The sequence below is a fragment of the Levilactobacillus fuyuanensis genome, from assembly GCF_003946395.1.
Lineage (GTDB): Bacteria > Bacillota > Bacilli > Lactobacillales > Lactobacillaceae > Levilactobacillus > Levilactobacillus fuyuanensis.
Genome location: NZ_RHNZ01000018.1, coordinates 1 through 57671, shown reverse-complemented (window position 1 = coordinate 57671; position 57671 = coordinate 1). Strand labels below are relative to the sequence as shown.

The following is a 57671-nucleotide window of genomic DNA, read 5'->3' as shown; positions in this document are numbered from 1 at the left end:
AAAGAAGTCATTACGTTTGCAAAACTTCACGTTATATAGTTTGAATAATAGTGAAGTTAAGGCGGCTGCAGAGCAGTTACAAGTACAGCCATGGAAATTGACTAAACACAATAATCGCCTCTTGAGCGGTACGGTAGTTTCAAAATCGGCTGGTCAGGTTTTGAATACATCGATTCCATATTCAAAGGGCTGGCAAGTTAAGGTTAACGGCCAAAAGGTTAAAACCTACAAAACGGTAGGCATGTTTACAGCTGTTAAGCTACCAAAGGGTAAGAGTACCGTGTCCTTTGCTTATTGGCCACCATTGCTAAATATGGGGATTATTGTAAGCTTATTAACATTGGTAGGATTAATTGCTGAGTCATGGATTGTTAAAAAGAAACATAAATAAGATCACTAAAGATGATTTTATCAGCTTTAAAGTACTAAATAGAGGCAGTCACATAATCGGCTTATTTTGTTCTTTGTCAATTAGTATTGATAAAATGAATTGTGGCAAGGTAATAAGTAACAGTAGCAGCCTCGGAATCATATTTTTTAAGATTTAAAGAGAAGATGGTGTCCTCAAAAACGGGGATGCCTTTTTCTGTATTTTCATACAGATGGTCACGTGTTAACTCAGTTATCTTTCTAAAGTTCTATGTAAATCTTCGCTTAAGCCCTAAACTTTTCACCCTTTTCCCTATGCTCTTCTGGTATACTTATGAGCGTTGCAACAATCTGCAATAAATTATGTTTCATCGGAGGAGAACAAAAGATGCAAAAAAGTTTAAAGAACTCACTGTACCTTGGCTTAGCAGTATTGAGTTTAGGGGCCGCTACGGTCGTTAGCACGAGTGCTGACGCCGCTTCTAAGGCTAAGGTATCATCTGACGTTACCATGAAGACTGATGCTACTACGCGTAATGTTGAAGCAACGGGGAAGAATGCTTTATACAGCAAGCCTGGTACCGTTAAGGGTGCTAAGCGCGTGGCTTCTAAGTCAACCATGAAGAAGCTGGCTAACTCCAGCAAGTCTGGCGACTACTTCCGGGCATACCGGGTAGCCAAGACGAACAAGGGCTTGGTTTACTACAAGGTTGTGACCATGGATGGTAAGTACCGTGGCTACATCTACGGTGGTAAGGACACAAGCGTCTTTGCTGGTGGGATCACTTCTGCTAGCACGACGACTAAGGCAACGATGCCTACTCGGACGACTGGCTTCCATTTGACGAATGCTAAGAAGAACGGTCTCTGGACTGCGCCTAAGAACACCCAATACAAGGCTAAGAGTGTTAGCTTGTACGGTGCCAACTCATCAGACACTTTCACTGTGTCTGATGCTCAAACTAAGACGCGTGAAGGTAGCTTATACTACTACGTGACTGACAACCAGAACAAGAGTATTGCTGGCTGGATCTACGTTGGCAAGGGTTACCAAGATGCTTCAACGAAGACCTTGGGTGGTTTGTCAGTTAACGCCGCTGAACCAGATGCTACGAACGATAACAGTGTGACTGTTGTTTACCGTACTAACGGGGCACAAGTTGGCTCTGCTAAGTTCATTACGACAGACAGTACTGCTAAGGCTGGTAAGGCTGTCGGAACTATGGTAAACACGGCCAAGGAAACTTTGGACAAGTTTGCCGCTAACTCTGTGCCAGCTGGGTACCAATTGACGACTGATAAAGTTTCAACGACTAATGCGACCTTTGGTAACTCACTGTATGTTGATGTAACGGCTGCAGCTACGTCTAAGGTATCATTGAACGTTGAAAAGGTTAACAACGGTTCTTACTCGATCAGTAGCCCATTGACCACTGGTTCACTGAATGCTAGTGAAGCGTCAGTAACGTTGAACGCTGCTGGGATTGCTGCGTTGAGTGGCACGAAAGGTCAAGTGATTGGCGATAAGCTAGCAACAATCGCTGCTGGTTTCTCCAAGACCTTTGAAGGAACGAAAACCTACTACACGACTGATGGTACGGCAGTGCACTACCAATTCACCTTTACGCCAGCTAACTTCGAAATCGATAACCGAAATGCAGCTTTCGGTGACACTTTGAAGGCTAGCTTTGTTGCAACTTTGGTTCCTAATGCAGCTACTTCAACTTCCACTAACAACAGCTGGATTGCTTAACATATAATTTGAATTGATTGCATAATGTGGGAGGCCTCGGATCTTTGATCTGGGGCCTTTTTAAGATGGAAGAGGTTATTGCGTTAACCGGCTATCCCGTTACGGTTAGGCAATATCTGTATCTTTATCAGTAGAATAGTGATGTAGCTTTGAGCAATTACCGGATATTGGCCCAGTCTTTATGGTATGCTAGCAATAGAAAATTGCTTGTTTTAGAAAGCGGAAGGAGGGAATCTAAATGGCAACGGTTAGAATTGAAGTGCAACCTGTAGTTTTGGAGTGGGTGGCGAATCATGCACAAAACCTCAACGATAAGTGGTTGCAGAAACTAAATTTGTGGCTTTCTGGAGAAAAACAACCGACCTTAAAACAGCTGAAAGATGTCAGCAATGCCGCTAAGATGCCCTTCGGTTATTTCTTTCTACATGAAGCGCCGCAGGAAGACTTACCCTTATTGAAGTGCCGGACTGTGGATAATATCGAAATTGAACATCCAAGCCGTGATTTGATTGAAATCATGGAAGATATGGTGGCGAAGTGAGATCAGTAACCACACTGGTTCTCGTTTTGACAAATTGATGATTTAATTCAAGTGGAACTAATTACATAATTATTGGGAATAACTAATTGGTAGGTGAAACGATAGTCGTAGGTGTTGACTTGCGGGTATGTTATGCTGATAATATTGGGACCGAGAAGAATTATATTTCTCGAGGAAGGCATGATAAGGGGAAAGCGTTATACGACTTCTCAATCGTATCATTATTTGAAATACCACTATTGCAGACAAGGCTAAGATAACCTACCTGGTGCCTTTATTAGGTGTATGAATTTAAATATTTAACCAGAAAAGCCTAACGAAAAAATGGGAGAGAAAATCAATGACTAGTATTGACTATGTTTTTACAGATAAGAAGAATGCAGCGGCTTATCTGTATTCAAAATTAGAGAATAAAACACCAATTAAGATACAAAAGGGTCTCTACTTCTTGTGGGCATTTTATGCGGCTACTTATGGGAACATAAATTACGATGTAGATGCAGGATTTTCAGATGGTACAAGCTCGAAAAAGTATCCGTCTGAACTTTTTAAACCAGATTTTGAGGCTTGGCGTTATGGGCCGGTGGATAATGAAATCTGGGCAATGAGTAAACACAGTAAAATTAGTGATTTGCCAGCTACAATCAATACAGAGTTAGGTACAACAATGCAACGTGAAATTGAGTTGTTTATGGATGATCTAATAAAAGACATTGATAATGTTAATGATTTTGGCCTTGTGGAACGTTCTCATCGGGATTCGGCTTGGCGTGAGGCTTTCGACAAAAGTAATGAGCACGACCATCAGCCAATGGATGCGGCTAAGATCAAGGAGGATTATGTCGGCTATGTTCAAGCCCAGTCTGAACTTTAAGGTACAGTTGGAACCTGAGGGCGAAAATAAACTAGATGCTGGATCTGGTGTCCATTTAATGCGAACACCGTACGAGAAGTCGGCATTAAATGCACATGACATACAGGCTAAAGTGGCTTTCTTGAATACTTCTTTTGATGGGAAGGACATACCAAGTGTGTCGTATTCTAATTTACTTCCGAATGAAAAGCTGAGTTTCTCGGGCGGGTATGTTGATGTCGCAGTGCGGAAGCTTTTGGAAGAGCCAACGATTATTAATCATGGATGCAAGTCAATTAATATTTATGCGGATGATGGTGAACGTTTTCAGACAGTAATAACTGAGTTCCTAGGCGCAGATACTTTTGAAAAGTATCGGGAAGATTTTAGAGAATCTGATGTTCAAACGCCGGAGCAGCAGACTGATCAGCGTGGTAAGTTTCGTGTAATTAGTTTGTACTGGGTGGGAACTGAGGATAATAGTTCAACACTGTTTATTGTGGTATTAGATCCATACCACCTGGTTTTTCCCACTGGGGATAATTGGGAGAGATTGTATACGAGTCATTCTGCGCGTAGTTTGCGCAACGGACAAACATTTGAAGATGCTTATCATCAAGAATTTGAGAAGATTGACCGGTTCAATGTCGGGAGCCTGTAATTTTGAGACGGGACGACTCTTCAAGATAGAACACCAACAGGAGCATCTTGTTGAATATAATCCTAAAAACGGGAGAAAAACCAAAATTCGTGGTTTTTCTCCCGTTTCCTATATTCCGGAGCTGCTTATGTGGGACAGCTCTCGTATTCTGTTTGGAGGTGTAGCAGCAGTCTCAAGTTTACTTTGAATCTAAATCAAGCTTATTCAGCCGTCATGGTGCTACTACCAGCCGTCAAAGCATAGCTTCCAGCGGCGTTGTAGTTCAGCACTAATGATGAACTGCCGAAGGTGATGCCGGTTGGTAAGGCACCGGTGTTCAACGTGTATTTGGTGTAGAGCTTGTTACCGGCTGTGTTGGTAGATTGTGTGGTGCCATCTGATTCGTAGACTGGCACGTAGATCGTGTTTAATTTAGCCGAAGTCAATGCCGACGTCAGGTCACTCTGTGAAGCGGTCGTGCCGCCCACGCCTTGGTAATCAGTGGTGAAGTTGGTTTGGGCCGTGGTGACTGCCGTGCTCCCATCGGCAGCTAAGGCGTCCGTCGTGGTCAATTTTTCACTGGCGCCAGAGGTGGCATTCAGCGCATATGAGCTGGCCACGGTAATCCCAGCGGCCGCGTTAGCCGTCACGGGTACCGTCACGCTACTGCCCCAAGTCGTCGTGTCTGAGACGTAGCTGTTGGAGGCGTTCGACAGGCTATAGCCGGCTGGCAGGTAGGCTGATGCGGCAATATCTTTATTGACGGTTGCGGCATCGTCCGTCCCCAAGGCGGCGCCGGATTTAGCACTCGCTGTGGTAATCAGCACGCCACTCTTCACAGTTTTGCCGGTGGTGTTATCCACGTAGTTGACCGTGATACTCTTGGCGCTGGTGATGGTACTATTTTCGCCAGTCTGCAGGGCGCCTGCGTAGATCCAGCCAGTGATCTTGGTATTGTTGTTATCGGTCACGTGGTAGTACAGGGACCCTTCCTTGGTCTTCGTGGCCGCGGAGTCCACCGTGAAGGAGTCAGAAGCCAGCGCAGACGTACTGTTGATGACCTTGCTTGCCTTGTATTGGGTGTACTTAGGGGCACTCCACAGTGTGTTCGCCGTGCCCGGATTCTTTAAATAATAAGTCTTCGTCGATGGCGTGGTTGCCGTCGTCGTAGTATTGGCAGAGGTGATCCCACCAGCAAATGTGCCGGCCGTCTTCCCGCCGTAGATGTAGCCACGGTATTTGCCATCCATGGAGACGATCTTATAGTAAACGGAGCCACGGTTGGTGGTCTTCTGGCCGTAAGCGCGGAAGTAGCTAGCGGACTTGTTGGAAGCGGCTAAGGTCTTCATGGTTGCTTTGGAAGCGACCACTTTGGCACCCTTGACCGTGCCAGGCTTGGAGTAGAGGGCGTTGGTCCCGTTAACGGCAACGTTTCGCGAGCTTGCGTCCGTCTTCAAAGTGGTATAGGTACCAGCGGTCGCGTAGGACTTGGCAGAAGCAGTCGTCGCAGTGGCGGTCGCAACCCCCACAAGACTCAGGGCAGCTAGGCCAACGTAAAGTGATTTCTTTAAACTTGATTGCATATCTATTGTCTCCCTTATAATCGAATGGTTAAGTCAATCGTGACTTAACAGGGGATAAGTATAGCAAAGGATTGGGCGGTATTTTCGCGGTCGGGGAGTTCGTGCGTGGCGGGTGACCTCGGGGTTTGCCAGCGTGGCTGGCGCTTGGAATTGTGGTGAGCGGCGTATAGTGTGGGTGCCATCCTGTACGGCGGCTGTAGTTAGGTGTCGATGGTGATTTGGGGACTGGACTATTTGGTGCTTGGTGGTGAGAAAGTTGCGGGGGATTTAGTTTCGGTTAAGCTAGCGGCTCTGTGTTGGTGGGATTGTGACAGAGTAAAACGGCGTCCCCACTATGAGCGGAGGACGCCGTTAATGCCAGAGATGAGTTTGGCAAAGCTATTTATGGATTTTGACAACGTGACCCTTCAAAAGCCAGACTTGATGGCCAGCGCGATCCTTCACTTGGTAGTGCGTGGTGATTTTACCCTTGAATTTCACCTTGGCGACCTTGACTAATTTCCACTTCTTGACTGACTTCTTAGGCGTGTGGCCCTTCAGTTTGTGGAGGTAGGCGTCCTTGAAGGTTTTCTTGTTGGCCTTTAAGCGGTAGTTGAAGGTCGTGTTGAACTTCTTCATTGAGACAATCTTAGCTTTAGGCTGCTTCTTGTGCGGCTTGCCACTCTGCGTTGGTTTGTTTTGAGCTGGCTTATTAGGTGTCGGCTTAGTTGGCGTCTGTGTGTTGGGTTGCGTTGGCTTTGATGGTTCCGGTGCTGGTGTTGGCGTTGGTGCCGGTGTGCTTGGAACTTGTGGCGCACTTGGGTTCGTGGCGGCTGGATAGGACGTGTTCTGACCATCCGTGGAGATCAGGTACTTGGCACGTAACTGGTCTTGTTGGGCCGGTGTGAACTTCAGCAGGTCGTTGATGTATTTGTCCATCGTACCATAGCGCGCGAGAATTTCGCGGTAGTATTCCATGATCCAGGCCCGTTCGACGTGGCGGCCGGTCTGGTTAGATTGGAGGAAGTCGTTGATGATCGTCTTCCGGTCCATCCCTAGAATGGTCATGATCAGGACGGTCCCAATCCCAGTCCGGTCCTTACCCGAGCTACAGTGGTAGAGCGTGGCGTTGGGATTGGTTAGCAGCATGTTCAAGAATTGATGGTAACCCGTCACGGCGTGGTAGCCGAATTCCAGCTGCCAGTTGTAGAACTCGCCGTCGCCCTTACCGTTGGTGTCGGCGAGGTTCCCCAGGATTGAAATAGAGGTCAGTGATGCCCCGGGGATGGCTTTGTCGGGTTGTTTGGACTGTTGCCCCGGCGTCCGGAGGTCAACAATGGAGGTGACGTGGTGATCCTTGGACAGCTTGGTGGCGTCGGACGGCGTCAGCTTGCTTAAGTTATCGGAGCGGAGCAGGCGGTTTTGACGAATTTGCCATTTACCATCGGCCGTCTTGTACCCGCCAATATCCCGGGTGTTCTTGGTACCTTCAAGAGGAATCAGGGTGTCTTTGACGTCGCCGTACTGTGCGACTTGGTCGGCTAAGTATGCGGGATATTCTGGCGAACCAGGCTTGGGTTGCGTAGCGGTTGGTGCCGCCGTCTGGGTGATCGGAGCGGTTTCGGGTGTGGCGGTCGTTGCAGCTAAGGCGCTGGACGTTCCCAGGCCACCTAAAGACAGGGCCACCCAGGCGAGACTTAGTGATTTGACGATCGTTGCGCGTTGCATATGATTCCTCCTGTGATGTTTTTTACTTGATGACAAGAACAGAGTATAGCAGGGGAATGTTGCGGTATTGTAGATTTTATGTATAAACTCGGTAAAGGCTTGTGAAAAGTTGAATTAGTTGTTGGGGCTAGATAATCGCGAGTTGGCCGGGTATGGGGGTGAATTCTAGGCGTGGGATAGGGCGCGACCTGAATGGATTATTAATAAAATTATGAGATGGGGTGCGGGTGGAAAGTGTATTGGTGGTAGGCGTCATTCTAGGATTATGGTTGTGAGTAGTGATCAATTCGTGTGTAATATGATAGTTCTAGGGGATTGCCACGGGGCATGTTATGCTTGGACAACATAACTAAGGAAGAGGAGCGACATTTATTTTTCAGAGTTCATTCTTTCTGATAGGACACTACAGGCCGTAAAAATATTAGGTTCAATGTTATACTTAACGAAATAAACGTTATACTATTAGGCACTAATTAGGCTTCTGAATGGTGAAGCGATGAGGAGCAATGGCTATGAGAATTCAAAATCTAGGACCAATCAAGGATGCGACAATCAAGCTGAATAAGCTGACAGTATTCATTGGAAATAATGGGACCGGGAAGACACTAGCTGCTTATAGTGTCTTTGCATTTCGCAATTGGTTGGAGAATAGCTTCCGGCCAGAGTTTTTCAATCAAGAGGAAGTCAACGCATTGATGGATTCCGGCGAAGTTATTTTTCCCGTGGGTGAGAGCCGAGACCGGTTACAAAAACAAGTTGTTAGCGCATTTAATCGGCTCAATAATAACGGCGAATATTTCGCTGACTTCTTTAAAGGCCCCAACCTGTATGTGCGAGGGACATCTAAGATTACAATCGATGCAGGGGACCTGACGACGGCACTTCGACCGATTAAAGGAATGGCGCAATCGTATGTCACTGGTGTTGCAGATGGCGATACGGTTAGTCGACATCAATATCTACTTGTTTCTGAGTTCGCTGATGACTATAAAACGGTCAAAGTTACACGAACTGAGATTTCTCCCATGAAGGTTGAGGCAAAGAATGCGCCCATACTGGCTCAAGATACAATTCTGAATTATTTAAATGCGGGTATTAGTCGGCTATTTTTAGATCTTTATGCCAATAGCTGTTACCTCCCTGCGGAGAGAATTGGAATTAACGTCTTTCGTGCCCAGTTAAATGCGCAGATTGTCCGGGAAAGGTTTGCAAATCCTGGTAGTCGGTTGAATGGGATACAGCAGGAGGGTGACGTGCGTTATCCTTATCCCATTGAATCCTATATTAATTACCTGAACAGCTCATTGATGTTGCTTGATCAGCCTTATCGTAAGGATATGGAGAATGAACACGCTTTGATGACGGAGTTGGTCCCTGGTGACTTTACGTTTGACAGTGATAATGACAAGCTCGCGTATACTCTGGATGATAGTGAGGGAACATCAAGAAGTGTTGATTTCAACTTAACATCGTCATCTCTGAAATCAATATTTGCTTTGGATCTCTTCTTACGACAATCGGATAATATGAGCTGGTTATTTATTGATGAGCCAGAAATGAATTTGCACCCGACGCGACAGGTTGCGGTGACCGATTTACTTTATGAGTTATCCAAGACGGGTACACCAGTTGTGGTTTCGACACACAGCGATTACGTTGTTAAGGAATTGGTTAATCAGATGTTGACGGATAAAGTAGATTCGGAGCTTGGCAACCAGCAGTCCGCTGAGAATGTTTCAGTCTATGAATTCGCGAAGGATGGCGTTACGGATTTAGGTGATATTTCAGCACGGGAAACCTTTGCCAATTTTGATGAGACAACAGATAATATTAATCAACGTTACTATCAGTTGCTCGATCAGATTGAGCGGAATTCTGGGGATGACGCCGATGAATGAAACTTACAGGCAGGCATTTAAAGATACTGTTGCGAGGACATTGTTCCGGGAGGGTAAGCGTGGCAAGTCACTGATTCAAGACATCCACGAGGAAGAATACGCGTTTAGTTTAGTTTTTCGTGTAAAGGATAATTTTGGTGTTGTGTTTCGGTTAGAGGACATTAAAGAACAAGCGAAGTATCTGAATGGTGGTAGTCGCGCACGTGGCAAGGACAATGATTGTACAATTATTGATGATGCTATTTTCCAGATTGAAGTTAAAAATAATAAAAAGATTGGACATACGCATGCAAACCAACAATTTCGTGGTGGCGAACTATGGTTGCGGCATTTATTACGTTTAGTCGCAAACGGTGATCCAGATATAATCACGCAGACTGAACGTCCTATTTATCGGTTGGTGCTCAAGCGTAGTCGGCGGTCTTCATTGTCACGTACCCATGCATACCCCATCTTGAATCACGAAACAAATTATCAAATTATTATTGGCACAAATGAGCGAAGAATTGATCTCACCCGTACTAAGAATGAACTGATGCAGAAGTACGCAGCGAGAAAATTTCAACTCGAATAGTGAGCAATTGGCAGTTACTCCCAAATTGGAGTGATTGTCTTTTTTTTATTTTGAGCCGCCTATTTCCCATGAATTTATTTATAAGCCAACATCCATGACTAAACCGGCGAAATTCGGTATAGTCATGGAGACGTTGAAAGCGGAACGAAGTTTGCAGAATATTATAGGATTTGTGTAAGCGTCACGCTACTTGGGTTTTCGGAAGGGGAGTCAGCTACATGGTCAAAGTTATTGCACGTGTCAGTCATCCGGATATCACGGGCGCACCCGTGGATTTCAAAGTTATTGAAGTGGAAGAACACCTTACGATTTTTAGTGAACCGATTGCCAACACCCACCGTTACTGGGTGCCAGCTACCGCCGATGTTGATGACGAGGAGGAGTATCTGGAACCCGTCGATGATCCAGACTACAATTTTCGGATGGATTTTGCCATCTACCGGCGGAAATACAATTTTCTCCAACCTGAAGAGATTCGGGCCGCCCGCCAAGAGATGGGCCTCTCCCAATCGGAAGCGGCGGTCGTCTTGGGACTCGATGAAAGCCTCCTGATCGATATCGAAGCCAACATGGCCCTGCAGCCCTACGACCAGGAACTCAAGTTGCGTTGGTTGCTATCTCCGATGACACTGAGCAGCTTTGTACGCAATCATCAAGAGATTATGCAAGAACGTTGCCGCCAGGCTGAGGTGGATGCTGAGGGCCTGCTGGAGAAGCTCGCCCATTATGAGCAGGCGGCCAATATTTAAAAATAAATGACTTGTGATTTATAAGCGGTGGCGAGGCAGTCAGGACGATGATTGCCGCTCATTCTATAAATAAACTGATAAGTGATTATAATTATTTACATCACATATGTTCAATAGTCACTTTCAATTCTAGTTGTGGCTCGCTATACTGGCCCTGTTCACCTACAACTTTTTCAGGGGAGAAATAGCATGAAATCTAGTTTAGCGAAATCGCTGTGTCTAGGCGCTGTGGCGGTGAGTTTCGGTGCAGTCGCGACCACGATGGGGCCGGCGCGCACGGCAGCAGCTTCGTCGAGCGCGAAGATTGTGTCCAAGGCGGCACTGGGCAAGAATGCACAGAATGTGGCAGTGACCGGGTCTAACGCCATTTACACCAAGCCGGGGACGGTTCGGGGCGCCAAGCTGGTCGCTTCCACCAGGCAGGTTAAGAAGTTGGCGAAGTCGGGGTACTCGAAGGATTACTTCCGGGCCTACCACATGGCGGTCACGAATCGGGGGTCGGTCTACTACAAGATCGTCTCGATGAATGGCAAGTATCGGGGATACATTTATGGTGGTAGCACCAAGGGCGTCTTAGCGGGTGGTATTGAAGTGGCCGAGACCACGAAGACCGCCACGATGCCATCGCGAACGACCGGTTTTCATTTGAAGAACGTTAACAAGAATACATTATGGACGGCACCGAAGAATACCCAGTACAAAGCGCACAAGGTCAGCCTGTATGGGTCCAATAAGCACGATACATTCACCGTATCCAAGGCTGAGACGAAGACGCGGGAGGGGACGCTGTACTACTACGTCACGTCCACAACGGATGCGTCGATTGCAGGCTGGATTTATGCCGGTAAAGGTTACCAAAACGCCAGCAGCACGTCATTTGGTGGTTTGATGGTGGGCGAGGTTGATCAGACGCCGACGAGTGATAACAGTGTCAAAGTGGTCTATCGCGAGAATGGTAAGTCGGTGGGGAACGCCACTTGGGTCACCGCACAGGCCAATACGCACGCCGGAAGTCGTGTGGACAACGCCAAGAATGCTGCGGGCACCAATCTGTCCGATTACGTGACGGCGATGACGCCTAGCGGCTATAAGGCAACGTCCGCGACTGCAGTGTCGAGTGCCGTGCTTGGTGCGACCTATGGTAATACGGTCTATGTCGATGTGATGTCGGCCGCTACCTCACAATTGCAATTGACCGTCGATGGTGTTGATAACGGCAAGGTTGCGGTAGTCGATGGCTTGAGTAACGGTAGTAAGTTGTCCGGCAAGAATCTGGCCATGACGCTTTCTACGGATGCAGTGCAAGCTCTGAGCGGTAAGGCGGGACAACTGATTGGGGAACTTAACCTGACCAAAGTTGAGATTGGGATTAATCGCGGTAGCATTAGCGGGACCAAGACCTACAAGGATCAGAGCGGGAACCTCTACCACTACGACTTTGTCTTTGACGCCGGTACCTTCGCAAGTAGCCACAAACTGGCGAAATACGGAGATGTACTGACCACCAATTTTAAGGCAACGTTGGTCGGTGGTAAGGCAACCGCAACTGCCAATGGTGGCAATTGGAGCGTGTCATAGCGTCACGCAATCATGTACGGGGACCGTCAAAAGTGGCGGTCCTTTTTTTCGTTACGACTGGCTTTTGTGATGACTGCGAAGACTCGTCAGTAAGCCAGCGAAAGTTTGCTTAATTATCAGTAAATTTATATTTAATTTGGTATACTAGGAGGCGTTAACACATAACTTAAACATTCAAGGGAGACAGTACATTATGCAATCAAGTTTAGCCAAATCGCTTTACCTTGGTTTAGCTGTTTTGAGCTTAGGGGCCGTTGCCACGGTTTCAACCACTGCCCAAGCTGCTAGCAAGGCTAAAGTTGTTTCAAGTAAGACTCTGAACACCGACGCTACGAAGCGCAACGTTCAACCTACTGGGAAGAACGCCCTCTACTCCAAGCCAGGGACTGTTAAGGGTGCCAAGATCGTTGCCTCAAAGAACACGATGAAGAAGTTGGCTTCTTCCAAGAAGTCCGCTGACTACTTCCGTGCTTACTACCAAAAGACGACGAACAAGGGGACTGTTTATTACAAGGTCGTTTCCATGGACGGTAAGTACCGTGGTTACGTTTATGGCGGTAAAAAGGCCGGCACTTTTGCTGGTGGGATCAAGAAGGCTTCAACGACGAAGGCCGCTACGATGCCTGCTAACACGACCGTTTACTTTGCCAAGCCTGGTAAGTCTGGCGTTACGTGGAGCGCTCCTAACTACACGCAATACAAGGCAACGAAGTCTGTTAAGGATACGACCGACTACGCTAACGATGTGCTGACTGTACAATCAGCTATCAAGAAGACGCGTGAAGGCTCAACTTACTACTACGTGACTGATGCCACTAACCCAAACGTTAACGGTTGGGTTTACTCTAAGAGTGTCACCACAACGAAGCCAGTTGGCGCTACGTTTAACGATGCTACTGACGTTAAGGTTAACTTTGCCACGAACGAGGGTAAGACTGTCGCTACTGGCACTTTAGCCGGCCTGACTGATGCTGCTGGCAAGACTCCCACTGCTAAAGGAACTGCCGTTGGTGCCAGTGCAACCTCTGCAGCAACTAATGACTGGGGTAAAGCTTTACTCGTTGGTACTGGTTACAAGTACTCACGTTCTGACTCAGTGAACTTAACGGCATTGAAGAATGCTAAGACGGGTGACACGATTACCTTGAGTGTTGCGCCAAATGCTGTGAAGTCTACTAAGGTTGATTTCTATGCAGCTACTGGTACGGCTGATCTTTCACAAGTTGCTGCAACGCCTTTAAAGACTTACACGACTGGTTCTAAGGCTGCTAACGATACTGTCGTTGTCTCAGCTACTAGTGACTTCTCTGGTATTGAAGGTAAGACTTTCGCTGCTAGTGATGTAATGGCTTACCTGAATGGTGCTAGCTTAGGCACGTTGTACACGCCTAACTACACCAAGAATGGTGGAACCACGCAATACTTTACGACTTACAAGCTGTCTAGTGCTTTGAGCGGGACTTATGGTTCAACGACTAAGGCATTCTATGTAGGAACTGAAACCGCTGGTGTTTCTCCAGCAGTTATCACGACAGCTACTACGGCTGCTACGACTACTAAATAAGCAAGTCACTGTTACACGAAGGACCGCCCCAACCGGAGCGGTCCTTTTTCTAATCTCAAGATCATCAATTCGGTAAGTTCTCGGGATGTTCCCGCAACTGTTCGTTGACCGCGGCGTAGAGGTTCTCCGCTTCCAGGAACGGTTGCAAACTGTCCACGCGTAACCGTTCTGCCAGCACGGCAATCACCTCGTTGGACACGGGAATCTGGGCCGCCTCCATTTGCCAGTAGGCCATGGGGGAGACGCCGTAGATCAGACTGGCCGTGTGGATGGGGCACCATTCATGATCCAAGCGAATGCAGCGGAGAATGTCGGCGTAGCTGTTGATGGCACGGGGGGCACGCATTTTGATGATACCATGCTCGGCGGCAAACGTGGCGCTGTCGGGCCAATCTAACGTTTCGTGATGATTCGCCGCTAATTCTAGTTCCGTGGTGAGGGTCAGCTCGAATAACGCCGTTGTTAAGTCTGGCGTTCGCTGCAGGGCGGCCACCTGATCGTTGTTCAGTCCGTAGCACTGGAAGATCAATGCCAACAGATCCGGGTTGGGGTGCGCGATGTGGTTGTGTTCCAATTCGCTCAGATACCAGCCAGGAATATCTAAATTTTTCAAAACCTCCGCGTGGCTGGCGCCATCCGCCAGCACCAAGCGGGCCTTGTATAGCACGTCGCCCAATGGATGTCGTTGCTTGGTCATACCCCTTCACCTCACCTTTTCCTAGAGTATACCAAGTAATTCTGGCTATTGCATGAAATCCCCATGAAATTTTGCGCTGATTTATGAGAAAGCTCGAATTTAATTGGTATAAATTAAATTATAGTTCGTCCACTATCCAACAAATGATGTCCGGCAGAAACTGTTTATACTAGCGGTTCAAGCTAACATCCGTTCTGAAATTAATTTTAAAAATTCAATGTATATTTCTTGCTATCATTCGGTTTTTGTGGCAATCTATAGCCGGGTAACAGGAAGGCCATGGTAAGCTATCGAATACCTCAATTTTCCTATTAAGGAGAATATCTATGGTTAACCCATTAACCCGCGGTCTTCGCCCCGAACTGCGTAGTCAGATCGAACGGGAAAATGTGATTGATTTTACGAAGTTACAGTTGGACGACGTGATCCGGCGAATTCCCACTGGCGAGCCCGAGCTGGATTGGCAGTCGGTGGTCTTTATCAAGAACTTCCGGCAAACGAATCTGGCGGCCGACTCCGTTGTGGTCACGATGCGTGATGGCTTTTTCCGTGCGGCACTCACGCCCAAGGCACTAGCCAATCTGATACTGACATCGACCAACATGGTGTGGCTCAACATGGGAAGCTATGTGAAAATGCTCGGGTTGAGTGAGCCGCTGCCCATTGTTAGTGGCAAATTGCGGGTCGTCGTCACGGAGCAACCCAAACATGGCGGTCATAATAGCTGGGTGGGGCTCCAATTCGTCGACAATATCAATGCCGTTTGGGGGAAGAAGCAGGTCCGGGCCCAACTTGATAATGGGATGGAGATGATCTTCAGTGATTCGGCTGAACGCTTACGTAAGAAGAATGACGAAACGTTACGTATCGCGCATCAAATGACGACTGAATTCCAATATACCCAACATCACGCCCAGTCCGTGAATGCCCTGTTGACCCAGGGAGAGTGTGATGGTCAGGCGGCGATTGAGTTTCATCAGCGCTATTTGCTGGTCAGTGGGCTCAATCTCATGGGGATTTCGGAATCTCAGGTGGACGTGACGCTTCTGCTTAAGCGCCTCCGTCAAGGTAACAAAGAAGCCTTGCGCTTCGACGATGAACGCTTTCAGGCATAAATCCCGTCATTCCAACGTTTGCAGGCACTCCGTATAAAGATAATAATAGCAAATTTGGCTAAGATGTGATTTGTTTATAATGTAGTCTGTTATCTGTGGTAGGATGTTTAGGGGAGGTAACTTTCAGGGCTTATGGTTTTACCCACTAAGTTACCACTACGCGATGACTATGTTAAAGACGGACCGACGAGGCAAGGTTGTCGGTGGTCACGAGGAGGAAGAGTAACATGATGGAAGCCAATAAATTAGCCGTGAACGTTCAGCGGATTCACCAGTTGAATTCACTCCTGCGTCCCTTTATCAAACGGCCAAGCAGCGGGGATGCAATCACGTTTGAACAATATCGGATTTTGCATGAACTGGCAATGGAGAAGGTCAGCACGAGTGAATTGGCCCGGCGCCTGAACGTCGGTCAATCCATGATCTCAATCCAGATCAGCCGGCTGCTAAATAACGGCTACATTGATGACGAGACGCTGGCGACTGACCGCCGCTACCACGTCTTCGAAATCACACCGCGCGGTCGGCGGATTGAGGAACACGTCAGTGACGTCCTCAATGAGGAGTTGCCAGAGCTGATTCAACAACTCACCGAAATTGTCAATGCACGTTAACTCTAATCAACAATACAGAAGGTGTGGGGTGACTCGCATCTTCTTTTGTGTTGCGCGACTATCAAAGTCGGCAGAATTATTAATAGTAAAGCAGTCGCTGTTACAAGTGAATTTCCGAAATAGGCATAAAAAAGCCAGCCCACACGGCGTGAGCTGGCAATCAAACAGGCTTATTCAGCTGCTTCTAACGGTTCTTCGTCTTCTGGTTCATCCATAGGCTTACCAGCGGCGTCCACCAATTGAAGTTCTTTGAGGCGGATAACGACAAGATCCCCGAAAGAATCGATTTTGTCGGTTTCCTTCTTGGAGAGTTGGTCGGGTTCAACCTTCACCAGTGCGGAATGTTCGTAGATTTTTGTAATGGTGCCGTAGAATGAATCTGAGAAAAGTTCGGTCTTTTCACAAAACACCCGGTTATCTTCGTGTAATGCCATAAGCAATCGTCCCCCCATAAAAGTAATTTATAACAGATTAAAGGTCGAGTGCCTAAAAGTCAAGAGAATTCCGCAAAAAACGCTAAAATGGTTAAATAATTATGGCCATCACCTAATAAGTGAATTACTTAACAGGGGTTACAGTCGGCGTAACCGATCAATTCGGGTTTGCGCCGTGAAGTTCTGGAGCGATTCCGTTTGCTTAGCCACCTGGGTCGCGAAGTCCGTCAGGAAATCTAGCTCCAAGTCGGAGAGGGGCCGTTGGTTCTGGGCAGCCGTAAGCAGGTCGTCCACGGCACTAGCCAAGTGATCGTTGGCCGCGACCAGTTGCTTGAAGGCTGGTGTGCCGGAGAGTCCGGTGAGACCCGCCGTTTGGATGGTGTGCACGTTGGCTGATGTGGATACAGGAGCTGTGGCAACTGTGGCGGCACTGGCGGCTTGTTGCGCCTGACGTTGGACCTTGGCCGGTGCTGGGGTATTGCTATCGAAGTAGTAGTAGACCTCGCGTGGCTTTACCGCAGCCTTCTTGATCCGGTGGTCGATCGATGGCGCAGCGGAGACGGCACCCATCACGACTGAGGAGACGTAGCCCAGTTCGCCCAACATGGCACGGAGCTTGACGGCCCGAATCCCACGAATGCCAGGGAACTTTTCTTCGGAGACAACTTCTGAAGTCTGATCATCCTGTAACCAAGTGATAATTTGTTGGCGAATCTTTGCTGCCTGACTGTTCTTTGTATTTGCCATTGTGGGCCTCCATCGGAATGCGTAATTACTAGTTAATTTAATAATTAATTGCCTTGTTATTAATATTGAACCATGTTTGCCCCACAACTGGCAAGGGAAGGGACCACTTTTTTCGGAAAAATCAACAGCTTTCTGGGTGTGCCTAATCTTTTTAGGGTAAGTATGGTACAATCTAAGTACATAGAGGAACTATCCTGGTGAAGCCAAACTCTTCGTGGTTTGGCAAGGCTGACATCACTGTGCGCACGTAGGTTGATCATGGATTGATGAGCCGTGATTGTCGACAGCCGCGGCACGTTTCCCAACCTTGATTGGCTACGGGCCGATAACGGGAGGGAAGCGCCGTCGCGACCCTTCCTTTTGTTTTTTTGTGCCAAGTACCAGGATAGTTTCAATCAATTTAGGAGTGAACAATTTTGCACATTTTTAGAGATGAAAACGGGATTCGTCTGGTCGTTTCCCACCAGCTCGGACATTACGCCGTCCATTTCGCGGAATACGCCCCCGAACAAGAATTCGTGAATTATGGTTTGAGCAAGGACCGGCATGGCCGTTATCATCTGACCATTGAAAAGACGAACTTGACTGAACTCGACTCACCGGTCTTCCAGAAGGAATTAGTCTTCGGTGACTTAGGAGACAGTTTGAAGCCGGTTGACGGTGTTACGTTGATGTTGATCTAGTTAAAAGAGTGGGGCAGAAGGCGGTTAGCCAGTGAGCATTAACGTCATTAGGAGAAAAATCCCGGGTTTGGATTATTCTCCTAATGGGGTTAAGCGCAGCGGGCTGCCTTCTGTCCCACGTTTCGGCTATGTAGCGGAAGAGCGTGTCTTTCTCACAATCGTAGCTACAAACACAAGCCTCACTAAGCAATGTTGCCAACAGCAACACTGCTTTTTTTAACCCCTAAAATCCCAGTCTCAAGCCAATTCAAGCAGGCCCACCCCAAACGCCCCAACCTTTTCAGTTGCTAAATGTAACTGTGAGTATTACAGTATAACCGTAAACAAAAACGAAAAGGGGTTAATATTTATGACAAACGTATTAGTACTGGGTGCCAATGGGAAAATTGCTAAGCTGGCTACGGCACAGTTGTTGGAAAATGACCAGAACCACTTAACGTTGTTTCTACGGAACGCCAAGCGTTTAGCGGACGCCGCTAGTGACCGCGTCAAGGTTGTCGAGGGTGACGCGGGCAATGTTGCTGACCTGAAGGTGGCCATGGCTGGTATCGATATCGTCTATGCTAACCTCGCCGGTAAGAACATCGAGGACGAGGCCAAGGCCGTCGTGGCTGCGATGGACGCCAGCCAAGTAAGTCGCTTGATTTGGATTTCCACGTTAGGCATTTATGATGAAGTTCCGGGCAACTATGGCAAGTGGAATCACCAGATGCTAGATGGTGGTTACCTGGAGACGTACGCGGCAGCTGCCAAGGTCATCGAGGACTCCGATGTGATTTACACCTTGATTCGGCCAGCTTGGTTGAGCAATAAGGATGAGATCGACTACGAGACCACGAAGAAGGGTGAAGCCTTCAAGGGGACCGAGGTTTCCCGGAAGAGTATCGCCGCCGTTGTGGCTAAGTTGGTCGCTGATCCTAGTCAGGCTAACCGGGAATCATTGGGCGTTAACAAACCTAATACCGATGGGGACAAGCCTTCTTGGTATTAATAGTACGGGCATAATGGTGTAAATTTCGTTTAGTGCTGTAAACGCCCGCGTGGCCGCCACTTTCAATCTCCCTATGAAAATTCCGGGTTCAAAAAGTGTGCAATGTGGATGGATTCGCGGTATAACTATGGTGTGTGTTGAGGGTAACTCCACACGACATTTCGTATCGTTTTACTTAATTTGGAATCAATTTACTAAGCTCATATCTGTGAAACTTTTCCTCCAAACAAGAACCCATGGAATTTGCCTGGAATTGATTCATACATCAAAAATACCGTTAGCGACCACGACTCGCTGACGGTATTTTTTTGCCCACATCCCTGTCACAATAGGGATTGGCGCCATCTGAACAAAATAAATCAAGAAGTTTTAGCATTTCTATTGCAAACGCTTACAGCCCGTGTTACTATTATGTCACGGAAAGGAATTAAGAGTTGTGATTCCAGCACCACATGATCTAGTTGAGTCAATGCTTTACGAAACCGATTTCCGTTTTGACGAGAGACAGGTTTTTAGTAGAGAAACCCGCAACAAAGAAAATGTTTAGACAACTCCGATAAACCTTCTAACGAACTCTGGTAGATTCAAGCGACAGTTCAAGAATGATGAACAACTGAATATAGTGTCAGCTTAGCGCTTCACGTAAGCGTATGTGTTTAGAGACGTGTAGACAGTGTTACAAGTTTTAACTAGAGCTCGGATGTTACGGATGCAGAGGTCATACAAGGATTTCAAGTAGAATCGTTAAAGCGTGATCTGTTGAGGTAATGAAGGAATTAAGCGTCACCGTTACAAGCCAAAACGGTAGCCAGAAATAAAATATAGTATGATTTGGGGCTGCGTCAGTTGGTTCGAATTACAAGTTATGAGGCGATTAAGTATTAAAATGATTATCAAACGGGAATTAAGTCACAACCTCCTTTCCGGAAGTTAGCGGACTTCAAGTTATTTTCACCCAACTTGAAGCCCGTTTTTATGATTTTAGGAGTAGGTTGTTCGGTTCAACCAAGCCGTCGCCGGTTTGGATTAGCTAAATGGCGATTTTTAGTTTGATTAGTCAGCGTGCAATCGTATCGGTAAGTGGTAGCGCTCGCATGAAGGCATTTTGGACTAAGTAAATCCTTTTATGTGAATTGGGACCATGCCGGGTAATTGTGAGAAGTACGGGGGTGCCGGCCGGTTACTGTCAACGATTAAGGGGCGCAATGTTCGGAAATAAGCTTTCTTAGATTTCTTGCAATCAGCCATTTACAGGCGCTCCCGGAAACGGTATATTATTACTAGACCGAAAAAACGCCAACTGGAATTAAATGCCAGTGTTGACCTGAGGAGTGAGAAATGGTGGCATTTCATCGCATTTTCGTGATTGACTTTGCTGGTTTAGGCCTGGGGGAAGCCCCAGACGCAAACCGCTTTCAGTCTGTCGGAACTGATACATTAGGTCATGTGGCAGTTAGTTGGTCGGGTAAACTAAATCTTCCAACATTACAGCGCTTAGGGCTCGGTAATATTCGGGTTGACCATCCGTTACTTGGAATTGACCCCGTTGCAGTCCCCATGGGATTCTTTGGTCGCCTACACATGGTGGCACAGGATAATCGGGCCGCAACAGGCTTACGGGAGATGTGGGACTACAATGGCCAGACCCGGACGCGAAGTGTACTGGCGACCTTATCAGAGGCGGGATATCCCGTCACCATCGCCGCGCCGTTCCTGAGCTATTTACAGACGCAGGATGCCGCGGAGAAGGTTCAACTGGGGAGCAACCAGGATGCCTTCCGGGTGCTCAATGAGCTGTTGTATCGACCATCGTCCGGAATGGCACTCGTCATGTTGCCGGATTTCCGGTTCGCCGGAGAACGGGGCGACATCGAGGGCTTCGGGGATGCCTTGATTCACGCGGATCGCGCGTTGAGTCAGGTGATTCACGACATGGGGGTCAATGACCTGCTACTCGTGACCGCCAGCCACGCCGTTGATCCAACGGCGACCGTTGCACCGACGCGCGAGTACCTGCCAATTATTGCCTACTCGGCTTCACGGCCAAGTACGCATGCTTTGGGGATTCGCCGCACGTTGGCTGATGTCGGCGCCACCGTCCTTGAGAATTTCGGTTTAGCGGGTCACGCCGCCGGACATAGCTTTTTAAATGAATTTACGCAATAAATAGCAGAACGCATACCATGAAGGGAGGTGATGTGGCAGCACATCAGGGGTTAACCACTAGGTTGCAAAGGTCAGCGTGCTTGCGGCACCGAAACATCCATTATTTTTTAGGTTTAGCAATTTCACCATTCGCCGCACGCGTTGAAATCTAGCCGTTACGAACTGATTACGTTCGTAACAGAAGTTATGCGTTACATAATTTCTGCCGCAACACATCGTGTCAACTTTTGTATGGCAAAGGGGCCATACATCAAAGAATAATATCGGAAAGAGGTATTTTGACCAATGCTAGTCGCAGTCAATATTTTAGGGGTAATTGTTTACCTCGCACTCGCTTTCTTATTCTCTAAGGATAAGAAAAAGATCAACTGGAAATCAACTGCCATTGTCTTAGTTCTTAACTTGATTTTGGCTTGGTTCTTCACTAGTTTCTCACTCGGGCAAGACATCGTTAAGGGTGCTGCCGATGGTTTCAACTGGTTAGTCCAAGTGGCTTACCAAGGGATCGTCTTCGCCTTACCTAACTGGGTTACCCCACAATTCGGTGGGACTGCTAAGTCAATGAACTTCATTACCAGTTCATTGCTGCCAATCTTATTGGTTGTTCCAATGTTCGATATCCTGACTTACATCGGGATTCTTCCTTGGATCATCAAGTGGGTTGGTCGTGGCCTTTCCTTCATTACTGGCCAACCTAAGTTCGAATCATTCTTCTCTGTTGAAATGATGTTCTTAGGTAACACTGAAGCCTTAGCCGTTTCTCAATTACAATTAAAGAGCATGCGTAAGGAACGTAACTTGACCCTTGCCATGATGTCTATGTCATGTATCACGGCCTCCATTCTGGGTGCATATACCCAAATGGTTCCTGGGCAATTCGTTTTGACGGCCGTTCCAATTAACATCTTGAACGCCATCATCGTTACGAACATGTTGAACCCTGTTGAAGTTTCACCAGAAGAAGATACTATCGCTAAAATCGGTGGTTCTAACACTGCTGCAGCTGAATCAGGTGCCGTTGAAGATGACGGTAAAAAAGAACCATTCTTCTCATTCTTGGGTGATTCTATCTTAGGTGCCGGTCGTCTGATCTTAATCATCGCCGCTAACGTTATCGCTTTCGTTGCCTTAGCTGCTTTGATTGACCGTCTGCTTGGCCTGTTCAACCCATGGTTATCCTTGGAACACATCCTTGGGATCATCATGTTCCCATTCGCTTGGTTAATGGGTCTGAACGTCCACGACGCATTCGGCTTCGCCCAATACATGGGTACTAAGCTGGTTACGAATGAATTCGTTGTTATGGGTAAGATTTCTTCAACCATCAACACGAACGCATTCTCACCTCACTACCGTGCCATCTTGACTGTCTTCTTGACTTCATTCGCTAACTTCTCAACTACTGGGATGATTATCGGTTGTTTCAAGGGGATCGTTGACCGCGAAAACAACGAATTGATCTCTAAGAACGTTGGTTACATGTTACTTTCTGGGATCTTAGTTTCCCTGCTTTCTGCCGGGATCGTTGGTCTCTTCGTTTGGTAAGATTTTACCAACCTTAGATTGAAGTTTAAAAAATTGATAGCCCAGGGCCGATGGCTTTGGGCTATCTGTGTCAAATGCCCCCTGATTTACGCCGTCTAGCACCGACCTTCATCCGTCAGGCAGTGGTGGCTGAGCGCCTTGCCTGATCACATTCGTGGCTGAAATAGGCCAAGGAAATGTCGCTGTTAAATGAGGGTGCCAGGGGAACATATAGGCACGTATACAGTAAGAAAAAATAGTAATTGGCTTGGGGTTCCAAACGCGTGTAAGCCGTGAGGGCGGCGCAAATGAATTCAGCCGTGGGAATTGTCTTAGTGGCTATGCCACTTAGACAATTGGTGTCGGTAAAACTCGGTTCTTAGAGGTTTACCGGCAAGCCCGGAGACCGCACTATGGCTCCGGGCGTCCGCCCACAGCGTCACGATTTATTTGCGCCGCCCGGTAAGGCGACTCCAACGCGCATTGTTGCCCAAGCTAATTCACCAGGATTTTTAACGAACGTCATGTACAATATGTAGCGAGACTAACGAGCAACCGCTCGATTAGTCCGTACGGGTGCCGACCTTCCTAGACGGGAAGTGAAACCCAGCCGGATGCGTGAGACCATTCGGTTGCAAAGCCCGTTGAAGTCTGTGCGTCGAGTAATGACGCATCGAAAGATAGGGATTTTTATGGATAAGCAACAATCGCAGGTGGACTTAGCCAATGATATGACGCTAAGAGAAGCGCTGCGGCATAAGGATGTCGTCCGCAACGAACTGATCGCGGGAGTAACTGGCTTCTTCGCCATCTCCTACATTATTATCGTGAACCCGCTAATCTTAAAGGATGCCGGGATTCCCACCGATTTGAGTGTCTTCGCCACCATCTTTTCTTCAGTGATTGGGTGTTTGGTCATGGCCTTTTGGGCCAATGCGCCGATCATTCTGACACCGGGGATGGGGGTCAACGCCTTCTTTACCTACACCATTGTAGTGAACATGGGTCTGAGTTGGCGTGAAGCCCTTGGGATTGCGGCGGTCGCCAGTTTTGTTTACATGCTGATCGCCTTTACCAAGGTGTCAACGATCTTGTCGGAGGCCATTCCGGAGTCGCTAAAGAGTGGGATTACCGCAGGGATTGGACTCTTCCTGGTGGAAATCGGCCTGGAGAAAGCCGGGCTGATTGTCGCTGGGAAGACCTCCTCACTGGTGGTCCTGGGGGATCTGACCAAGCCAACGCCAATGTTGGCGTTGTTTGGGCTGATCCTCAGTCTGGTTCTGTACATTCGAAAGGTGAAGGGAAACTTCTTCATCGCGATTATCGCGACGAGTCTAGTGGCCTTCTTCTTTGGAATCAAGGATGCCGACACCCCTAGCGTTGATTTAGCGCGGTTAGGACAGTACCACGAAATCGTCTTCAAGAATGATTTCTCTCACTGGTTGAGCACGCCATTTATCTTGGCAGCCTTCTCCATGACCATGATTCTGGTCTTTGAATCCATGGGCCTTCTGCAAGGCTTACTGCCGAACCAAAAGAAGTTCAAGAAGACTTTTGAGGGGAGTGCCGTGACGACCTTCTTGTCTGGTTTCTTAGGAACCAGTCCGACGGTGGCCGCCGCTGAAAGTGCTTCTGGTATCGAAACTGGTGGCCGGACTGGGATCATGGCGTTAGTCGCCGCAGTCCTGTTCGCGCTGTCACTGGTCTTTGTGCCATTACTGGCCTACGTGCCATCCGCAGCGATTGCGCCGGTGATTATTATCACGGGTGCGCTGATGATGGCTGCCATCGGTAACATTAAGATGGCTGATTTTTCCGAATGGTTCCCAGCATTTCTGATTATCGTGCTGATTCCATTCACCAACAGCATTTCGACCGGTCTGGCCTTTGGCTTTGTTTGCTACCCGATTATGAAGGTGGCCTTGGGTAAAGCTAAGGAGATGACTTGGCCCGTCTACCTGTTAGGCGTGCTGTTCCTACTTGATTTAGTCTTTAGTGCCCTGCTGTAACGGCGGGGTTTCACTTACGGGTTAAACGTAAGCGGTTACGACCGCTGACGAAACTGAAATTAATTTCATTGGGAGGAAACACAGATGACAACTAAAATTATTATGGATACTGACCCCGGGATTGACGATGCAGCTGCTTTAACCATGGCAATCAACGATCCTAGCATTGACTTGAAGTTGATCACGACGGTTGCTGGGAACGTGACGGTCGACAAGACCACCATCAACGCCCAAAAGATCGTGCGCTTCTTCAATGCCAAAATTCCAGTGGCTTCTGGTGCTGAACAACCACTGTTCAAGGACTTCGAAGACGCCGCTCGGATTCATGGGGAATCAGGGATGCCTGGTTACGACTTCCCAACTGATTTGCCAAAGCCTTTAGACAAGACCGCCGTTGAAGCTTTACACGACGAAATCATGGCTAGTGACGAACCAATCACCTTGGTCCCAACTGGGTCATACACCAACATCGCCTTGCTCTTCTCCGAATACCCAGAAGTTAAGAGCCACATCAAGGAAATCGTGGCCATGGGTGGTGCCTTAGGCAAAGGGAACATGACCAGTGCCGCAGAATTCAACGTCTTCACCGACCCAGATGCTGCCGCTATCATGTACAAGTCCGGTGTGCCAATCGTTATGGTTGGTTTGGACATTACCATGAAGGCCTTGTTAACCCACGAAAGCATTCAAGAATTACCACAAATCAGCGAAACCGGTAAGATGTTGCATGACATCATCGTTAACGATGGTGACAACAGTGACAAGGGGATCGCGATGCATGACGTGAATACCATCTTCTACCTGCTTCACCCAGAAGCAATCAAGACGGAAGACATGTGGATCGACGTCCAAACTGATGGCCCAGCCATTGGTGAAACGGTCGGCGATATTCGCGGGGCTTACCACGATGGCAAGACCAACGCTAAGGTATCTGTTGATATCGATGCGGTTGAATTCAACAAGTGGTTCCTCGAAGAAGTCCGCGCAATTAAGAACTAGCAACTTGCTAAACCTGACAGCCTGCAGTGGACAGGTTCCGTGCTGTGGGGCAACCTCCAGAGCCAAAGAGCGGTCTCTGGAGGCGCCATAAAACCTCGAAAATCACGAGTTTCTATGACGTCCCAGCTTGTAAGCCAGCGAAGAACGCTGACAAACAAGCTCGTCACTGCACAAAACCTATCCCCTTCCGGCTTGGTGTTAGCGAAAGTTCTAGTAGTTAATTGCTAGATGATAGTTTATAAATAATGAGTCCCAATTAAGCTAACTGTGTGTTGGTCTAATTGGGATTTTTTATTGCGTTGAATTTTGACCTGGCAATCGGGAAGTACCCAGGGGAGGTAATTGTCACCAAACCTTTACAGAAATATGGGGTTTTCCATACAGAAACGATACATGCGCTTGGTATCATGGGGTTAAATCAAGGGGAAGAGGATGGTCGTATGTCCGCGACAGACACTGAGACGCTGATCATACTGATTGTTACTTGGTTACCGATGTTGTGGTTTTCCCGACCACCAAAACGTCATAACTAGCCGGTGACTAGCCTTGCCGGTAAAGTTGATGGTGCAGCGAACTCTGTGAAGATCGCTGCACTTTTTTTGACGCTAAGAGGACACTAGTTTTTGATAAGTCATGATGTCCCCCAAACCCATTCAGCCCCTTCGCGAGATTGCTCACTATCTGCGAAAACTTTACACGATGTTGACAGGGACCATACCGATTATTTACATAAGTTCGCTATGCTAAAACTAACTTACAAAAGGCTGAGAATACACTGTTCCGGTGTTTATGGTTAATCGCTATTAGCCGGAGGAGGACAGGATGTAGCCAGCCGTGATAACGGTGTTAGACCGGGGATGAACTCTCCCGGCCTTACAGCGTGGGACGAGTTTGGAAACTCGCATGTTTTTAGCAAGGTTTCAAACCGAGCCGGAAGCCAGTTCTTTGGCTGGAGGCGGTCCCCACAGCAGGCGGAACTTCTGGCAGCCGTAGGCAAAATTTTTAACCAGTAACTTAGGGATAGTTTATCTCACGGTCGCCAGGGAAGGCGTTTACGACGACCGAATTTTATTTCGGGGGGAGCAACGGGGCCATGAACAAATTTACCATCGTGCATTTATCGGATCCGCAATTAACCGCGGCCGCCGTCGAACCACAGTACCATCAACAAGTGCCACCGATTGAGAAGCTCCAACAGATCTTTGACGACGTCTTGGCACACCAGATTGCGCCGGACCTCATCGTCATCGGGGGAGATCTGATGCAGAATGGCACGGGACAGGATTACGCCAAGCTGCGGGCGTACTTAAACGAGCAGGCCGAGCGCTTACAGGCGCCGATTCAGGTAATTCTGGGCGATCAGGATGATCGAGAGGCGTTCAACGCTGGGTATTTATCGCAGGCCCATCAGCCGTACTATGCGTATAAACAGATGTATCAGAACATGGACTTTTACTTTCTAGATTCCAAATGGGAAGCCAACAAGGAAGCCGGCTGGCTGGATCGGGAGCAGTTGGATTGGTTGAATAAGAATCTCCACATTGCGCCCCGGCGACGGGCCTTTATCTTTCTCCACCATCCGCTGGACGCCCCGGCATTACGGTCGATGCGGTATGCGCTACTACAGAATAATCGAGAGCTCCTGGCGATTCTTCACGGGCACAACATTGGTGGCATCTTTACCGGTCATTTACACTTCGGCGCCAGCTATCTGGTGGACAACACGATCCCCGTCACGACCGTGGGTTCAGCGACCACCTACATTAACTGTCAGGACCCGCACTATCACGAGGTACATGACGCGATTAACTACAATGTCATTACGATTCAACGGGGAATGGCGAGCGTGACGAATCACCCGCTGTACCTGGGGCAGACCGTTATCGACACGATTACGATCGGCAATACGGGGTTTGCCAAGCATCGGCCCAGACTGACCGGGTCGCGGCGCGTGGTCAACGAGCCCTTTCTCTAAGGACGCACGATAGGGTGGCACAAACATAGCAATAACTTTTCAAGAGGGATGGTTCCTAGCGCGACAGCGGGAATCATCCCTCTCATTATTTTCCCAGCGATAGGCGTTTCATGTGAACCGGATTTTCGGTATAATAGGAAACGACGTGATAACGAAGCGACCACCGGCTGGCAGTTTTGCCTGTCAGTTCGGTTGCGTTTCGTTTGTAAGTAAGGTAAAGTATAATCAAACGTGAAACAATTGTGTTTCACAGAAGTGAACTGGGAGATAGTGTATGAATCCAGAAGAGTTTCGTGCCGCGCTAGCCACGCAAGGCATTGAATTAACCGCAACACAGGAACAGCAATTTGCGACGTACTTTGAGTTCTTAGTTGCGACCAACGAACACGTAAATTTAACGACCATTACTGCGGAGCCAGATGTCTACTTGAAACATTTTTACGACTCACTGACGCCCGCTTTTTACGTGCCAACGATGCGAACGGAACCCCTGACGGTTGTGGATGTCGGCGCAGGTGCCGGCTTCCCATCGATTCCGTTGAAAATTGTCTTTCCACAGTTACAGATCAGTATCGTGGACTCGCTGAACAAGCGGATCACCTTCTTAAATGAACTCGCTGCCAAGCTCAACCTGACTGGGGTGGCATTCCACCACGCGCGGGCTGAAGAATTTGGCGGCAAGCGGGCGGCTAATCGTGAAGGTTACGACTTAGTCTTGGCACGGGCTGTTGCCCGGATGTCCGTCCTCAGCGAATTGTGCTTGCCACTGGCTAAAGTTGGTGGCCAATTCGTTGCCCTGAAGGCCGCAGCCACCGCTGACGAACTGGCCGTGAGTCAATCGGCGATTACGACATTGGGTGGTCAGCTCGCTGCCGACCACGCCTTCGAGTTGCCGGTCAGTCACGACCAACGTCATATTGTGGTTATCGACAAGGTCAAGCACACACCCAAGCGTTACCCCCGTAAAGCGGGAACGCCGAACAAAGAACCGTTAGAAGATTAATGGGATGGGGGTAAGATAATTGCCATTTTCATTATTTGGAAATAATCGGGAAAAGGCCACGCAGCCGTCACATCCCGTGAAACAAAACGTGGTGATGATTCCGGTTGCCCAGATCATTCCCAACCGGTTTCAACCGCGACAACGGTTTGATCCCACAGCTATTGGCGAACTGGCCCAGACCATCGAGGAACATGGGCTCCTGCAGCCGATTGTGCTCCGTCAGTACGAGGCCGACCACTACGAGATCATTGCCGGTGAACGGCGGTTTCGGGCGGTCAACAGTCTAAAATGGACCGAAGTCCCCGCCATCGTGGAAGAAATGAGCGATGACGAGACGGCTTCCATGGCTTTGATTGAAAATCTCCAACGGGAGGAATTATCCGCCATTGAAGAGGCCCACGCGTACCAACAACTGATGACACTCAACCACATGACCCAGGCCCAACTTGCCGAGGGGATTGGGAAGAGTCAGGGCTTCGTTGCCAACAAGTTACGCTTGTTGAAGCTGTCCGAACCGATTCGCAATGCCATTTTGAATCGGCAGATCACTGAACGTCACGGTCGGGCCCTGCTGGCTTTAGCGCCTGAAGATCAACCGGCCATGTTGCATCAGATTGCGGCTAACCAGTTGACCGTCAAGGAGACCGAGGCATTGATCGCCAAGCAAAAGCAGCCGAAGCGCCGGCGCAAAGTGACTAAGCACAACGTGTCTGGTGATACGCGGGTGGCGGTCAACACGATTCGTCATTCCGTGAAGATGGTTACCGATGCTGGTATGGCACTGACGACCAAGGAAGAAGAAACCGCGGATAGTTACCGCATCATCATTGACATTCCCAAAGAAAGCTAGAGGTGGAACGACATATGGGCTATATCATCGCATTAGCCAATCAAAAAGGTGGCGTGGGTAAGACCACGACTGGCGTCAATTTAGGCGCTGCACTGGCATCAGCAGGCCAAAAAGTCTTGCTGGTCGATACGGATGCCCAAGGCAACGCTACCAGCGGGGTCGGCATTCAAAAGGCCACCATTGAACGCGAAGTTTACGATGTCTTGGTTAACGAGACACCGATCAACGACGCGATTTTGCATACTGAACATCCGGGGTTGGACATCGTTCCCGCAACCATTCAGCTTTCCGGGGCCGAGATCGAGCTTACGCCAATGATGGCACGCGAGACTCGGTTGAAGGACGCTTTGGACGAGATTCGAGACAATTATGATTACATCTTGATCGACTGTCCCCCTTCGTTAGGGCTCCTGACCATCAATGCGTTTACCGCAGCCAACTCGATTCTGATTCCCGTGCAGAGTGAATACTATGCGCTGGAAGGGCTGACGCAGCTGTTGAACACGGTCAAGTTGGTTCAGAAGCACTTTAACCGTGACCTGAAGATCGAAGGGGTCCTGTTGACCCTTTACGATGCCCGGACCAATCTGGGGAAGCAGGTCAACGAAGAAGTGAAGAAGTATTTCCAGAACAAGGTTTACGCCACGATTATTCCGCGGAATGTCCAATTGGCGGAGGCACCCAGTCATGGGATGCCGATTATTGATTACGCACCAAAGTCCAAAGGTGCTGAGGTATACACTGAACTCGCAAAGGAAGTGCTAGCTGCCCATGGCAAGTAAGAAAGAGAAAAGTTTAGGGCGCGGAATCGACGCGCTGTTTGCTGAGAATGGCGTGGATGCTGGTGAAGAAACGGTCGTGGATCTGACGCTGACCGACATTCGCCCCAACCCGTACCAACCACGGCAGAAGTTCGATCACAAGGGATTAAACGACTTAGCGGCTTCCATCGAAAAGACGGGGGTCTTCCAGCCGATTATTGTGCGCCAACCGGATAAGCGGGCCAATCGCTACGAGATTCTTGCGGGTGAACGGCGTTTCCGGGCTTCCAAATTAGCTGGTAAGGAGACGATTCCCGCGATTGTTAGAGACGTTACTGAAGAACAGATGATGGAGATCGCCGTATTGGAAAACCTCCAACGCGAAGATCTGACGCCACTTGAAGAGGCTGAAGCCTACGATACCTTGATGACCAAGCTCACCTTGACGCAGGCCCAGGTTTCAGAACGGTTAGGGAAGAGTCGGCCGTACATCGCCAACTACTTGCGTTTGCTCGGGTTACCTAAGGCTGTCAAAGACATGCTGCAGAAGAACGAGCTGTCGATGGGTCAGGCCCGGACGTTGCTGTCCCTGAAGGATAAGACCAAGTTAGTGGCCTTAGCCAAGAAGGCAGTTGCCGATGGGATGACCGTCCGGACCCTGGAGGCGGAAGTTAGCAAGCTGAATGGCGCAGCTAAGAAGCTCGCCAAGAAACCCGCTAAGAAGAAGTCTCCATTCCTGCGATCGACGGAAAACCAGCTCCAAGAACGTTTTGGCACGCAGGTTTCCATCAACGAAGGCAATGGCGATGACCATCAAGGCCGCATCGAGATCGAATACCTCTCGAACGACGACTTGAACCGCATCTTAGACCTGTTGAACATCCAATCGGATTAAGCTAGGGAGGCCAAAGTATGTATGATTTAGGCGATTTGGTGGAAATGAAGAAGCCACATCCATGCGGGACCAACCGCTGGGAAATTACCCGGATGGGTGCCGATATTAAAATCAAGTGTACAAATTGTGGCCACGTTGTGATGCTGTCACGGCGCGAGTTTGAAAAGAAACTAAAAAAGGTATTGGTCCGTAAGGCCGACACCGATAATGGAAAGAGTGAATAATTGCTATGTCATTAACTGCAGGGATCGTTGGCCTGCCGAACGTCGGGAAGTCAACTTTATTTAACGCGATTACCAAGGCGGGTGCCGAAATGGCGAACTACCCGTTTGCGACGATTGACCCAAACGTGGGGATGGTGGAAGTTCCAGATAGCCGTCTCGACCGGATTCAGGAATTAATTCCAGCCAAGAAGGTCGTGCCAACGACTTTTGAATTTACCGATATTGCCGGGATCGTTAAGGGTGCCAGCAAGGGTGAAGGTCTGGGGAACAAGTTCCTGGAAAACATTCGCCAAGTCGACGCCATTGTCCACGTTGTACGGGCATTTGACGACGACAACATCACCCACGTTTCTGGGAAGATCGACCCAATCGATGATATCGAAACGATCAACTTGGAACTCGGTTTGTCCGACCTGGAAGCCGTTAACAAGCGGTTGGCCAAGGTTGAACGGGCTGCCAAGGGGAGCGACAAGGAAGCTAAGGAAGAATTAGCTGTCTTGACGAAGATCAAGCCCGTCCTTGAAGATGGTGGCGCCGTTCGGACCATCGACTTTGACGAAGACGAGACGAAGGTTGTTAAAGGCCTCTTCCTGTTGACGTCTAAGCCAGTGCTGTACGTGGCTAACATCGCCGAAGATGACATGGCTGATCCTGAGAACTCCAAGTACTTCAAGTTGATTCAGGATTACGCCGGCAAGGAAGGCGCCGAAGCCATTGCCGTTGCCGCCGAAGCCGAAGAAGAAATTGCTGAGTTGGATGACGACGAAAAGCAAGACTTCTTGGAAGCTGAAGGGGTTGAAGAACCTGGGTTGAACCGTTTGATTCGGGCCTCGTACCACCTCTTAGGCTTGGAAACGTTCTTCACGGCTGGTGGTAAGGAAACCCGTGCTTGGACCTACAAGACGGGTACTAAGGCACCACAAGCTGCCGGGATCATTCACTCCGACTTCGAACGCGGTTTTATCCGTGCCGAAGTAATGGCGTTTGATGACTTAGACCAATTCAAGACCGAAGCTGCCGTTAAAGAAGCTGGTAAGCTGCGGGTCGAAGGTAAAGACTACGTGATGGAAGACGGCGACATCGTCGAATTCCGTTTCAACGTTTAGAAGGGAACAGAAGTAGATGAGTGATAACAAGCAAACTCCGCGGAATGCGGGCGTTCACCAGAAGCGTAATAACGTCGCTGTGAGTGAACGGGCAGCGTTTGATAACATTGGGTTGACCAAGCGTAACGCCGAATACATGTACCGCTTCAACAAGGAACTCGAAAAGACCAAGCTCACGCCAGAAAAGAAGGCACAGGCCGTACAAGACATGGTCAATGAACTGGTCGAGGGCCAAAAGAGCGGGAAAACGGGTAAGAATACTTACGGTGGCATCGAAGCACGGGTCAAGGAAGTTGTTGAAGGGCCAACACGGCCAGATAACGAATTGTTTGGGCGCAACTACTGGCCAAACATGATCTACAACTCGCTGACGTTCTTCATGATCTTTAACTTGATGTTTGGGATCATGTACCTCTTCTCACCAAAACTGATGACGACCAGTCGTCCCGTTGGGATCACGGCCATCACCGTCAGTGCCCTGATTGCTGGGTTCATCCTGCCAATCATGCCACGGCTATTCAGTCCTAAGATCAAGCACACGCTCAATGGGTTCTTACGGGCTCTGATCGTCTTAGTTGGGTTCCTGGTCTGGATGGCGTTGTTCTACTTGGCACAAATGCTGCCAGGTGTCGTCAACCCAATTCTGATGCCATGGCCAAGTATCATCTTGGGCCTGGTCTCCATCGCAGCCATGTTCTGGATTCGACGGACTTACAAGATCAACGGTGGGTTCTTCGGTTAATCGCCTAGTTCAGGTGTAACGAGAGAGACTGGTAACTGGCGCCGCCTGCGGGAACCAGGGATTCTGCCGCTGTGGGGACCGCCCGCAGCCAAAGGACGGTCTGCGAGCTCGCCTTGAAGCCACGCCCAAACCGCGTGTCTCCAAGGCGTCCCGTGCTGTAAATCGGCTGAAAAACGCCAATTAACAGCACTATCACGGCTGGCGCCATCCCTGGTTCCCTCCGGCTCTGCCGGTTGCTGAATCTGGCGTGGTTAACCTAAAGCAATCGTTAAAATTGTCATTGGAATGAGGCTCTGTCTAGTCGTTGCCCTTGTGGTGGCTGCTAGATGGGGCCTTTTTTGTAATTTACTGACGGTCAATTGATAGTGTGGATGAGTTCATGAGGTTTCAAGTCGAGGTCCAAGACCGCACTTTGGCTTGGACCGGTCCCCACAGCAGGCAGAATTCTGGCAACCGCAGGCGATAGTTGATTATCACAGCACACCGTCTACCATAGTCATTATTCGCCCACCACCCGATTGGCAGGAGACAAAATCCCCAGCACTCATCGCCAATCCCACTGATTTTATTTTACCGCTAAGTCGCTAAATTCTATGGCTTGTCGTCCATTCATAAAAGACCTATGATGCCACCAAGTAGTTGAGCCAGTTAGTGGCTTGATGAAAAATTTCATTTTCGTGGGGAGGATTTTTTATGAAAAAAATCTTTGGGTACGTACTGGGATTAGTTGCTGCACTATTCGCTGCTGGGGCCATTGCGACCACCGCTAATGCCGACGGAAGCGACGCCGATGCCGCAAGTGGCAGTAGCAATGCCGGTAGTGCGTTGATTGGGCCAGCCATGGGGTCTAGCGAAGCTGGGGGCGCGGCCGAAATCAGCTCTGCTGAAAGCAGTAGCCAGAAGCCCGCTAAGAAACTGGCCAAAAAGCCAGCGAAGAAGGTAGCCAAGCGATTAGCTAAGCGCGAAAAGAGAGTCGCCGCAGACAAGAAGTTACGGGGTCGTTTGCACTATCGGAAGGACGCCCGCGAGATCTTATTCCAAAAGGGCAAGAAGGGTGAAGAAGTTTACCTTTACAACCGCAAGGGTAAGGAAGTCAAGAAGTTCCGTGTTGCCAAGAACGGCCGGTTCGATATCAAGCTGTCCAAGAAGCAAGCTAAGAAGCTGGACGAAGGTGGCAAGTACTTCCACTTTGCTGTTTATCAAAAGGGCTACAAGCCTTACGAGATTCGCTACTACATTTACAAATAGAGTGCGTTTACTGTTCGTAGATGACGTAAGTGCGTAGACTGACATCATGAGTTAAGGGACGTTGGATCACAGCCAGAACGATAGGACTTTAGGAGTGTTGCCGATTGAGATTCTTTCCGAAGCTATCGGGCGATACAGCGATCATTTAACGCAGGGAAAAGGCGTGGGCAACCACGCCTTTTCTTATCCGCTCAGATTGATTATTCACCGAATTAATGAGGAGGGGTCACCATGTTGCAGCGAATCCGCTTGAAATTGCGCAGTCCGGACTGTCAGTCGTTGGGGCTGTTAGCCATCGTTGGCGCGTTTATCATGACATTTTGCTCCTACACGTCACCGGCCTTCTACTTCGATACGTCGCCGGACAATAACGCCTTTTTCACGGTGGGCAAAGCTATGATGCACGGGATCGTTCCGTACAAGGATATCTTTGAACAGAAGGGCCCCTACGTCTACTTTCTGCATGGGTTGGCCTACCTGGTCTCGTCGCGAAGCTTCCTGCTGATCTTTTTGGTTGAGATTGCCACGGTCACGGTCGCCATGTTTTTGGTCTATAAATTAGCCAAGTTACTGAACGCCAGCGAGTTGCCGGCGCTCTTGACGGCCTTACTTTCCCCGCTATTATTCCTGTATCATCCGTATTACGATTACGGCGACACGGTGGAGTTCTTCACGCTACCGCTGTTGCTCTCCCTGATTTATTTGATGGTGCTACTGGATCGCCGTGACTTTCGCGTCAGTCACTGGTGGTACTTTGCGCAGGGCGCGCTGGTCGGTATCGTCTTTCTGTCGAAATACACGCTGCTAGGCGCTTGGATCGTGTTCTACCTGGTGATTGTGGGGCGACTACTGGTCAAGCGGCAGTGGCGGCAACTGGGCCGCGTCATCGGGTGGAGTGCCGGCGGGTTCCTACTGGCGACGCTCCCTTGGTTAATCTACTTTCTGATGACTGGGGCGCTGCGAGCCTTTATTAACGTGTATATTTTATTCAACACCAAGGTTTACCTGACCTCCTCCGTGGCGGCCTTTGCCAATCTGGTCCAGTCGGTCACGCTGGTCTCGCAATTCTACTGGGGCAACGTGTTATTCTTCCTGCTTGGGGTCGTGGGGACGCTGGTCGTGATCTTTCAGCGCGGCATTTTTACCACCAACTTCAGTCGGGGACTGTACCTAGCGAGTGCGTTGGGGTGCGACCTGCTGGCACTGTACGGTTATCAGGCGGGGGCGGTCTACCAGTATTACCAGCTGATCTACTTTGGGTTCTTCGTCCTGCCATTCGTGTATTTCTGCCAAGTCTTCTTCAGCCACGTGTCATTGCCGACGGGGGATGCACCGTTCCCTATCCTGGTAACCCTGCTACTGAGCCTATTTCTGGTGCTAGGGGTCAACAATAACGTGACCGATTCAAAGATCTTCCCGAACAACACCTCAATTACGGAAAAACAGACGACGAAGCCCCAGCAACCCGCTCAGGTCGACTTTGGCCGGCTTATGCGGCGGCAAACGCCGGCTGGAACGCGGCTGACCCTCTTGAACTACGGGTCGATCGACATGGGTTTCTACACAGCGTCTGGAGCGGTACCAAGCACGTATTTCTTCCAGAACTACAACATTCCGCAGAGTGCGGCCCCGCAGATCCTGCAGTCGCAGCGCAACGTGATTCGCCGCCATCAGGTGGAATGGGTCGTTCTCAATACGCCGGCTGGCAAGACTGTCAGTCAGTGGCAGGGGGGCAGTGGCCGGATTACCAGTGGTAACTTGAATCCGGGTACTAGTAAGCTGACAAAGAACCTAAAACGCCACTACCGCTGTGTCGCCCAGCATACGCAGGTCTTTGAAGGAGTTAACGTGACCTATTGGCTGTATCAGCGAAAATGATGATTCGTAGAATGAGCAAACCAATTAGATAGATAGTTATTCAGCAACTCGTTAATTTACTCGGTGGATTCGATTGAAGTATGATAGTTCGGTGAGAGTCCTTGACCTGAGTGGCCTAGACTGGTAAATTTAGAAACAATATCTCCCAGGATTCCTAACCGAGCCTGAGACTAAATTAAAGAGGAGCGATATCAACTATGTCTAATTGGGACACGAAGTTTGCTAAAGAAGGAATCACATTTGATGATGTTTTGTTAATACCCGCAGAAAGCCACGTTTTACCGAATGAAGTCGATCTGAGTGTCCAATTAGCGCCAAACTTGAAGCTGAACGTTCCGTTCTTAAGTGCCTCGATGGATACGGTCACCGAGACCACGATGGCCACGACCATGGCCCGTAACGGGGGCCTCGGGGTCATCCACAAAAACATGAGTGCCTCATCACAAGCCAAAATGGTTGCCGACGTGAAGGCCATCGCTAACGATGCCGACCAATATCCAGACGCTGCCGTTGACGCCAACAATCACTTGTTGGTCGCCGCTGCCGTTGGGGTTACCTCCGACACGTTTGACCGGGCCGACGCCTTACTCAAGGCCGGTGCCGACGCCATCATCATCGATACGGCGCACGGTCATTCCGCTGGGGTGCTCCGCAAAGTCGCCGAGATTCGCCAACAATTCCCAGATGCGACGCTGATTGCGGGTAACGTTGCGACAGGTGAAGGCACGCGGGCACTGTTTGAAGCCGGTGTCGATGTCGTTAAAGTCGGCATCGGTCCTGGTTCCATCTGCACGACGCGGGTGGTTGCCGGTGTCGGTGTTCCTCAGATTACCGCCATCTATGACGCTGCCAACGTGGCCCGTGAATTTGGCAAGCCGATCATCGCCGACGGGGGCATCAAGTACTCCGGTGACATCGTGAAGGCCTTGGCCGCCGGTGGAAACGCCGTGATGTTTGGGTCCATGCTGTCTGGGACTGACGAAGCCCCTGGCGACATCATCGAAGACGGTGGCAAGAAGTACAAGACGTATCGGGGGATGGGGAGTCTCGCTTCCATGTCCCACGGGTCCGCCGACCGCTACTTCCAAGGCGGCGTCAACGAAGCCAACAAGCTGGTGCCAGAAGGTATCGAAGCCCGCGTGGAATACAAGGGTAGCGTGAATGACATCATCTTCCAAATGGTCGGTGGCTTGCGTTCCGGCATGGGGTACACTGGGAGTGCCAACGTGCAGAGCCTGATCGACAACGCCCAATTCGTCCGGATCTCTAACGCCGGGTTGATTGAATCTCATCCACATGACGTTCAGATCACGAAGGCCGCACCTAATTACAAATAAATCATGACTGGAAAAAGCTAACTCGAGACATGGGGGTTAGCTTTTTTTTGAGCAATCCGCTAGGTTTTGTCTGACCGACGTAATACAATGTAATACAAATGAGGTGAAGACGAATGGCAATGATTTCAATCCGAGTTAGTGAAGCTGAGAAGGACTGGCTGACCCATATGGCAGAGTTCTATGGTACGTCGCTATCTGATCTTATTAAGAAGTACTCGATGGAACAGTTAGAGGACAAATACGATACCTTGATGGCTGAGGCGGCGTACAAGCATTATCAAGAGAGTGGTCAAAAGACGGTCTCTATGCAGGAGGTCATCGACGAGTTCGGTGGGTTCAAGGAATGAGCTATCGTTTGGAATTCAGCCATGACGCCGTTAAGCAACTACGCAAAATGGACAAACATCAAGCCATGATTATTTCACGATGGCTCTATGCAAATATTGATGGGATTGCGGACCCGACCACTAAGGGTAAGGCGTTGACAGCCAATCTTGCCGGGCTATGGCGTTATCGAGTGGGTGACTACCGAATTATTTGTGAGTTGCAAGCTGACAAGCTGGTGGTTTTGACGCTGTCAATCGGTCATCGACGCGATATTTACGGCTAGATTGGTGAGAGATAGCCATGATTTGGGCTTAATTGAACCTTAACTGTTGGGTTGGCGAGTCACTCGAAAATAGTGTAAGATTAAGGAATGGTTAAGTGCCTTACGCCCGGCTAAAGGTTCGGGTTTTCCGGTCGCTTGGCCCAGGTTATTTGTTAGAATAGACATAGACCTACGGGGCAGGACCGCTAGTGAATTAGCCTAGCCGATTAAAGGAGAATAGACCACATGAAAATTTTAGTTGTCGATGACGATAAAGAAATTGCACAATTACTTGAAATTTACATTAAAAATGAAGGCTACGAACCTATCACCGCTTACGATGGGAAGGAAGCCTTGACCAAACTCCACACCACGCCAGACATTGCTTTGATGATCTTAGATATCATGATGCCTGAAATGAGTGGAATCGAAGTCATGAAGGAAGTCCGGAAAGACTCTCAAATTCCAATCCTAATTCTGTCGGCCAAGACCGGCGACATGGATAAGATTCAAGGGCTGATTTCTGGTGCCGATGATTATGTCACCAAGCCATTTAACCCCTTAGAAGTTATGGCGCGGGTCAAGTCGCTGTTGCGGCGGAGCCAAGACCAAGTGACCGATGACAGCCCTGATATCTTGGATATTGGCACGCTGACCATCAACAAGGATTCCCACGAAGTTAAAACGATTGCCGGCAAGACGGTTTCCCTGACGGCTTTGGAATTCGGAATCCTCTACTTACTGGCTAGTCACCCAAACCGTGTCTTCTCTGCGGACGAAATTTTCGAACGGGTATGGCGTCAGGAAAGCATCGTTTCAGCTAAGACCGTCATGGTCCACGTCAGTCACTTACGGGATAAGATCGAAGACGCCACCAACGGCGAAAAGGTCATTCAGACTGTTTGGGGCGTCGGGTATAAGATCGAGTCACGATAAAGAGAAGAGTGTGGAAGCAGGCGGTTAGCTGATGAGCATTAACGTCGCTAAGTTAGAAATCCCGAACCTGGATTTCTGGCTTAGCGGGGTTAAGCGGAATCGGCTGCCTGCTGGAACACGTTTCGGCAACGTAGGCTGATCACGGCGTTCGGCAACCTAAACCGAACAGACAAATGACCTGAGAAAATTTGATCACTGAGCAATCACGATTCAAACTATCCCAAGTCACGAGTCCGATCAGTCCCCAAAGCTACCGAAGCCAAACCACAACAATCCAAACCGTAACCAGAAGAGTAGGAGCGCAACATGGACTTAATCAACACTTATCAATTTAATATCCGGGAGGCTCAACCATGAAATTAACCACGCGCGAGAAGAGTGCGCTGTTCATGGAAGGGGTCGTGACCGTCATCCTCCTGCTGATGCTGAACCTGGCCTTACTGGTGCTGATCGTACAGGCCATTGAGAGTAATCCTGGCTTGCGTGATGGGATTTTTATTATCAAACGATCCGTCGTCTTGGGGCCCAACCACTTTCAACTTTGGAGCTGGGAGAACCTGTTCATTGGCCTGATGCTGGTGGCCGATGCGTTGGTCGTTTGGTGGCGACTGATTCGGCGTTACCGGCAAATGCAATTGCGGCACATCATTGATGAGCTGCACTACATTGCCAATGGCCACTTCGATCACCGGATTCCGTTTCGGGTTAGCGGCGACGTTCAGCGAGTCGTGGATTCCGTCAACGCACTGGTCGATTCCGTCATCAATTCGATGAATGAGGAACGGGCCATTGAGAAATCCAAGGATGAGCTGATCACCAACGTCAGTCACGATATCAGAACGCCGTTAACGTCGATTATCGGCTATCTGGGACTGATCGAGGATAAGCAGTATCACAGTGAGGATGACCTCCTCAAGTACACGCACACGGCATTTTTGAAGTCTAAACAGATGAAATCCTTGGTGGATGACCTCTTCGAGTACACCAAGGTTCGCCAAACGGATACGCCGCTGAGCTTGACCAATATCAACTTGGCAGCGATGCTCGAACAGTTGGGGGCCAGCTTTGAGCTGGAGGCCCAGAAGAAGGGCATGACGATTGGTGCTGAGAATTCATCGGAAACGATGATGATGGAGGCCGATCCGGAGAAGTTGGTGCGGGTCTTCAACAACTTGGTCTCCAACGCCTTGAAGTATGGCGATGGTGGGAAACATATCAACTTGGTTGCGAACCAACTCAGTCCCACCGAACTGGAGGTCCGCGTGACCAACGATGGGCCGAAGATTCCTAAAGAATCCTTGAACATGATCTTCGAACGGTTCTACCGGGTTGAAGAGTCACGTTCCAAGGAAACCGGCGGGACCGGCTTGGGACTGGCCATTGCGCAGAGTATCGTGGCCCTTCACGGTGGGTACATCTACGTGGAGTCGGACGATGCGTTGACCAGCTTTGTGATTCATTTGCCGGTCAAGCACGACCAGCCATTGGCCATCCCGCAACGTTTGAAGACGCCGGGTACAGTCAGTTAAGTAGTGCATCGCTAAATTTGGCATAAAAAACAAGGGCCGTTTCTGGCCTTACATAAGATAGAGGAGTTTTGATTCTAATGATGAAACGATTACGGCAACTCGTTGTTGGGCTGGTGACCGCGGTAACGCTGGTCACTGGTGGTATCAGTAGTTTGAGTGCACCGGTTACGGCCCACGCCGCAACCAGTAGCAACAGTACCACGGTTAACTTGAAGGCCAAGGCCGGTATCGCGGTTGACGCCAAGACCGGTCAGATTTTGTATGACAAGAACGCTGACCAAGCACTGCCAGTTGCTTCGATGACGAAGCTGTTGTCGATCTACATGGTGCTGGACGCCATCAAGTCAGGCAAGCTGAAGTGGGACCAAAAGATTACCATTAGTAAGGACATTGCCAAGGTCGCGCAAAACACGAACTTGTCTAACGTGCCTTTACGGGCCGGCCACAAGTACACGGTTAAGGCCTTGTATCAAGCCTCACTGATCTACTCGGCTAACGGGGCTGTCGAAGCTTTGGGGAGTGCCGTGGCGGGTTCACCGCACGCATTCGTGACTCAGATGAAGGCGCAAGCCAAGAAGCTGGGGATGACGGACGTTAAGATTTACAACGCCTGTGGGCTGACCAACAAGCAAGTTGGCAACCTCGGTTACAGCAACGTTAAGGGCTCCGCAGAAAACGAATGGTCCGCAGCCGACCAAGCTAAATTAGCAGTCGCTCTGTTGAACAAGTACCCCGAAGTCTTACAGACGACAAGCGTTAAGAAAATGTGGTTTGAAAAGGGCACGAATGACGCGACCAAGATGGATAACTGGAACTGGATGTTGAAGGGCTTGTCCGCTTCCTATTCAAAGCTGCACGTGGATGGCCTGAAGACCGGGACGTCTGACGCTGCCGGTGCCAACTTCACTGGGACGGCCAACAACGATGGTAACCGGATTGTGACGGTGGTGCTACATGCAGCGCACAAGTCAGAGACCGACGCTTCCCGTTTCCAACAAACACAAAAGATGATGTCTTACGTCTACAACAACTTTAAGACGGTCAGCTACAAGGCTGGCACGCAAATCAAGGGTGCTAAGACAGTCACGACTCACGATGCCAAGGCCAAGACCGCTAAGACAGCACTGGCCAAGGACATCAAGTTGTGGATTCGTGATGACCAAGTCGCCAGCAACGTTTCCGCTAAGACGCAGTTGAAGTCTAAGTACAGCAACAAGGGTGACTTGGAAGCGCCTGTGACTAAGAACGCAACGATCGGGACGGCTAACGTCTCCTTGAAGGGCGACCAGTTAGGCTTCTTGGGCAATACCAAGACGACCAAGGTGCCATTGAAGGTGACGCAATCCGTTGAGAAGGCGAACGTCTTCGTCCGGATGTGGCGGTCAATTGTCGCTTTATTCTAAATGAGAAGATTGAAGAGTCGCTTGCCAGCTGGTGAGCGACTTTTTTTGTGCAACCACTTAATTTCACAAGTTTTGGTAAAATAGTTGTGCCGGTTGCGCTATTTTCGGTTATCATGGTTAATAGCGCCATTCAACTTGATTTCGGTCAAGGTGGTTGCCGTTCAAGCCCGCTACAATTAGGCATATCGTTAGGAAATTACCTGAACGTTGTGCCCAATGAAATTTAATTTATTATATGTGAGAATGTCTGAACGCCGACATGATAGGAATGGTGACGATTTCTAAAGATTGTCGATGGCGTGTTGTATTTTTGACAAGTCAAGCATTAATGTGCGAAGATACTTTTATTATTAGCTTAAAACGCGCAATTTTAAAGTAATTTTGAGGATAAAGGGAGTTGGCATTTGTGAATATGATTAAAGGCGAATGGAATTACATTCGGCATAATCGGTTGATTTTAATCTCCGTTCTTGCCATTATGTTTATTCCATTCCTCTACAGTATCTTCTTTCTGAAGTCGGTCTGGGACCCGTATGGGGAGACCGGCGAACTGCCCGTTGCGGTGGTCAACCAGGATAAGCCGGTGACTTACCAGGGCCAGAAGCTAAACGTTGGGGATCAAACGATTACCAATTTGAAGAAGAACAAGCAATTGGGTTGGAAGTTCGTATCCGCTAAGACGGCGGCCGATGGGTTGAAGCACCACAAGTACTACACGGTGATCACGATTCCTAAGAACTTCTCTGCCAACGCCGCCACGGCGCTGAACAAGAATCCCAAGAAGATGACGTTTACCTACAAGACGAACGGTTCTGCTAACTACATTGCCCAAGTCATGAGTGAAGTGGGGTCATCCAAGCTGGATAGCGAAATCCGCGCCAAGGTGACGAAGGCTTACGCCCAAGCAACCTTCAAGCAGATCTACGCTGTCGGCCAAGGGATGGACAAGGCTGCCAAGGGTTCCGCCAAGTTAAAGGACGGGACGGTTACCTTAACGGATGGTCTGAACACCTACACGACTGGGGTCCACACGCTGAACAACGGTCTGCAACAAATGAAGACTTCCGTTAAGCCATTGGCTACCGGGATTCAAAAGCTGTCGACTGGTTCGCAGACGCTGCAATCCGGGCTGGCGAAGTATACCAGTGGGGTTGGACAGTATGCTAGTGGGGTTAACCAGTTTACTGGTGGTGTCAGCCAACTGAGTGCTAAGATGCCAACGATGCAAGCTGGCGCCAACAAGTTGGCTACGGGTGCTAAGACCTTGAACACGGGGACTTATCAGTATGTTAATGGGGTTTACCAGCTTAATGACGGTGTTAAGAAATTGAACTCCGGAGTTGGGCCCTTAAAGAAGGGTGTTTCACAACTATCCACAGGTAGTAAGCAACTTAACGATGGGTTATCAACCTTGAATGGTAAGTCAGGGGACTTAAACTCTGGAGCTAGTACTTTAGCTGATGGAGCGGCACAGGTTAGTGCTGGTGTTCAGAAGGTTAAAACTAAGTTGGGTGCGTTGACTGATAAAGATACCCAAGATGAGTTGAAAAGTGCTAATACGTTACTTACGGAATTAAATGCGCTCAAGAGCAATACGAGCTTAACGGATATGGTGTCGGCACTGACGAAACCAGTGCAGGATTTAATGGCTGCAGAGGTTCAAATGAATGCGGCATTAAACGCGCAAAAGAAAGCTGCCAATGCGCTGCAACAAGATGCATCATCTGGAGCATCAAGTAGTAATTCGAGTGCACTTGATGGGGCTAAGGAAGCAACAGCTAATGCCCAAACAACAGCTAAGGAAATTGCTGCCTCAGATGACAGTTCGAAGAATAAACAACTATTGTCAAAATTACAAACGCAGTTGCAAACTGCTCAAGCTGATCAAGCAAAAATCGAGAACGATACTGCAAACACAAATGATACTGCAGCGGATGGTACAGCATTAGCCAATGCTACTGCAGCTGTGACAGCTGCATCTACAGAATTACAAAAAACCTTATCAGTATTGGTAACGCAAGTAAGTAGTACTGGTTTAACTAAGGAACAAGTAGAATCACTTAACACAACGCTTAGTGATGCGCAAAATGCTGATTTGGGAGCCTTACAAGCAAAACTAGGTCAACTTTCAGAGTTGGCAGATAGCTCGGATGATGTTGATACCCTAGTTAAGGGCGCCGATGCGGTTAGTGCTGGTGCTACGAGCTTGAATTCCGGCCTTATAGCTTATACAGACGGAGTTAAGACTGCTTTCGATGGCTCAACGACATTAAATAATGGTGTTTCTAGCTTAAATGCGAAGGTACCAACGCTGACTAATGGTGTGGCTAAAATCTTAAATGGTTCAGCTAAATTAGCTAAGAATGGACCATCTCTGAAGAGTGGTTCTAAGCAGCTTTCAACTGGTGCTTCCCAATTAAGCTCTGGTATTAACCAAGCCGCTGCCGGTGTCAACAAGCTCAACGCCAACACGGGCAAGTTAACCGCTGCTGGCAACAAGCTGACCAGCTCATCCGCACAACTCATGAACGGGTCAGGTCAACTGACTTCTGGCTTAAACACACTGAACAGCAAGGTACCAACGCTGACCAGTGGGGTTAACCAATTGGCTGCTGGGTCGAAGCAACTCGACGACAACAGTAACCAGTTGATGCAAGGGGCCAAGAAGCTCTCTGACGGGAACGGCACGTTAGCCAAGTCCTTGAAGAGTGGTGCTGATCAGATTCAAGCCCAACCATTGAGTAGCAAGACGGCCGATATGTTTGCCGCACCAACGAAGCTGAAGCATGAAAGCTACAGTTACGTGCCAAACTATGGTCACGCCTTAGCACCTTACGTGTTGTCCGTTGCCTTGTACGTTGGGGCCTTGGTCTTCAACTTTGCCTTCCCAATTCGGAAGGTTTCTCGCGAAGACGGGACCGCTACGGGTTGGTTCTTGAGTAAGGTTTCCATTGGTGCCGTCGAAGGACTCGCCATGGGGCTGATTGAACCAGCATTGATGATGCTTGGTGGCTTGTCCGTCGATCACCCAGGTCAGATGATTCTGATCTCCGTGTTCTTCGCCGAGGCGTCGATGTTTATTGTTATGTTCCTGTCAATGTTACTGGACAACCCTGGTCGTTTCATCGCCATGGTTCTCCTGATGCTGCAATTAGGTGGTTCTGGTGGGACGTTCCCAATGGAAGTGACGAACCACTTCTACAACGTCGTGCACCCATTCCTGCCAATGACTTACTCAATCCTCGGATTCCGTCAAGCCATTACGTCGGGGATGTCCGGCATGGTCGGTCAAGCACTGTGGGTCTTAGCACTCTTTACCATTCTTGGTTTAGCACTGCTCTGGCCAACGATGATTTGGTTGCAGAAGAAGCATTTGATGGGACGTTCGCAATTGGATGACAACCAGAAGTTACAAGCGGTTGAAGATCCGAACACGAATGCTCATTCCTAAAAATTAAGAAGTGTCGTGAAGCCTCTGGTTTCGCGGCACTTTTTGCGTATAATGGATTGCAGATGAGAGAAAAGAGGAGACAGTATGTCCGTTAACTTTCGGATTGCCGAGGTCAGTGACCAGGACGCAATCATTACGATCTATAATCAGGCGGTCGCCACGAAAGGGAGCACTGCCGATCTAACCCCAGTGACGGTGGCCCAGCGTCAACCGTGGTTCGCCTCGTTCGACCCGCAGCACTTCCCGTTATGGGTGATTGAGAGCAACGGAGAGACCGCTGGCTTCGTGGGCTTGGAACGTTACAGTGATCGGGCAGGCTACCGTCATACGGCCGAAATTGCGCTGTATTTGGACGCTGACCATCAGGGACAGCATCTGGGAACGCAAGCGGTGGACTGGGTGGCCATGCAGGCACCACGGTTGGGCATCACCAGCGTCATCTCCCGAATCTTCGGTCATAACCAGGCGAGTCGGCATCTTTTCGAAAAGGCGGGCTATGCGCACTGGGGGCACTTGCCAGCGATTGCGGATATGACGGGATTTACCGCTGATTTAGAGGTTTATGGTCATCATTTCTAATGGGTTAATAAGTTATGAAAACTTGCCGTGATTTTTCACAAACGCTTAATGAAACCGGGAATAATGCGGGCTCATCCTTGATAAATATTGTATATGTTATATGAAAATGCCCTGAAACATGTTAAAATATCATCGTGTGGTTTTATGCATAACGGGGGAACCCGTTAGGTTGCTTCATATCTCAGAGTATTCGACGGAGGCAAACATTCTTGAATAAACGACGGCCAAACCCCAAGCAAGTGCCGGACCCCAACGAACCCTTATGGCGGTCGACATTGCGGGTAGCCATGCCCCTTAATTTAAGCTACATTCCAATTGGGCTGGCTTGTGGGATTTTGCTACACGCGGCAGGGTTCAATACCTTACTGACTGGATTAGTTTCTTTGTTGATCTTTTCCGGTGGGGCACAATTTTTAATTGCCACGATGTTGACTATTAATTCCCCATTACTATCAATTGTTTTGATGCTGTTTTTCCTGGAATTACGGTATGCATTACTGAGTTCGAGTTTATCACCATACTTAAAGGGCTCATCCAACCGCTTCCTTTTCATGTTCGCGGTTTCGTTAAACGATGAAAATTACGCCATTAACTACTTAAAATTTGCCACTGATAAAAAGTGGACGGGTAGGGAAGCTCTAATGGTGGAGCATTATTCCTTACTATTCTGGGCAGCTAGTAACGTTGTTGGGAGTCTGATTGGCAGTGCCTTGAAGATTGATCTCAGTATCGTTAATTTCGCGCTGACGGCGCTGTTCTTGTACATGATCGTTATGCAGATCAAGAACCGCCTGACCATCGTGATTTGCCTGATTTCAGGGGTGCTCGCAGCGGTCTGCATGATGCTAACCAAGAGCACGTTAGGGTTGGTTATTTCGACAATTATTGCTTCACTGATCGGTTTCGGCTTGGAAGCCACGCTCCGCAAACGGTTGCCAGACAGTCATTGGCTGTGGCGCCTGCGAAGTCCGGGGTCTAAGAAGAAGGCCGTGGAGCATTCGGATGCTAATTAGGACACAGGGAGAGCTATATGAACGCAGTTAATACGTGGAACAGTACGCAACATTTTTGGCTAATTATCTTAGGCTTTATTGTGGCCTTTATCCCGCGTTTCTTCCCGCTGATGTTGTTCACGAAGCGGGCGATTCCGGAATGGTTCAACGAATGGATGAAGTTCGTGCCGGTATCACTGTTTACGGCGCTGGTCGTGAAGGATATCTTCATCGACAGTGCTAGTTACGCACTGCTACTCGACAAGTATTCAGAAATGTTGGCCGCGGTGGTCGTGATTATCGTTGCCTACCGTACCCGATCGATGGCCATTTCGGTTGTCGTGGGCCTGATTGGCGTCTTCATCTTATCGATGTTCATGGCGTGACCAAATCAAATTTATAAAATTAATGGGACCTTGCCGGTTGGTGAGGTCCCTTTTTAGGGTAAAAATTATTTTGTCATGACTCAGCCTTTCAGAAGAACAGCAGCGTCTGTATCGATTAAGAATCACGTTTGGGTCGTGAGGTTAGAGTTTGTCATACATAATAATGTTGTCAGCAATGTTAGCTGCAGACTGATGGGTACCGCGATTGGGAGTCATGTAATCGTACTTCCAAGATTTAATTAATTCGCGATAGGCAACCATTAGTTCTTCAGCATGTACGTTAGAGCATCCCCGGTCAATCAGTCTTTGTTTAATATCATGGTCTAATTCTTTCGGTGACGAGAAATGAACATATGACTTATTCACTTTGGGGCTCCTTTCAAGATGGTGACCTGTGTTTGCTTGGTAAGGCCAACTATAACATGCTTATCAGTCCAGCAAAAGGAGAGATGAAAATCACCAATAATGGTTTATACAGGTTGATGAAGTAAAGGACTATTACGTCAGGCTTTTCAGAGAAAGTAGGTCAAAAATCTTTTAACAGAAGGCCATTTTGAGTTCTATTTTCCTTGGGATAGATAATTATTATGTATTGGGTGAAAGTTAGTTTAGCCGGAGGAGGTCAGGGATGGCGCCAGCCGTGATAACGGTGTTAGGCCGGGTGATTGATTCTTCCCGGCCTCTACAGCGGCAGAATCCCTGACAGCCGCAGGCGACACGCCAGCATTCACCCAAAATCCAAAAAACACCACCCAACCCGGTGATCAATCCGAGTCGAGTGGTGCTTTAAGTATCAGATGATCCGCGGTCACCTGAAGATTTGAATTAGTCCGTTACCGGCGCTTGGGCGTGAGTACCATCGTACATGTAGCTCCGCGTCATTGGTAACATCCGGGCAGAAGGGCCCTTTGAAATCAAATACTGAATCACGTCAATATTACCAGATTTGAACGATGCCGCGCAAGCTTGGAGATAAAGATCCCACATCCGCACGAACTTTTCGTCAAACATCTTGGCAACTTCATCACGGTGTTCATTGAAGTTCTTGTCCCAGATTTCTACCGTCTTTTGGTAGTGACGACGAAGGGGTTCCATGTCGTCAATCTGGAGGCCGTTTTCGATGATGTGCGTGGTGTTTTCAATCAAGCCAGGAACGTAACCACCTGGGAAGATCCACTTGTTCAACCAACCGTTGTTGGCGCCACCTTGTTGACGGGTAATCCCGTGGATCAAGGCAACCCCATCGTTCATCAGGTACTTTTGAACGCAGTCGAAGTATTGGCCTAAGTTTTCTTGGCCAACATGTTCAAACATCCCTACAGAAGTGATGTAGTCCCATTGTTCGTTACCCAACTCACGGTAGTCTTCCAAACGAACTTCGGCAACGTCGGCTAAGCCTTCGTCTTGAATCCGTTGGTTAACGTAATCGTATTGTTCTTGGCTCAGGGTGATCCCAGTGACGTGCAGGCCGTATTCTTTGGCCGCCGTCAGCATCAGCGTTCCCCAGCCACAACCGATATCCAGCAGCGTTTTGCCAGGTTGTGGGTTTAATTTCTTAATAATATGGTGGACCTTGTTGACTTGTGCCGTGTACAAATCATCGTCAGGTGTTTCGAAGTAGGCACAAGAGTAGGTCATGGTATCATCGAGCCACAGTTGATAGAAGTTATTCCCAATATCGTAGTGGTTCTGCACATCAGTCTTACTTTCCTTTTCGGTGTGTTTTTGCTTCGGCAGGAAGTGGATAAACTTTGAGTTGTGGAAGAAACTGTCGGCGTTTTCGTAAGCGGCCGTCAGCAAGTCTTCGATGCTACCGTCGATTTCGATCTTGCCATCCATGATGGCTTCACCCAATGCAATCGAGGCATTGCGAGAGATCTCTTTAACCGGGATGGCCTCGTGAATGGTGATGGTGACGTCAGGAGTGCCGGTCCCGTATACATCGCTGGTGCCGTCCCAATAGTTGACGCGGACAGGGATGTTAAAGGTGTGGCTCAGAAACGTTTTGTAGAAAGTTTTTTCAAGCATGTCATGGGTCCTTTCCGGTTCCTCCATTTAATGGAGAAACAAAATTACTACGCCATTATACGCCTATCAATAGGGTAAACGTAAGAGGAAGGTTTTGATGTAAGCGCTTAACCTTTTCTTTACCTGACTTAGCCCAGTAAAATCCACCGATTCACGGAACAGGCATGGTATAATATAAGCATAATTTACCAGCGGAGGTCTTTCATTTTGAAAAAATGGGTATGGGTCGTGGCAACAATCGTTGTGGCACTGCTGATTGGCGGTTACGCGTATTCGAATCATCACGCAACAGCTAAAGAGTACCAAGCGGCAATGGCCAACGGGCGTACAGCCATTCAAAGCAAGCATTATACACAGGCAGAGAGCTACTTCCAGAATGCTCTAAAGCGGCGGCTGAACGATCAGACGGCGCAACACTACCTGACACAGACACAACGGTACGTTTCTGGCGAGAATGCGTTGGAAGCCCGGCATTTTAGTAGTGCCCAGAAGTACTACGGGGAAGTCAAGGACACGACGAATGCATCAACGGTGCTGGTCAAACGGGCCAAGGACCGCTACAAACAGGTCAAGGAAATCAGAGCCAATGTTAAACAATTCAAGCAGATTTTAAACAAGGCCCAGGGTGAAAATAAGGCCTTGAATTATGGACAATCCAATACGACATTGGATGAGCTCTTCAACAACGCGAAGTTCCGTCAGAGCTACTACAAGGACTTGTATGATCAAGCCTTGGCCCTACGGAAGTCAAACAATGCCGGTCAAACGAGTGAAACGAGCTCGGCAGCGTCCTCATCGTCTTCGTCATCTGCGGACAGTAGTAGCAGTGCCACGAGCAGCTCTAGTGCCTCACTGACGTCCGCTGAAAAGCAGGCCGCAAGTAATTACTCCGGCAGTAACGAATACACCGTCACGCAGAGCCAGAAGGAGCTGGACGGCAAGACGATTACCGATGGTCAGATCAGCAATGCCCGGAAAACGATTAATGCCGCTGGCGGTCAGGCTGATGCCATGAGTGACCAGGATGTGCGGGTAGCCTTACAACAGGCTAACAAGAAGGGACTTTCCCTGACGAAGTACACGCAACAATATTTGAAATAAATTTCTAGTAAGGAGCGCGACTGCGGTGGCGTTCCTTTTTATTTGCTCGAGGATTGTGGTATTTAGCGAGGCCGAGCTGGCCGTTGGTGACTTTACAGTGGCTATGAGTCAATGACACGTTTTTATCTATTTTGTAAAGCCTGCCATCTAATTTGGTAAGCAAACTTACCATTTCTAACGAATGAGTTCTAAAATTTGACAGGATGGTAAGTTTATCAAACAAATAGTTTATGCGGGTATATAATATAATTAATTGGTCTGCAAGTAATTTAGTGGCTAGAAAGCCTACAACAGCAAGGGATTCCCGCCGCGATAGTCCCAAAAGTCCCCAAAAACTTCACAAGTCGTTTTTCACGCCAAATTGGTAAGCGTGATTTACTATATACTTAGAATCAGAAAATTCTACTAAGGGGGGTAGAGTAACGCTTCTCGCAGTGGCTAGGTGAGCACCAATCTTGGGGGATGGGGCGAGACCTAAAACTGATTTGATTCCCAAATCACCACGAAGCCACAGTGAGCGAACGTTACAGAAAATTATGATTATCAACAAACATATCATGCGGACAACTAATGAGAAGCAAGTGCTTCAGCAGATCGTTAACGCAGGGCCCATTTCGCGTAGCCAAATTTCCCGGAATCTTAGTTTAAACAAGGTGACTGTTTCTGACATTTATAGCCAGCTACTGCATGAAGGCCTGATCCGCGAGGTGGGTCACGGTGTCAGCACACGTAACGGTGGTCGGAAACCAGTCATGGCATTGCTAAACGTGGGGTATGGCTATGTCGTCAGCATCAACATTTTACGGCAACGGTTCTCGATGATTACCAGCCGGCTGGATGGCCGGTCTGAGAATTATGCGAGCGTATCCACTCGTGACGTGGATCTCACGACGGTACTGGATATGATCGATGAGAAGATCGCGACGACCGTGGCCGAGAGTGACAATCGCCTGCTGGGCATCGCCTTTGGACTGGACGGCACAATCTATGAAAATCAAATTCTCGGCGCCTCATTGAAGGGCTTCAAGAACTTTGATTTGGCAAAGTACTTCAGCGACAAGTTCCAAGTTCCCGTTATTCTGGAAAACTTGGCTAACGAGTCCGCCATTTACGAACGGGATTTCGCGGGCGAGGGCGTCTATCGTAACTTGATCTCCGTGACCATTCGGGACCAAGTCGCTGCCGGTATCGTGACGGAGGGCCACCTCTACCGCGGGCACAACGGTGAGGCTGGTAACATTGGCACCTGTCCACTGGCTGACCGCTATCAGGAAAAGAGTATTCAGACGGTCAACGAGTATGTCGCAGAAGGCACCGTCCTCCAGCGGATCATGGCCTATCAGAAGCTGGATCACGTGGACGTGAACCGGATTCGCCGCGACTATCTCGGACACCGGCCGGAACTATTGTCGATTCTCGATGAGTTTTCGTACTACCTGGCCAAGGTACTCGGCAACCTGTCGAATACCTTTGCACCGGACGCCATTATCGTGAATGCACCAATCCTGGAGCTCTTACCAGAGATGATGGATACCGTGAGAAAATATGTCGATGACATGGCGATCATTCGCAAGGCACCGCTGTTACTGACCAAGAATGCCAAGGAGGCGTCCTTGAAGGGTGGGGCTTCGGCCATTATCCACAAGGCGTTGGGCTTGGATGACTTACAATTGACGTTTAGCAATCAACGGTCGGCAGTCTTAGAGGGCGTTGAGTCATAACTGAAGAGAATTCACATTGAACCGCGATGGATGGGGCTTTTGGGCTACCGTTCACCGCGGTTTTTAATCTAAAATGACCCAGACCAAAACTTTCTGCGAAGCCGCAAACGGTGGGGTGTCGCCAGTTTGGCGGGTGACCCACTACTAGCTGTTGAAAATCGCTAGGGATTCAACGGGGATGTTGTATAATAAAATTAAGATGGAATGGGGGATTTATAATTGAGCTTATGGGAACGGTTTATCGCTAACATTCGACTCCGCCGTTTCGTGGTGTTGGTCGTGCTGATCTTCATTTTGTGGCTGATCCGGTCCGAAATGAATATGATCTTGCTAACGTTTATTTTTACTTTTCTAATTTTACAATTGGTCAAGGCAGTGCGAAAGGTGGTCAAGTTGCCACCGGGATTGATTGTATCGCTGGCGTACATCATCATTATTGGTGGCCTGTACTTGGCGATTACGACCTACCTGCCGGCGCTGATCACGTCGTCCATGAAGGGTGGGGAGACACTCTTTAAGTTCTACCAGAACCCGCAGACGGATGGTAATGAGGTCATCCGGTGGATTTCGGATTACATTAAGAGTTCCGACATCGTTAACCAGCTCCAAAACGGGGCTAAGGTTGTTTTGACTTACATTTCGACCATTGGATCTTTTGGGTTAACGCTGTTTATGTCGATGATTCTGAGTTATTTCTTTACGATTGAAAGTAAGCAGATGGCGTCGTTCTCCAAGCATTTCTTGACGAGTACCTATGGCTGGATTTTCCAGGACATTAACTTCTTTGCGACGAAGTTCGTCAATACGTTTGGTGTCGTGCTGGAGGCGCAGTTCTTTATTGCCCTCTGTAATACGGTGATTACGACGGTAGTGCTGGCTATCATGCACATGCCGCAACTACCGACACTGGCCATCATGATCTTCATCTTGAGCTTGATTCCAGTCGCTGGGGTCATCGTGTCCGTGGTGCCGCTGACGATTCTGGGTTATTCGGTCGGTGGGTTCCGCTACATCGTTTATATTCTGATTATGATTGTTGTGGTCCACGCGCTGGAAGCCTATGTGCTGAACCCGAAGTTCATGTCGAGTAGAACGGAATTGCCGATCTTCTACACTTTCGTGGTCCTGTTGGCTGGTGAACAGTTATTTGGTGTCTGGGGGTTGATTGTGGGGGTTCCCATCTTCACGTTCTTCCTGGATATCTTGGGTGTACGGCCGGTTCATGGATTGCATCCGCGGCCACAGGTCGATGTGCAGAAGATTCGTGAGTATCGGCATCACCACGGAAAGTCGGATGGTTCCGATGAGGATGACGATAAATCCTAGGTGATTTACCAGCTTGTGAGGGAAGAAAAACGATAGGTAAGCGGTGTCATGAAAAGAACCGCACAATTAAGCTGAAATTCACCGCTAGATGGTGTAAAATAACAAGGTATTCTATCAAAGAAAGAGGTTATAAGTGATGGCAAAATTAGTATTGATTCGCCACGGCCAAAGTGAATGGAACTTAGCTAACAAGTTCACCGGCTGGGTTGACGTTGACTTGAGCGAAAAGGGTGTCGAAGAAGCCAAGGCTGCTGGTCAAAAGATCAAGGAATCTGGCATGAAGTTCGACTACGCCTACACGTCAGTCCTGAAGCGGGCAATCAAGACGTTACACTACGTTTTGGAAGAATCCGACCAACTTTGGATTCCAGAAACCAAGACTTGGCGTTTGAACGAACGTCACTACGGTGCTTTACAAGGTTTGAACAAGAAGGAAACCGCTGAAAAGTACGGCGATGACCAAGTCCACATCTGGCGTCGTTCTTACGATGTTTTGCCTCCACTCTTGGATGCAGACGCAGAAGGTTCAGCTGTTAAGGACCCACGTTACGCTAACTTGGATCCTAACATCGTACCCGGTGGTGAAAACTTGAAGGTTACCCTGGAACGCGTTATGCCTTTCTGGGAAGACCAAATCGCACCTAAGTTACTCGACGGCAAGAACGTGATCATCGCTGCCCACGGTAACTCATTACGTGCTTTAAGCAAGTACATCGAACGGATCTCCGACGATGACATCATGAACCTCGAAATGGCTACTGGTGAACCAGTTGTCTACGACTTCGATGACAAGTTAAACATGACTAACAAGACGAAGTTAGGTAAGTAATTACCTGATTGACTCAGAGCCGCCTCGTTTGTGGGGGCGGCTTTTTCGTGGCTTGAAACTGGCTATCAGTATAGATAATTAGCAACTAAACTCCAATAAGAGAAAAGAGATTGAATTTGGCAGACAAAGAAGTTACGCAACTTGAAAAAATGAAGATTATTGGCCTGTTCCGCAAAGAGGGTTTCACTGGCGAGTACGACAGCTTCCAACGCGTGAGTGGTACCGACCGTGAATTTTTTGTGGTCATGAGTAATGAACAGGGCATCAAGGCATTGTTCCGGGCAAGCTTGATGTTGAACGCCGTTGAGTTCCAGTATGTGTTGGATGACAAGCATACGTTTGTGACGGAAGATGCGGACGCTAGCTAATCGGGAGTTTCTGGCAAAAGTCAAGGAGCACATCTGCTATACAGAATTGGTGTATCAACGGGTGAACAAAAAGTTGGGAGTAAGTCTTACACCAGTTGAGATTGAAGCAATGGTTCAGACAGTCCTAACCAATTCGATGTCCACTATCAAGAAGTGCGGGAAAAATTATTATGTAACAGATGAGCATCATCATATCAGGTTGACAATTAATTCATTTAATTTCAGGCTAATTACGGTTGATAACGTATAGCATTTATAGCGGCTAATCTCAATTGAATTTGAGATTAGCCGTTTTTTGTCATCTTGGACTAGAATAGCTGCATTATATGAGACCTTTTGAGTACATGAAATAGGTGCAGAAATAGGTCGTATAAATAATTTTAGTTGCAGCCAGAGTGGGTACTGTGTGTCAATAGCGTAAAAATGGCTCTTTCCAGCATTTGGTGCATAATCAGCCACAGGTGATTACAATGGCAGTAATGAGGAGGCATCCTTCTATGAATTTAACCAATATCCTCGATTTACCCAACATCATTGTTGATGATTTCTCTGTTTATCAGAACCGTTATCAGATTAATTGCCACTCAACGGTTTCAGAAGCCTATTGTCCTGATTGTCATTGCATCACTTCTCGGACAAAGGTTTATTACCGGAGAAAGCTCCAGGACTTACCGATAACTGATCATTCAGTCTACTTGACTATTCGTTTACGTAAGTTTGTTTGTCTGAATCCTGCCTGTGGTCGCCATGTCTTTACCGAACGACTTTCTTTCGCTGCTAATAACGCCCGCCGGACAAAGCGTTTGGATGATTTTATTCTTCGTACAGTCGTGGACCAAAGTTCAATTGCCACGGCAACGTTACTCGGAAAAGTAGGAATCACTATCAAAAAATCCGCCATCTGTGATTTACTAAAAAAAAACGACCTTAACACCCATCAATACCAATGTTAGACACGTTGGCATTGATGACTGGTCTATTCGAAAACGCCAAACGTACGGGACTATCATGGTTGATCTGGATTCACACCAAACGATTGACTTACTGCCCAGTCGAAATGAAGATGTTGTCGCCGCATGGTTAAGGAAATTCCCAAATCTAGAACTCGTTGTCCGCGACGGTGCTAGATTTTTCAGTAACGCCATTGCTAAGGCCAATGCAAATATTATTCAGGTTTCGGATAGATTTCACTACATAAAAACCATCACTCACCATTTTAGGAAAGCCATTATCCAAGCACTGCCGACTCGCGTTTTAACGCAAAATGTAAAAGATGAGTCAACATCAGGTGGTTCAGTTGTTTCTAAAACCACGTCTGATTCATGGAAACGTAAGCAGATACTGATTTCTAAGGTCATCAAAGCTAGTCATCACTATTCAGTTGCTAAAATCGGTCGATTATTCAACTTAGATCCACGTACCGTAAAGAAGTATTTGAAGGGCAGTATTTATCCTCGCCAAACGAGAACAGTTAACCAGACTTTATTACCATTCGCGCCAGAGATTAGGCGCCTAAACAAATTAGGGTATAGTAGTCGATTCATTTATGACCGTTTAGTGGCTCAAGGGTATCCACGTGCTTTTAGAACTTTTCGTCAGTATAAAGGCCAGTTCTTAAACAAAGGCTTTGCTGCCACAGTTTCGACTGGAATTACTCGTCGTAGTGTGGCGAATTTAATATTCAGGAGATATCAAACCTGCAAGTGGACAAAAGCATTGCGAACTATCTTGCAACGTTTTCCTACGGTGCGGACTATCTTAAGTCTTTTCTTTGATTTCGTCATTTTGTCTGAAAACTATAATTTAAGTGGACTGGATACCTGGCTGAAAACAGCTCAAACCTTAAATAATGCTGAAATTGACAAGGCCTGTGCTGCCATTAGACGAGACTATTCGGCAATACAGAATTCAATCATATTTCGAGAGTATACCAATGGGCCGGTTGAGGGTAAAAACACTAAGACTAAATTTATTAAGCGTACCATGTTTGGGCGTAGCCATTTCGATACACTCAGAGCCAAGATACTTTTGCTGAACAAGATATAGAGGCTAGCACCAAAAGCTGGAAAGAACCATTTTACGACCGCCATATACAACCAACAATTTGATTATTTTTTATATCCAAGCTAATATTTTTATTTGCATAGTTTTTTTCGCCCTTGTATTTTTGATAAACAGTTTCCATTTCATAAACTACTGCCATATATTCCATCTCCAATGTGTGCCATTATTGCATTCAGACCAACAACAACTCCATATACAATTCCTACACGAACTGACATTTTAGTTAGTATCATATAATCACAGAGGCCAAAAATGATAATCTCAATCATTATTCTAAAAAGTAGGCCCACTCTGTTTGGTGATAAAGGAGCCATACAAATAGACCAAATCACATAAATTGCAATTGGCACTAGAATCCCCATCAGTAAATTAAGTGGTAACTTATATTTTGTAAAACCTACAAAAGCTACTGTTATTAGAGTTATCATTTCTACTAAGAATCTTAACAGCGCATTAATTTGAAAAAGAATATGCATTTTTTAGTTCCTCGATTTAAAATTGAAGTGCAACACCTGCTCTACTAGACCAGTTCTTTATTCAGACTAGTCAAAAAGGCCATGAA

At 48.3% G+C, this 57671-nt stretch carries 55 protein-coding genes (1 of these 55 running past the window's edge); 46 read left to right on the top strand and 9 right to left on the bottom strand.

Going from position 1 to position 57671, the window contains the following annotated elements:
* From EKM73_RS10055 to EKM73_RS10035, 5 genes are all read left to right on the top strand, one after another.
* Positions 1 to 391: the 3' portion of a YfhO family protein gene (locus EKM73_RS10055; protein WP_125701766.1), read on the top strand. It extends 2246 nt beyond the left edge of the window; the window shows 391 of its 2637 coding nt (coding positions 2247-2637); its start codon lies beyond the left edge, outside the window; it ends in the stop codon at positions 389 to 391.
* A 366-nt stretch (positions 392 to 757) separates the two neighbouring features.
* Positions 758 to 2122 (top strand): S-layer protein, encoded by a 1365-nt coding sequence (locus EKM73_RS10050; RefSeq protein ID WP_125701765.1) that lies wholly within the window; start codon positions 758 to 760, stop codon positions 2120 to 2122.
* A 238-nt stretch (positions 2123 to 2360) separates the two neighbouring features.
* On the top strand, positions 2361 to 2663 hold the full coding sequence (locus tag EKM73_RS10045; protein ID WP_125701764.1) for a hypothetical protein: 303 nt from the start codon (positions 2361 to 2363) through the stop codon (positions 2661 to 2663).
* Between the two features lie 340 nt (positions 2664 to 3003).
* Positions 3004 to 3537 carry a type II toxin-antitoxin system antitoxin SocA domain-containing protein gene (locus tag EKM73_RS10040; protein ID WP_125701763.1) on the top strand — a complete coding sequence of 178 codons (534 nt, stop codon included), beginning with the start codon at positions 3004 to 3006 and terminating at the stop codon, positions 3535 to 3537.
* On the top strand, positions 3512 to 4177 hold the full coding sequence (locus EKM73_RS10035) for a hypothetical protein (RefSeq protein ID WP_125701762.1): 666 nt from the start codon (positions 3512 to 3514) through the stop codon (positions 4175 to 4177). Before EKM73_RS10040 ends, EKM73_RS10035 begins: the two co-directional genes overlap by 26 nt.
* Positions 4178 to 4377: 200 nt before the next feature.
* Here the strand turns inward: EKM73_RS10035 and EKM73_RS10030 are convergent, their stop codons facing one another.
* Together EKM73_RS10030 and EKM73_RS12975 are read right to left on the bottom strand one after the other, a co-directional pair.
* Positions 4378 to 5739 carry an S-layer protein gene (locus tag EKM73_RS10030; protein WP_125701761.1) on the bottom strand — a complete coding sequence of 454 codons (1362 nt, stop codon included), beginning with the start codon at positions 5737 to 5739 and terminating at the stop codon, positions 4378 to 4380.
* A 378-nt stretch (positions 5740 to 6117) separates the two neighbouring features.
* Complete coding sequence (locus tag EKM73_RS12975; protein WP_125701760.1) at positions 6118 to 7446, bottom strand: tyrosine-protein phosphatase; 1329 nt, start codon at positions 7444 to 7446, stop codon at positions 6118 to 6120.
* 512 nt (positions 7447 to 7958) lie between these two features.
* On the opposite strand from EKM73_RS12975, the gene EKM73_RS10020 reads away from it, so the two are divergent.
* The 5 genes from EKM73_RS10020 to EKM73_RS10000 all read left to right on the top strand — a co-directional run bounded on the left by EKM73_RS10020 (position 7959) and on the right by EKM73_RS10000 (position 13809).
* Positions 7959 to 9344 carry an AAA family ATPase gene (locus EKM73_RS10020; protein WP_164508911.1) on the top strand — a complete coding sequence of 462 codons (1386 nt, stop codon included), beginning with the start codon at positions 7959 to 7961 and terminating at the stop codon, positions 9342 to 9344.
* Complete coding sequence (locus EKM73_RS10015) at positions 9337 to 9918, top strand: hypothetical protein (RefSeq protein ID WP_125701758.1); 582 nt, start codon at positions 9337 to 9339, stop codon at positions 9916 to 9918. Before EKM73_RS10020 ends, EKM73_RS10015 begins: the two co-directional genes overlap by 8 nt.
* Before the next feature lie 218 nt (positions 9919 to 10136).
* Entirely contained in the window at positions 10137 to 10667 is a 531-nt protein-coding gene (locus tag EKM73_RS10010) for a hypothetical protein (RefSeq protein WP_125701757.1), read from the top strand.
* Positions 10668 to 10856: 189 nt separating this feature from the next.
* A complete protein-coding gene (locus EKM73_RS10005; protein WP_191988633.1) occupies positions 10857 to 12245 on the top strand; it encodes an S-layer protein in 1389 nt (462 codons plus the stop codon).
* A 193-nt stretch (positions 12246 to 12438) separates the two neighbouring features.
* On the top strand, positions 12439 to 13809 hold the full coding sequence (locus EKM73_RS10000) for a hypothetical protein (protein ID WP_125701756.1): 1371 nt from the start codon (positions 12439 to 12441) through the stop codon (positions 13807 to 13809).
* A gap of 64 nt (positions 13810 to 13873) precedes the next feature.
* Here EKM73_RS10000 and EKM73_RS09995 read toward each other — a convergent pair whose 3' ends face one another.
* The gene (locus EKM73_RS09995; protein ID WP_125701755.1) at positions 13874 to 14506 is read right to left on the bottom strand and encodes a hypothetical protein; all 633 of its coding nucleotides are present in this window, start codon (positions 14504 to 14506) and stop codon (positions 13874 to 13876) included.
* A 326-nt stretch (positions 14507 to 14832) separates the two neighbouring features.
* Here EKM73_RS09995 and EKM73_RS09990 point away from each other — a divergent pair, with 326 nt between their 5' ends.
* A complete protein-coding gene (locus EKM73_RS09990; RefSeq protein WP_125701754.1) occupies positions 14833 to 15621 on the top strand; it encodes a hypothetical protein in 789 nt (262 codons plus the stop codon).
* Between the two features lie 227 nt (positions 15622 to 15848).
* Positions 15849 to 16235 (top strand): MarR family winged helix-turn-helix transcriptional regulator, encoded by a 387-nt coding sequence (locus tag EKM73_RS09985; protein WP_125701753.1) that lies wholly within the window; start codon positions 15849 to 15851, stop codon positions 16233 to 16235.
* Between the two features lie 170 nt (positions 16236 to 16405).
* Here EKM73_RS09985 and EKM73_RS09980 read toward each other — a convergent pair whose 3' ends face one another.
* Both EKM73_RS09980 and EKM73_RS09975 read right to left on the bottom strand, forming a co-directional pair.
* Positions 16406 to 16669: a hypothetical protein gene (locus EKM73_RS09980; protein ID WP_020090241.1), complete on the bottom strand. Its 264-nt coding sequence runs from the start codon at positions 16667 to 16669 to the stop codon at positions 16406 to 16408.
* A gap of 138 nt (positions 16670 to 16807) precedes the next feature.
* The gene (locus EKM73_RS09975; protein ID WP_125701752.1) at positions 16808 to 17416 is read right to left on the bottom strand and encodes a hypothetical protein; all 609 of its coding nucleotides are present in this window, start codon (positions 17414 to 17416) and stop codon (positions 16808 to 16810) included.
* 416 nt (positions 17417 to 17832) lie between these two features.
* Between EKM73_RS09975 and EKM73_RS09970 the strand changes: the two genes are divergently transcribed.
* The 26 genes from EKM73_RS09970 to EKM73_RS09835 all read left to right on the top strand — a co-directional run bounded on the left by EKM73_RS09970 (position 17833) and on the right by EKM73_RS09835 (position 47672).
* Positions 17833 to 18099 carry a hypothetical protein gene (locus tag EKM73_RS09970; protein WP_125701751.1) on the top strand — a complete coding sequence of 89 codons (267 nt, stop codon included), beginning with the start codon at positions 17833 to 17835 and terminating at the stop codon, positions 18097 to 18099.
* A gap of 349 nt (positions 18100 to 18448) precedes the next feature.
* A complete protein-coding gene (locus EKM73_RS09965; RefSeq protein WP_125701750.1) occupies positions 18449 to 19090 on the top strand; it encodes an SDR family oxidoreductase in 642 nt (213 codons plus the stop codon).
* A 1338-nt stretch (positions 19091 to 20428) separates the two neighbouring features.
* Positions 20429 to 21256, top strand: coding sequence for an alkaline phosphatase family protein (locus tag EKM73_RS09960; RefSeq protein WP_191988632.1), 828 nt, complete (start codon positions 20429 to 20431; stop codon positions 21254 to 21256).
* Between the two features lie 285 nt (positions 21257 to 21541).
* Positions 21542 to 22801, top strand: coding sequence for a NupC/NupG family nucleoside CNT transporter (locus tag EKM73_RS09955; RefSeq protein ID WP_125701748.1), 1260 nt, complete (start codon positions 21542 to 21544; stop codon positions 22799 to 22801).
* A gap of 671 nt (positions 22802 to 23472) precedes the next feature.
* Positions 23473 to 24789, top strand: coding sequence for an NCS2 family permease (locus EKM73_RS09950; protein ID WP_125701770.1), 1317 nt, complete (start codon positions 23473 to 23475; stop codon positions 24787 to 24789).
* Between the two features lie 84 nt (positions 24790 to 24873).
* Complete coding sequence (rihC, locus tag EKM73_RS09945) at positions 24874 to 25788, top strand: ribonucleoside hydrolase RihC (RefSeq protein WP_125701747.1); 915 nt, start codon at positions 24874 to 24876, stop codon at positions 25786 to 25788.
* 1093 nt (positions 25789 to 26881) lie between these two features.
* Positions 26882 to 27763, top strand: coding sequence for a metallophosphoesterase family protein (locus tag EKM73_RS09935; protein ID WP_125701745.1), 882 nt, complete (start codon positions 26882 to 26884; stop codon positions 27761 to 27763).
* 274 nt (positions 27764 to 28037) lie between these two features.
* A complete protein-coding gene (gene rsmG / locus EKM73_RS09930; RefSeq protein ID WP_125701744.1) occupies positions 28038 to 28766 on the top strand; it encodes a 16S rRNA (guanine(527)-N(7))-methyltransferase RsmG in 729 nt (242 codons plus the stop codon).
* A 19-nt stretch (positions 28767 to 28785) separates the two neighbouring features.
* On the top strand, positions 28786 to 29616 hold the full coding sequence (gene noc, locus EKM73_RS09925; RefSeq protein WP_125701743.1) for a nucleoid occlusion protein: 831 nt from the start codon (positions 28786 to 28788) through the stop codon (positions 29614 to 29616).
* 14 nt (positions 29617 to 29630) lie between these two features.
* The gene (locus EKM73_RS09920) at positions 29631 to 30398 is read left to right on the top strand and encodes a ParA family protein (RefSeq protein WP_125701742.1); all 768 of its coding nucleotides are present in this window, start codon (positions 29631 to 29633) and stop codon (positions 30396 to 30398) included.
* Positions 30388 to 31272: a ParB/RepB/Spo0J family partition protein gene (locus tag EKM73_RS09915; protein WP_125701741.1), complete on the top strand. Its 885-nt coding sequence runs from the start codon at positions 30388 to 30390 to the stop codon at positions 31270 to 31272. Before EKM73_RS09920 ends, EKM73_RS09915 begins: the two co-directional genes overlap by 11 nt.
* Positions 31273 to 31289: 17 nt before the next feature.
* Positions 31290 to 31496, top strand: coding sequence for a DUF951 domain-containing protein (locus EKM73_RS09910; protein WP_125701740.1), 207 nt, complete (start codon positions 31290 to 31292; stop codon positions 31494 to 31496).
* Between the two features lie 5 nt (positions 31497 to 31501).
* The gene (gene ychF / locus EKM73_RS09905) at positions 31502 to 32602 is read left to right on the top strand and encodes a redox-regulated ATPase YchF (RefSeq protein WP_125701739.1); all 1101 of its coding nucleotides are present in this window, start codon (positions 31502 to 31504) and stop codon (positions 32600 to 32602) included.
* Positions 32603 to 32618: 16 nt separating this feature from the next.
* Complete coding sequence (locus EKM73_RS09900) at positions 32619 to 33344, top strand: DUF1129 domain-containing protein (protein WP_125701738.1); 726 nt, start codon at positions 32619 to 32621, stop codon at positions 33342 to 33344.
* Between the two features lie 693 nt (positions 33345 to 34037).
* Entirely contained in the window at positions 34038 to 34592 is a 555-nt protein-coding gene (locus EKM73_RS09890; protein ID WP_125701736.1) for a hypothetical protein, read from the top strand.
* A 231-nt stretch (positions 34593 to 34823) separates the two neighbouring features.
* Positions 34824 to 36470: a glycosyltransferase family 39 protein gene (locus EKM73_RS09885; protein WP_125701735.1), complete on the top strand. Its 1647-nt coding sequence runs from the start codon at positions 34824 to 34826 to the stop codon at positions 36468 to 36470.
* A 197-nt stretch (positions 36471 to 36667) separates the two neighbouring features.
* Positions 36668 to 37807 carry an IMP dehydrogenase gene (gene guaB, locus EKM73_RS09880; RefSeq protein ID WP_125701734.1) on the top strand — a complete coding sequence of 380 codons (1140 nt, stop codon included), beginning with the start codon at positions 36668 to 36670 and terminating at the stop codon, positions 37805 to 37807.
* Between the two features lie 113 nt (positions 37808 to 37920).
* Complete coding sequence (gene relB, locus EKM73_RS09875) at positions 37921 to 38154, top strand: type II toxin-antitoxin system RelB family antitoxin (protein ID WP_125701733.1); 234 nt, start codon at positions 37921 to 37923, stop codon at positions 38152 to 38154.
* Positions 38151 to 38417, top strand: a complete 267-nt coding sequence (locus tag EKM73_RS09870; protein ID WP_125701732.1) for a type II toxin-antitoxin system RelE family toxin — start codon at positions 38151 to 38153, stop codon at positions 38415 to 38417. The genes relB and EKM73_RS09870 overlap by 4 nt, the downstream gene beginning before the upstream one ends.
* A 225-nt stretch (positions 38418 to 38642) precedes the next feature.
* Complete coding sequence (locus EKM73_RS09865) at positions 38643 to 39332, top strand: response regulator transcription factor (RefSeq protein WP_020089649.1); 690 nt, start codon at positions 38643 to 38645, stop codon at positions 39330 to 39332.
* Between the two features lie 353 nt (positions 39333 to 39685).
* Entirely contained in the window at positions 39686 to 40861 is a 1176-nt protein-coding gene (locus EKM73_RS09860) for a sensor histidine kinase (RefSeq protein ID WP_125701731.1), read from the top strand.
* Between the two features lie 77 nt (positions 40862 to 40938).
* Positions 40939 to 42264: a serine hydrolase gene (locus EKM73_RS09855; protein ID WP_225421372.1), complete on the top strand. Its 1326-nt coding sequence runs from the start codon at positions 40939 to 40941 to the stop codon at positions 42262 to 42264.
* Between the two features lie 412 nt (positions 42265 to 42676).
* Entirely contained in the window at positions 42677 to 45715 is a 3039-nt protein-coding gene (locus EKM73_RS09850) for a YhgE/Pip domain-containing protein (protein WP_225421374.1), read from the top strand.
* An 84-nt stretch (positions 45716 to 45799) separates the two neighbouring features.
* Entirely contained in the window at positions 45800 to 46294 is a 495-nt protein-coding gene (locus tag EKM73_RS09845) for a GNAT family N-acetyltransferase (protein WP_125701729.1), read from the top strand.
* A gap of 209 nt (positions 46295 to 46503) precedes the next feature.
* Positions 46504 to 47307, top strand: a complete 804-nt coding sequence (locus tag EKM73_RS09840) for an AzlC family ABC transporter permease (RefSeq protein ID WP_125701728.1) — start codon at positions 46504 to 46506, stop codon at positions 47305 to 47307.
* Between the two features lie 17 nt (positions 47308 to 47324).
* Complete coding sequence (locus EKM73_RS09835) at positions 47325 to 47672, top strand: AzlD domain-containing protein (RefSeq protein WP_125701727.1); 348 nt, start codon at positions 47325 to 47327, stop codon at positions 47670 to 47672.
* 141 nt (positions 47673 to 47813) lie between these two features.
* Here the strand turns inward: EKM73_RS09835 and EKM73_RS09830 are convergent, their stop codons facing one another.
* Both EKM73_RS09830 and EKM73_RS09825 read right to left on the bottom strand, forming a co-directional pair.
* Positions 47814 to 48038, bottom strand: coding sequence for a hypothetical protein (locus tag EKM73_RS09830; protein ID WP_125701726.1), 225 nt, complete (start codon positions 48036 to 48038; stop codon positions 47814 to 47816).
* Between the two features lie 459 nt (positions 48039 to 48497).
* On the bottom strand, positions 48498 to 49700 hold the full coding sequence (locus tag EKM73_RS09825) for a class I SAM-dependent methyltransferase (protein ID WP_125701725.1): 1203 nt from the start codon (positions 49698 to 49700) through the stop codon (positions 48498 to 48500).
* A 207-nt stretch (positions 49701 to 49907) separates the two neighbouring features.
* Between EKM73_RS09825 and EKM73_RS09820 the strand changes: the two genes are divergently transcribed.
* The 8 genes from EKM73_RS09820 to EKM73_RS09785 all read left to right on the top strand — a co-directional run bounded on the left by EKM73_RS09820 (position 49908) and on the right by EKM73_RS09785 (position 57091).
* Positions 49908 to 50801, top strand: a complete 894-nt coding sequence (locus EKM73_RS09820; protein WP_125701724.1) for a hypothetical protein — start codon at positions 49908 to 49910, stop codon at positions 50799 to 50801.
* 536 nt (positions 50802 to 51337) lie between these two features.
* A complete protein-coding gene (locus tag EKM73_RS09815; RefSeq protein ID WP_125701723.1) occupies positions 51338 to 52522 on the top strand; it encodes an ROK family protein in 1185 nt (394 codons plus the stop codon).
* A 219-nt stretch (positions 52523 to 52741) separates the two neighbouring features.
* On the top strand, positions 52742 to 53848 hold the full coding sequence (locus tag EKM73_RS09810) for an AI-2E family transporter (protein ID WP_125701722.1): 1107 nt from the start codon (positions 52742 to 52744) through the stop codon (positions 53846 to 53848).
* A gap of 136 nt (positions 53849 to 53984) precedes the next feature.
* Positions 53985 to 54677, top strand: a complete 693-nt coding sequence (locus EKM73_RS09805) for a 2,3-diphosphoglycerate-dependent phosphoglycerate mutase (protein ID WP_057732225.1) — start codon at positions 53985 to 53987, stop codon at positions 54675 to 54677.
* A gap of 116 nt (positions 54678 to 54793) precedes the next feature.
* Positions 54794 to 55045: a hypothetical protein gene (locus EKM73_RS09800; RefSeq protein ID WP_057732296.1), complete on the top strand. Its 252-nt coding sequence runs from the start codon at positions 54794 to 54796 to the stop codon at positions 55043 to 55045.
* Positions 55029 to 55295, top strand: a complete 267-nt coding sequence (locus tag EKM73_RS09795; RefSeq protein ID WP_125701721.1) for a DUF3781 domain-containing protein — start codon at positions 55029 to 55031, stop codon at positions 55293 to 55295. Before EKM73_RS09800 ends, EKM73_RS09795 begins: the two co-directional genes overlap by 17 nt.
* Positions 55296 to 55542: 247 nt before the next feature.
* Positions 55543 to 55998: a transposase family protein gene (locus EKM73_RS09790; RefSeq protein ID WP_125701720.1), complete on the top strand. Its 456-nt coding sequence runs from the start codon at positions 55543 to 55545 to the stop codon at positions 55996 to 55998.
* The gene (locus EKM73_RS09785; RefSeq protein ID WP_225421373.1) at positions 55982 to 57091 is read left to right on the top strand and encodes a transposase; all 1110 of its coding nucleotides are present in this window, start codon (positions 55982 to 55984) and stop codon (positions 57089 to 57091) included. Before EKM73_RS09790 ends, EKM73_RS09785 begins: the two co-directional genes overlap by 17 nt.
* A gap of 31 nt (positions 57092 to 57122) precedes the next feature.
* Here EKM73_RS09785 and EKM73_RS12970 read toward each other — a convergent pair whose 3' ends face one another.
* Both EKM73_RS12970 and EKM73_RS09780 read right to left on the bottom strand, forming a co-directional pair.
* Positions 57123 to 57248, bottom strand: coding sequence for a hypothetical protein (locus EKM73_RS12970; RefSeq protein ID WP_263853803.1), 126 nt, complete (start codon positions 57246 to 57248; stop codon positions 57123 to 57125).
* Positions 57232 to 57585, bottom strand: a complete 354-nt coding sequence (locus EKM73_RS09780; protein WP_125701718.1) for a YrdB family protein — start codon at positions 57583 to 57585, stop codon at positions 57232 to 57234. Before EKM73_RS09780 ends, EKM73_RS12970 begins: the two co-directional genes overlap by 17 nt.
* Between the last annotated feature and the right edge of the window lie 86 nt (positions 57586 to 57671).

Bases quoted from the DNA above. Each gene is read 5' to 3' on its own strand.
- EKM73_RS09860 (WP_125701731.1), top strand. From the start codon at position 39,686: ATGAAATTAACCACGCGCGAGAAGAGTGCGCTGTTCATGGAAGGGGTC.
- EKM73_RS09850 (WP_225421374.1), top strand. From the start codon at position 42,677: ATGATTAAAGGCGAATGGAATTACATTCGGCATAATCGGTTGATTTTA.
- EKM73_RS09995 (WP_125701755.1), bottom strand. From the start codon at position 14,506: ATGACCAAGCAACGACATCCATTGGGCGACGTGCTATACAAGGCCCGC.
- rsmG (WP_125701744.1), top strand. From the start codon at position 28,038: ATGAATCCAGAAGAGTTTCGTGCCGCGCTAGCCACGCAAGGCATTGAA.
- EKM73_RS09865 (WP_020089649.1), top strand. From the start codon at position 38,643: ATGAAAATTTTAGTTGTCGATGACGATAAAGAAATTGCACAATTACTT.
- EKM73_RS10000 (WP_125701756.1), top strand. From the start codon at position 12,439: ATGCAATCAAGTTTAGCCAAATCGCTTTACCTTGGTTTAGCTGTTTTG.
- EKM73_RS09815 (WP_125701723.1), top strand. From the start codon at position 51,338: ATGATTATCAACAAACATATCATGCGGACAACTAATGAGAAGCAAGTG.
- EKM73_RS09955 (WP_125701748.1), top strand. From the start codon at position 21,542: ATGCTAGTCGCAGTCAATATTTTAGGGGTAATTGTTTACCTCGCACTC.
- rihC (WP_125701747.1), top strand. From the start codon at position 24,874: ATGACAACTAAAATTATTATGGATACTGACCCCGGGATTGACGATGCA.
- EKM73_RS09910 (WP_125701740.1), top strand. From the start codon at position 31,290: ATGTATGATTTAGGCGATTTGGTGGAAATGAAGAAGCCACATCCATGC.
- EKM73_RS10010 (WP_125701757.1), top strand. From the start codon at position 10,137: ATGGTCAAAGTTATTGCACGTGTCAGTCATCCGGATATCACGGGCGCA.
- guaB (WP_125701734.1), top strand. From the start codon at position 36,668: ATGTCTAATTGGGACACGAAGTTTGCTAAAGAAGGAATCACATTTGAT.
- EKM73_RS09965 (WP_125701750.1), top strand. From the start codon at position 18,449: ATGACAAACGTATTAGTACTGGGTGCCAATGGGAAAATTGCTAAGCTG.
- EKM73_RS09920 (WP_125701742.1), top strand. From the start codon at position 29,631: ATGGGCTATATCATCGCATTAGCCAATCAAAAAGGTGGCGTGGGTAAG.
- EKM73_RS09870 (WP_125701732.1), top strand. From the start codon at position 38,151: ATGAGCTATCGTTTGGAATTCAGCCATGACGCCGTTAAGCAACTACGC.
- EKM73_RS09790 (WP_125701720.1), top strand. From the start codon at position 55,543: ATGAATTTAACCAATATCCTCGATTTACCCAACATCATTGTTGATGAT.
- EKM73_RS10015 (WP_125701758.1), top strand. From the start codon at position 9,337: ATGAATGAAACTTACAGGCAGGCATTTAAAGATACTGTTGCGAGGACA.
- EKM73_RS09980 (WP_020090241.1), bottom strand. From the start codon at position 16,669: ATGGCATTACACGAAGATAACCGGGTGTTTTGTGAAAAGACCGAACTT.
- EKM73_RS12975 (WP_125701760.1), bottom strand. From the start codon at position 7,446: ATGCAACGCGCAACGATCGTCAAATCACTAAGTCTCGCCTGGGTGGCC.
- EKM73_RS09990 (WP_125701754.1), top strand. From the start codon at position 14,833: ATGGTTAACCCATTAACCCGCGGTCTTCGCCCCGAACTGCGTAGTCAG.
- EKM73_RS12970 (WP_263853803.1), bottom strand. From the start codon at position 57,248: ATGGCAGTAGTTTATGAAATGGAAACTGTTTATCAAAAATACAAGGGC.
- EKM73_RS09780 (WP_125701718.1), bottom strand. From the start codon at position 57,585: ATGCATATTCTTTTTCAAATTAATGCGCTGTTAAGATTCTTAGTAGAA.
- EKM73_RS09845 (WP_125701729.1), top strand. From the start codon at position 45,800: ATGTCCGTTAACTTTCGGATTGCCGAGGTCAGTGACCAGGACGCAATC.
- EKM73_RS09805 (WP_057732225.1), top strand. From the start codon at position 53,985: ATGGCAAAATTAGTATTGATTCGCCACGGCCAAAGTGAATGGAACTTA.
- EKM73_RS10040 (WP_125701763.1), top strand. From the start codon at position 3,004: ATGACTAGTATTGACTATGTTTTTACAGATAAGAAGAATGCAGCGGCT.
- EKM73_RS09975 (WP_125701752.1), bottom strand. From the start codon at position 17,416: ATGGCAAATACAAAGAACAGTCAGGCAGCAAAGATTCGCCAACAAATT.
- EKM73_RS09915 (WP_125701741.1), top strand. From the start codon at position 30,388: ATGGCAAGTAAGAAAGAGAAAAGTTTAGGGCGCGGAATCGACGCGCTG.
- EKM73_RS09890 (WP_125701736.1), top strand. From the start codon at position 34,038: ATGAAAAAAATCTTTGGGTACGTACTGGGATTAGTTGCTGCACTATTC.
- EKM73_RS10020 (WP_164508911.1), top strand. From the start codon at position 7,959: ATGAGAATTCAAAATCTAGGACCAATCAAGGATGCGACAATCAAGCTG.
- EKM73_RS09885 (WP_125701735.1), top strand. From the start codon at position 34,824: ATGTTGCAGCGAATCCGCTTGAAATTGCGCAGTCCGGACTGTCAGTCG.
- EKM73_RS09935 (WP_125701745.1), top strand. From the start codon at position 26,882: ATGAACAAATTTACCATCGTGCATTTATCGGATCCGCAATTAACCGCG.
- EKM73_RS10035 (WP_125701762.1), top strand. From the start codon at position 3,512: ATGTTCAAGCCCAGTCTGAACTTTAAGGTACAGTTGGAACCTGAGGGC.
- EKM73_RS09985 (WP_125701753.1), top strand. From the start codon at position 15,849: ATGATGGAAGCCAATAAATTAGCCGTGAACGTTCAGCGGATTCACCAG.
- EKM73_RS10030 (WP_125701761.1), bottom strand. From the start codon at position 5,739: ATGCAATCAAGTTTAAAGAAATCACTTTACGTTGGCCTAGCTGCCCTG.
- ychF (WP_125701739.1), top strand. From the start codon at position 31,502: ATGTCATTAACTGCAGGGATCGTTGGCCTGCCGAACGTCGGGAAGTCA.
- EKM73_RS10050 (WP_125701765.1), top strand. From the start codon at position 758: ATGCAAAAAAGTTTAAAGAACTCACTGTACCTTGGCTTAGCAGTATTG.
- EKM73_RS09900 (WP_125701738.1), top strand. From the start codon at position 32,619: ATGAGTGATAACAAGCAAACTCCGCGGAATGCGGGCGTTCACCAGAAG.
- EKM73_RS10045 (WP_125701764.1), top strand. From the start codon at position 2,361: ATGGCAACGGTTAGAATTGAAGTGCAACCTGTAGTTTTGGAGTGGGTG.
- relB (WP_125701733.1), top strand. From the start codon at position 37,921: ATGGCAATGATTTCAATCCGAGTTAGTGAAGCTGAGAAGGACTGGCTG.
- EKM73_RS09855 (WP_225421372.1), top strand. From the start codon at position 40,939: ATGATGAAACGATTACGGCAACTCGTTGTTGGGCTGGTGACCGCGGTA.
- EKM73_RS09950 (WP_125701770.1), top strand. From the start codon at position 23,473: ATGGATAAGCAACAATCGCAGGTGGACTTAGCCAATGATATGACGCTA.
- EKM73_RS09825 (WP_125701725.1), bottom strand. From the start codon at position 49,700: ATGCTTGAAAAAACTTTCTACAAAACGTTTCTGAGCCACACCTTTAAC.
- EKM73_RS09960 (WP_191988632.1), top strand. From the start codon at position 20,429: ATGGTGGCATTTCATCGCATTTTCGTGATTGACTTTGCTGGTTTAGGC.
- EKM73_RS10005 (WP_191988633.1), top strand. From the start codon at position 10,857: ATGAAATCTAGTTTAGCGAAATCGCTGTGTCTAGGCGCTGTGGCGGTG.
- EKM73_RS09795 (WP_125701721.1), top strand. From the start codon at position 55,029: ATGCGGACGCTAGCTAATCGGGAGTTTCTGGCAAAAGTCAAGGAGCAC.
- EKM73_RS09835 (WP_125701727.1), top strand. From the start codon at position 47,325: ATGAACGCAGTTAATACGTGGAACAGTACGCAACATTTTTGGCTAATT.